The 56,858-nt window shown below is 47.4% G+C and carries 52 protein-coding genes and 1 tRNA gene; 16 read left to right on the top strand and 37 right to left on the bottom strand.

The window, feature by feature from the left end:
• Together J0L70_RS27780 and J0L70_RS27775 are read left to right on the top strand one after the other, a co-directional pair.
• The coding region (locus J0L70_RS27780) for an IS1 family transposase (RefSeq protein ID WP_287456668.1) at positions 1-142 on the top strand (142 nt) is incomplete at its 5' end.
• 155 nt (positions 143-297) lie between these two features.
• On the top strand, positions 298-1,359 hold the full coding sequence (locus tag J0L70_RS27775) for a RuBisCO accumulation factor 1 (protein WP_287456665.1): 1,062 nt from the start codon (positions 298-300) through the stop codon (positions 1,357-1,359).
• Positions 1,360-1,456: 97 nt separating this feature from the next.
• On the opposite strand, the gene J0L70_RS27770 is transcribed toward J0L70_RS27775, so the two are convergent.
• The 10 genes from J0L70_RS27770 to fraC all read right to left on the bottom strand — a co-directional run bounded on the left by J0L70_RS27770 (position 1,457) and on the right by fraC (position 9,939).
• A complete protein-coding gene (locus J0L70_RS27770) occupies positions 1,457-2,137 on the bottom strand; it encodes a potassium channel family protein (RefSeq protein WP_017291074.1) in 681 nt (226 codons plus the stop codon).
• A 58-nt stretch (positions 2,138-2,195) separates the two neighbouring features.
• A complete protein-coding gene (locus tag J0L70_RS27765; protein ID WP_268179655.1) occupies positions 2,196-2,402 on the bottom strand; it encodes a glycogen debranching protein in 207 nt (68 codons plus the stop codon).
• A 49-nt stretch (positions 2,403-2,451) separates the two neighbouring features.
• Positions 2,452-2,928 carry a GNAT family N-acetyltransferase gene (locus tag J0L70_RS27760; protein WP_268179658.1) on the bottom strand — a complete coding sequence of 159 codons (477 nt, stop codon included), beginning with the start codon at positions 2,926-2,928 and terminating at the stop codon, positions 2,452-2,454.
• 46 nt (positions 2,929-2,974) lie between these two features.
• The gene (gene glmM / locus J0L70_RS27755) at positions 2,975-4,411 is read right to left on the bottom strand and encodes a phosphoglucosamine mutase (RefSeq protein ID WP_017291071.1); all 1,437 of its coding nucleotides are present in this window, start codon (positions 4,409-4,411) and stop codon (positions 2,975-2,977) included.
• A gap of 93 nt (positions 4,412-4,504) precedes the next feature.
• A complete protein-coding gene (locus tag J0L70_RS27750; RefSeq protein WP_017291070.1) occupies positions 4,505-4,804 on the bottom strand; it encodes a DUF7734 family protein in 300 nt (99 codons plus the stop codon).
• A gap of 31 nt (positions 4,805-4,835) precedes the next feature.
• On the bottom strand, positions 4,836-5,441 hold the full coding sequence (locus J0L70_RS27745; protein WP_287456662.1) for a DUF3177 family protein: 606 nt from the start codon (positions 5,439-5,441) through the stop codon (positions 4,836-4,838).
• A gap of 59 nt (positions 5,442-5,500) precedes the next feature.
• Positions 5,501-7,318, bottom strand: coding sequence for an ATP-binding protein (locus J0L70_RS27740; protein WP_287456661.1), 1,818 nt, complete (start codon positions 7,316-7,318; stop codon positions 5,501-5,503).
• A 178-nt stretch (positions 7,319-7,496) separates the two neighbouring features.
• Entirely contained in the window at positions 7,497-8,297 is an 801-nt protein-coding gene (locus J0L70_RS27735) for an ABC transporter permease (RefSeq protein ID WP_287456660.1), read from the bottom strand.
• A 52-nt stretch (positions 8,298-8,349) separates the two neighbouring features.
• Positions 8,350-9,393: a DUF5357 family protein gene (locus J0L70_RS27730; protein ID WP_017291066.1), complete on the bottom strand. Its 1,044-nt coding sequence runs from the start codon at positions 9,391-9,393 to the stop codon at positions 8,350-8,352.
• 12 nt (positions 9,394-9,405) lie between these two features.
• Positions 9,406-9,939 carry a filament integrity protein FraC gene (gene fraC, locus J0L70_RS27725; protein WP_287456659.1) on the bottom strand — a complete coding sequence of 178 codons (534 nt, stop codon included), beginning with the start codon at positions 9,937-9,939 and terminating at the stop codon, positions 9,406-9,408.
• A gap of 156 nt (positions 9,940-10,095) precedes the next feature.
• Here fraC and J0L70_RS27720 point away from each other — a divergent pair, with 156 nt between their 5' ends.
• Positions 10,096-10,977 (top strand): S-methyl-5'-thioadenosine phosphorylase, encoded by an 882-nt coding sequence (locus J0L70_RS27720; protein WP_287456658.1) that lies wholly within the window; start codon positions 10,096-10,098, stop codon positions 10,975-10,977.
• On the opposite strand, the gene J0L70_RS27715 is transcribed toward J0L70_RS27720, so the two are convergent.
• The 12 genes from J0L70_RS27715 to J0L70_RS27660 form a co-directional block, all read right to left on the bottom strand.
• The gene (locus J0L70_RS27715; RefSeq protein ID WP_287456657.1) at positions 10,964-12,385 is read right to left on the bottom strand and encodes an O-antigen ligase domain-containing protein; all 1,422 of its coding nucleotides are present in this window, start codon (positions 12,383-12,385) and stop codon (positions 10,964-10,966) included. The two genes, J0L70_RS27720 and J0L70_RS27715, sit on opposite strands and share 14 nt — an antisense overlap.
• Positions 12,386-12,388: 3 nt before the next feature.
• A complete protein-coding gene (locus J0L70_RS27710; protein WP_287456656.1) occupies positions 12,389-13,528 on the bottom strand; it encodes a glycosyltransferase family 4 protein in 1,140 nt (379 codons plus the stop codon).
• 12 nt (positions 13,529-13,540) lie between these two features.
• A complete protein-coding gene (locus J0L70_RS27705) occupies positions 13,541-14,704 on the bottom strand; it encodes a glycosyltransferase family 4 protein (protein WP_287456655.1) in 1,164 nt (387 codons plus the stop codon).
• Between the two features lie 36 nt (positions 14,705-14,740).
• Complete coding sequence (gene hepA / locus J0L70_RS27700) at positions 14,741-16,606, bottom strand: heterocyst formation ABC transporter subunit HepA (RefSeq protein WP_287456653.1); 1,866 nt, start codon at positions 16,604-16,606, stop codon at positions 14,741-14,743.
• Between the two features lie 65 nt (positions 16,607-16,671).
• Positions 16,672-17,634 (bottom strand): heterocyst development glycosyltransferase HepC, encoded by a 963-nt coding sequence (hepC, locus tag J0L70_RS27695; RefSeq protein ID WP_287456651.1) that lies wholly within the window; start codon positions 17,632-17,634, stop codon positions 16,672-16,674.
• Positions 17,635-18,161: 527 nt separating this feature from the next.
• On the bottom strand, positions 18,162-20,378 hold the full coding sequence (locus J0L70_RS27690) for a GumC family protein (RefSeq protein WP_017291058.1): 2,217 nt from the start codon (positions 20,376-20,378) through the stop codon (positions 18,162-18,164).
• Positions 20,379-20,448: 70 nt separating this feature from the next.
• Positions 20,449-21,537 carry a glycosyltransferase gene (locus J0L70_RS27685; RefSeq protein ID WP_026149000.1) on the bottom strand — a complete coding sequence of 363 codons (1,089 nt, stop codon included), beginning with the start codon at positions 21,535-21,537 and terminating at the stop codon, positions 20,449-20,451.
• A 258-nt stretch (positions 21,538-21,795) separates the two neighbouring features.
• The gene (locus tag J0L70_RS27680; protein WP_017291056.1) at positions 21,796-21,996 is read right to left on the bottom strand and encodes a hypothetical protein; all 201 of its coding nucleotides are present in this window, start codon (positions 21,994-21,996) and stop codon (positions 21,796-21,798) included.
• Between the two features lie 75 nt (positions 21,997-22,071).
• Positions 22,072-22,833 (bottom strand): M48 family metallopeptidase, encoded by a 762-nt coding sequence (locus J0L70_RS27675; RefSeq protein ID WP_017291055.1) that lies wholly within the window; start codon positions 22,831-22,833, stop codon positions 22,072-22,074.
• An 80-nt stretch (positions 22,834-22,913) separates the two neighbouring features.
• Positions 22,914-25,592: a replicative DNA helicase gene (gene dnaB, locus J0L70_RS27670; protein WP_353736668.1), complete on the bottom strand. Its 2,679-nt coding sequence runs from the start codon at positions 25,590-25,592 to the stop codon at positions 22,914-22,916.
• A gap of 71 nt (positions 25,593-25,663) precedes the next feature.
• The gene (rplI, locus tag J0L70_RS27665) at positions 25,664-26,122 is read right to left on the bottom strand and encodes a 50S ribosomal protein L9 (protein ID WP_017291053.1); all 459 of its coding nucleotides are present in this window, start codon (positions 26,120-26,122) and stop codon (positions 25,664-25,666) included.
• 71 nt (positions 26,123-26,193) lie between these two features.
• Entirely contained in the window at positions 26,194-30,120 is a 3,927-nt protein-coding gene (locus tag J0L70_RS27660; protein WP_287456650.1) for a non-ribosomal peptide synthetase, read from the bottom strand.
• A gap of 615 nt (positions 30,121-30,735) precedes the next feature.
• Here J0L70_RS27660 and J0L70_RS27655 point away from each other — a divergent pair.
• Positions 30,736-30,806 (top strand) — tRNA-Gly (locus J0L70_RS27655).
• A 145-nt stretch (positions 30,807-30,951) separates the two neighbouring features.
• On the opposite strand, the gene J0L70_RS27650 is transcribed toward J0L70_RS27655, so the two are convergent.
• Positions 30,952-31,467 carry a DUF3531 family protein gene (locus tag J0L70_RS27650; RefSeq protein WP_353736667.1) on the bottom strand — a complete coding sequence of 172 codons (516 nt, stop codon included), beginning with the start codon at positions 31,465-31,467 and terminating at the stop codon, positions 30,952-30,954.
• A gap of 1 nt (position 31,468) precedes the next feature.
• The gene (locus J0L70_RS27645; protein WP_287456648.1) at positions 31,469-32,386 is read right to left on the bottom strand and encodes a Sll0314/Alr1548 family TPR repeat-containing protein; all 918 of its coding nucleotides are present in this window, start codon (positions 32,384-32,386) and stop codon (positions 31,469-31,471) included.
• 196 nt (positions 32,387-32,582) lie between these two features.
• Between J0L70_RS27645 and J0L70_RS27640 the strand changes: the two genes are divergently transcribed.
• Positions 32,583-33,254, top strand: a complete 672-nt coding sequence (locus J0L70_RS27640) for an ABC transporter ATP-binding protein (protein WP_017291048.1) — start codon at positions 32,583-32,585, stop codon at positions 33,252-33,254.
• Complete coding sequence (rsmG, locus tag J0L70_RS27635) at positions 33,248-33,973, top strand: 16S rRNA (guanine(527)-N(7))-methyltransferase RsmG (protein ID WP_287456647.1); 726 nt, start codon at positions 33,248-33,250, stop codon at positions 33,971-33,973. The genes J0L70_RS27640 and rsmG overlap by 7 nt, the downstream gene beginning before the upstream one ends.
• Here the strand turns inward: rsmG and J0L70_RS27630 are convergent.
• The 3 genes from J0L70_RS27630 to J0L70_RS27620 are packed head-to-tail and all read right to left on the bottom strand — an operon-like array spanning position 33,970 to position 36,325.
• Positions 33,970-35,319, bottom strand: a complete 1,350-nt coding sequence (locus J0L70_RS27630) for an AAA family ATPase (protein ID WP_287456646.1) — start codon at positions 35,317-35,319, stop codon at positions 33,970-33,972. The two genes, rsmG and J0L70_RS27630, sit on opposite strands and share 4 nt — an antisense overlap.
• A 40-nt stretch (positions 35,320-35,359) precedes the next feature.
• Positions 35,360-35,773, bottom strand: a complete 414-nt coding sequence (locus J0L70_RS27625) for a VOC family protein (RefSeq protein WP_268179691.1) — start codon at positions 35,771-35,773, stop codon at positions 35,360-35,362.
• A 42-nt stretch (positions 35,774-35,815) separates the two neighbouring features.
• Positions 35,816-36,325: a TIGR02652 family protein gene (locus J0L70_RS27620; protein ID WP_017291044.1), complete on the bottom strand. Its 510-nt coding sequence runs from the start codon at positions 36,323-36,325 to the stop codon at positions 35,816-35,818.
• 122 nt (positions 36,326-36,447) lie between these two features.
• Between J0L70_RS27620 and J0L70_RS27615 the strand changes: the two genes are divergently transcribed.
• The 4 genes from J0L70_RS27615 to J0L70_RS27600 all read left to right on the top strand — a co-directional run bounded on the left by J0L70_RS27615 (position 36,448) and on the right by J0L70_RS27600 (position 38,705).
• Positions 36,448-36,987: a gamma carbonic anhydrase family protein gene (locus J0L70_RS27615; RefSeq protein WP_017291043.1), complete on the top strand. Its 540-nt coding sequence runs from the start codon at positions 36,448-36,450 to the stop codon at positions 36,985-36,987.
• A 94-nt stretch (positions 36,988-37,081) separates the two neighbouring features.
• Complete coding sequence (locus J0L70_RS27610) at positions 37,082-37,195, top strand: photosystem II protein Y (RefSeq protein WP_017291042.1); 114 nt, start codon at positions 37,082-37,084, stop codon at positions 37,193-37,195.
• Between the two features lie 109 nt (positions 37,196-37,304).
• Positions 37,305-37,784, top strand: coding sequence for a flavin reductase family protein (locus tag J0L70_RS27605; protein ID WP_287456644.1), 480 nt, complete (start codon positions 37,305-37,307; stop codon positions 37,782-37,784).
• A gap of 147 nt (positions 37,785-37,931) precedes the next feature.
• Positions 37,932-38,705 carry a TerC family protein gene (locus J0L70_RS27600; protein ID WP_017291040.1) on the top strand — a complete coding sequence of 258 codons (774 nt, stop codon included), beginning with the start codon at positions 37,932-37,934 and terminating at the stop codon, positions 38,703-38,705.
• Between the two features lie 232 nt (positions 38,706-38,937).
• Here the strand turns inward: J0L70_RS27600 and J0L70_RS27595 are convergent, their stop codons facing one another.
• A complete protein-coding gene (locus tag J0L70_RS27595; RefSeq protein ID WP_287456642.1) occupies positions 38,938-39,576 on the bottom strand; it encodes a C40 family peptidase in 639 nt (212 codons plus the stop codon).
• A 21-nt stretch (positions 39,577-39,597) separates the two neighbouring features.
• Here J0L70_RS27595 and J0L70_RS27590 point away from each other — a divergent pair, with 21 nt between their 5' ends.
• A complete protein-coding gene (locus tag J0L70_RS27590) occupies positions 39,598-40,533 on the top strand; it encodes a serine hydrolase (RefSeq protein ID WP_017291038.1) in 936 nt (311 codons plus the stop codon).
• Here J0L70_RS27590 and J0L70_RS27585 read toward each other — a convergent pair.
• From J0L70_RS27585 to cax, 5 genes are all read right to left on the bottom strand, one after another.
• Positions 40,530-40,709, bottom strand: a complete 180-nt coding sequence (locus tag J0L70_RS27585; RefSeq protein ID WP_190649595.1) for a hypothetical protein — start codon at positions 40,707-40,709, stop codon at positions 40,530-40,532. The genes J0L70_RS27590 and J0L70_RS27585 overlap by 4 nt on opposite strands.
• A gap of 73 nt (positions 40,710-40,782) precedes the next feature.
• Complete coding sequence (locus J0L70_RS27580; protein ID WP_287456641.1) at positions 40,783-42,243, bottom strand: GTP-binding protein; 1,461 nt, start codon at positions 42,241-42,243, stop codon at positions 40,783-40,785.
• A 108-nt stretch (positions 42,244-42,351) separates the two neighbouring features.
• Entirely contained in the window at positions 42,352-42,531 is a 180-nt protein-coding gene (gene rpsU, locus J0L70_RS27575; RefSeq protein ID WP_017291035.1) for a 30S ribosomal protein S21, read from the bottom strand.
• 147 nt (positions 42,532-42,678) lie between these two features.
• On the bottom strand, positions 42,679-43,941 hold the full coding sequence (locus J0L70_RS27570) for a Sll1247 family protein (protein ID WP_287456640.1): 1,263 nt from the start codon (positions 43,939-43,941) through the stop codon (positions 42,679-42,681).
• Between the two features lie 370 nt (positions 43,942-44,311).
• The gene (gene cax / locus J0L70_RS27565) at positions 44,312-45,415 is read right to left on the bottom strand and encodes a calcium/proton exchanger (protein WP_287456639.1); all 1,104 of its coding nucleotides are present in this window, start codon (positions 45,413-45,415) and stop codon (positions 44,312-44,314) included.
• Positions 45,416-45,921: 506 nt separating this feature from the next.
• On the opposite strand from cax, the gene J0L70_RS27560 reads away from it, so the two are divergent.
• The 3 genes from J0L70_RS27560 to J0L70_RS27550 all read left to right on the top strand — a co-directional run bounded on the left by J0L70_RS27560 (position 45,922) and on the right by J0L70_RS27550 (position 49,915).
• Entirely contained in the window at positions 45,922-48,402 is a 2,481-nt protein-coding gene (locus J0L70_RS27560) for a DUF3536 domain-containing protein (RefSeq protein WP_287456638.1), read from the top strand.
• Positions 48,403-48,665: 263 nt separating this feature from the next.
• Positions 48,666-49,085, top strand: coding sequence for a BlaI/MecI/CopY family transcriptional regulator (locus J0L70_RS27555; RefSeq protein WP_026148998.1), 420 nt, complete (start codon positions 48,666-48,668; stop codon positions 49,083-49,085).
• Positions 49,085-49,915 carry a M56 family metallopeptidase gene (locus J0L70_RS27550; RefSeq protein ID WP_017291030.1) on the top strand — a complete coding sequence of 277 codons (831 nt, stop codon included), beginning with the start codon at positions 49,085-49,087 and terminating at the stop codon, positions 49,913-49,915. Before J0L70_RS27555 ends, J0L70_RS27550 begins: the two co-directional genes overlap by 1 nt.
• Before the next feature lie 259 nt (positions 49,916-50,174).
• Here J0L70_RS27550 and aroB read toward each other — a convergent pair whose 3' ends face one another.
• The 3 genes from aroB to J0L70_RS27535 form a co-directional block, all read right to left on the bottom strand.
• A complete protein-coding gene (gene aroB / locus J0L70_RS27545; protein ID WP_287456637.1) occupies positions 50,175-51,281 on the bottom strand; it encodes a 3-dehydroquinate synthase in 1,107 nt (368 codons plus the stop codon).
• A gap of 201 nt (positions 51,282-51,482) precedes the next feature.
• Entirely contained in the window at positions 51,483-52,628 is a 1,146-nt protein-coding gene (locus J0L70_RS27540) for an alpha/beta hydrolase (protein WP_287456635.1), read from the bottom strand.
• 9 nt (positions 52,629-52,637) lie between these two features.
• Positions 52,638-54,164 (bottom strand): aldehyde dehydrogenase family protein, encoded by a 1,527-nt coding sequence (locus J0L70_RS27535; protein ID WP_287456634.1) that lies wholly within the window; start codon positions 54,162-54,164, stop codon positions 52,638-52,640.
• A 93-nt stretch (positions 54,165-54,257) separates the two neighbouring features.
• Between J0L70_RS27535 and J0L70_RS27530 the strand changes: the two genes are divergently transcribed.
• Positions 54,258-54,857: a peroxiredoxin gene (locus J0L70_RS27530; RefSeq protein WP_017291026.1), complete on the top strand. Its 600-nt coding sequence runs from the start codon at positions 54,258-54,260 to the stop codon at positions 54,855-54,857.
• A gap of 79 nt (positions 54,858-54,936) precedes the next feature.
• Complete coding sequence (locus tag J0L70_RS27525; protein ID WP_287456633.1) at positions 54,937-55,482, top strand: peroxiredoxin family protein; 546 nt, start codon at positions 54,937-54,939, stop codon at positions 55,480-55,482.
• A 73-nt stretch (positions 55,483-55,555) separates the two neighbouring features.
• Here J0L70_RS27525 and J0L70_RS27520 read toward each other — a convergent pair whose 3' ends face one another.
• A complete protein-coding gene (locus J0L70_RS27520; protein ID WP_017291024.1) occupies positions 55,556-56,554 on the bottom strand; it encodes a DnaJ C-terminal domain-containing protein in 999 nt (332 codons plus the stop codon).
• Positions 56,555-56,858 lie beyond the last annotated feature (304 nt).

The following is a 56,858-nucleotide window of genomic DNA, read 5'->3' as shown; positions in this document are numbered from 1 at the left end:
CTTCAACAACACTTTAAGACAACGAGTGTCTCGGTTAGTGCGGAAAACTTTATCGTTCTCGAAGGATGTCAACAATCATATTGCTGCCATCTGGAACTTCATCCACTACTACAATGAGCAATGCCGACACATGTTTGCATGAAATCAGCCTATTTTCTACAGCATTTCCTAAAAGGCACTACCTGCGTACCCTTGAGCAAATTTATCGGTGAAAGGGCTGCTTCTAATGGTAGGTCGCGTTTCAGAATCAACTATCATCTAGAATTAGTCCAATCCAGATCCGACAAAGAACCTGCTATGACCGAGACACCTCAAGACCTCCCAAATGCTGACGAACTCCTGCTCTCACTCCGCCGCAAACAGGGATCTTGGGTCGAGTGGGGACATACTTGTCAAACCTTGCAGAAAGCAGGATATACGCCACAAGCAATCTTTGAAGCTTCTGGGTTCGAGCCGATTCAGCAAAACCAGATTATTGTTGCTGCACAAGTCTATGAAACCATGCTGAAAGTCGGGGTTTCGGATGCGGTCAAAAATCATTTTGGACAAAGAGCCAGCGATATTCTGTACGAATTGCGAGTACTCAAACAAGAAGAACGCGCTGCTGCTGCCGAATTGGTCTTCGAGAAGAACTTAGACACTGACGAAGTGCATGAAGTTGTACGATCGCTCAAAGAATTTTCTCGTCTTAGCAAAATCCCAGAAAACTTTACGGCTCATCCAGGCGATGTTGTTGCGTTCTATGCTTGGAAGACAGCGAAAGAAAAATCCGATTTCCAAGAGCGATCTCGCTACATTGCCAGAGGTCTAAAATTCGCGCACACCGAAACAGCTCGAAAAACGATCGAAGCACTCTTAACTGATTTCACTGTTACCCCCAAGCGTCCTGCCCCTCGCCTTCCGCTCTATCGCGTTGACAGTGATGAGCAACTGCCGCGCATTTTACCCGTTGCAGGCAAACTGCCGCTCAAAGTTGCTGATCTTCATGCTGTCCCGATGTTAGAAGAAACGGGAATTTTTGCGATCGTGCAATTTTCCGGCATCGGCGCAGTGATGACGGTTCCGGGTTGGCAAGTGATCCGCAGTGCAGAAGATCCAGTCGCGATTTTAGGACAAAGCGATCGCTTACCTGTTCCATTAGAAGGTGATGCGGAAGAAGTGATCATTGTCATCGATCGAGCGCAACGAGACTGGGACGCAGACAGTTACTTTGCGATCGCCGAAGGAGAACAATTAGAACTGCAATGGTTTGAAGAAGCGCCGACGATCAACTTATTAGGGCGAGTCATTCTCGTCATGCGCCCCAAGAAAGTCCTAGACGAAGCTTATACAACCGAGCTTTGGCAGTTAGATGAGTAGAACTGCCTTTTGCAGGTTTGAACCGTGAAAAAAAATCCCCTTACCTTGTTCGATCGGGGAAGGGGGAAATGCACTAAACTCTACCTTCTCAAAACTTCTACTCAGCGCACTTTTGCATGAAATCAATGACCTCGTGCATAAATCCGGGTTTAGTAACCATTAAAACGGTCGAACCCGGCTCCAAAATCGTGCTGCCATTCGGAATCGCCAGATCCATATGTGCATGAGGCTGATAGCCAATGATCAATGATCCCTTTGGAAATCGAGAATCTTGTGCAACTTCAGCCACACTGCGTCCGACTACATTGCAATTTGCAGGAATTGCCAGCTTAAAGACTTCAATCTGACCTTGCTCGAAGTGCATCATCGATTCTACTTCGGGGTATTCGATGACATTCACCATCGTCGAAACCGCAAGCTCGATCGCATTGACCACATGCGTTGCTCCGGCAAGGCGATAAGGCTCAGCAAAATCCTTGTGCCGCATTCTCACCAAAATATTTGGCACACCATAATGCTTTGCCAAAGTCGCCATTGCCAGATTTAAAGCATCACTTCGCAGAACTGCTGCGATCGCATCTGCCTTGCGAATGCCCGCTTCGAGCAAAACTTCTGTGCTCACCGCACTGCCTTCAAAAGCAATCACTCCCAACTGCTCACGAGCATATCGACAAGCCGCAGGATTCACATCAATCACTGCAACCGTGTGCCCTAGATCGATCAGACGTTGAGCCAAACTCACCCCAATCAGACCCGCGCCCCCGATTAACACATACATAGACTTTCTCTCCTGCAAGCTCCGCTTATAGCTTAGAGCAAGGTGAAAGAATTGGCAGCTAATCGAGCTTCAACGAATTGACAGGAACTTCGTCCCAAGAATTGACTTCTCGCATCCGAGCAATCCAACCGTCTGCTTTTTGATCTGCGGTGAGGTTCTCTTCAAAGGATTGATGGCATTCATTTGCTTGCGTTTCATCGCAGCAGGCAATGCAGGCATACATCAGTCCAGATGGATCAACTTGTTCATTTACCCAAATTGTCATGGTCGTATCCTCTAGAATCCTACAGAAAATTTTGACATATTTATTTCGGTTAGAAAGCTGACATTTGTAACAAAGCCTCGCCTGTAACGCGACAAATTCGCCAGTCTGGAAGCACTGTTGCACCCATCCGTTCATAGAACCCGATCGCACTCTCATTCCAGTCCAGAACGCTCCATTCTAAGCGCCCACAGTCTTGCTCTAAGGCGATTTGAGCCAATTGAGTCAGGAGTGCTTTTCCAATCCCTTGACCCCGATATTCTGGTAAAACAAACAGGTCTTCCAGGTAGATTCCTGGCTTTGTAAGGAAAGTTGAATAGTTATAAAAATATAATGCAAACCCGATCGCTTGTTCATGGACGGTTGCCACGATCGCTTCAACTACAGGCTTTTCGCCGAAGAGATGTGTGTGAAGCTGCTCGATCGAGCCTGTAACCTGATGCGAGAGTTTTTCGTACTCTGCTAATGCCTGAATCAGCGAGAAAATTGCTGGAACATCAGCCGGGAGTGCAGCACGAATTTGAAACATAAGTACAGTCAGGGTGAGAAACAACAGCACTCACCCTACCGCATCTTTAGGTCAGATGTTGCTGAACAGTCGCAACTAAGCGCTCTGTCCAATGTTCTACCAGATCAGAACTTTCCGCCTCAACCATGACTCGGATTACTGGCTCTGTTCCGGATGCACGGACTAAGATGCGTCCACGATCGCCCATTGCCGCTTCAGCTTCAGAAATTGCGTCTTGAACGGCTGCGTTGTGATGCCAGTTCAAGCGCTGAGTCCGATCTTCGACCCGCACATTGCGAAGCAGTTGAGGATAGGTCTTGAAACTGCGATCGACTAATTCTGCCAAGTTTCCACCCGATCGCTGAATCAAGCTTGCTAAGTGCAACGCCGTTAACAATCCGTCTCCACTGACGCTGTGTTGTGGACACAAAATATGTCCAGACTGTTCACCGCCCAAAGCAGCCCCATGCTTGATCATGTCGGCATGAACATACTGATCGCCAACCGAAGCTCGGATTAACTGACCGCCTAACTTTTCCCAAGCCCGCTCAAAGCCAAGATTCGACATCACCGTTGCAACGATTGTTGCACCTGGAAGCTGTCCTGCTGCTAAAAGGTGCTTGCCCCAAAGGTAGAGAATGTAGTCTCCATCGACTGTCCGACCTTGGCTATCGACCGCTAAGACGCGATCTGCATCTCCATCAAACGCAAATCCAACATCGGCTCCCTGCTCTTTCACCGCAGCTTTCAGCAAATTCAAATGCGTCGAACCACAATTGACATTAATGCGATCGCCATCGGGCTGACCATGCAACACAGTTACATCTGCACCCAAAGACCGGAAAACATCTGCGGCAGAGCGAGTCGCTGCACCCCAAGCCAAATCTAAAACGACTTTCAATCCAGCAAAGGGTTCAGCCGATTCAGCCATCAACGGTTGCTGAATTGCTTGAATATATTGCTCAATCAATTCCGAGCGATGGAAATGCTGTCCCCATTGCGAGGAAATGGACGCAATTTTTCTTTCTCCTCGCAGACAAGCTTCAATTTGCTTTTGAAGTTCTGACGCGAGTTTCGAGCCATCTGAATTAAAAAACTTGATGCCATTATCTTCAGGCGGGTTGTGACTGGCAGAAATCATCACGCCGCCGATCGCCTCACTGTAGTGCGTTAAATGCGCTACTACTGGAGTCGGACACAATCCTAAATCCCACACTTCTAAGCCTGCTGCGGTCAATCCTGCAGAAAGTGCCATTGCCAGCATATTGCTTGAATTGCGCGAATCTTGACCAATGACGATCGGGGCGCGATTTCCGGAGCCTAAAACCTGTCCAGCCCAATATCCGATCTGCATCGCCAAGGGAGCCGTCAGCAAGTCTCCAGCCTTCCCTCGAATCCCATCCGTTCCAAACAAAGCAGACTCTGGCAAAGGTAACGCTTCCCAGTGTTGGGAACGGGAAGAAAAGCGGCTGAGCGATTCAGCCTTTGATGGCAATGACACCATAGATAACTCACATCCTCACACAAAATAACTGTGGTTAAACCGTTGCACCCTTGCAGTCTATCTCACACTAAGGTGTATCTCTAGGTATTTAGACTACACCCCAGCCGCATCTAACAGCCGTTGGAACTCCAGCCAACTCAATCCCTGCTCGACAAATCGTGGATGATTGGGATTATAAGGACTCTCCAAGCGATCGACAGATTGCACGATCGCATCATCCGGCAGCACAGGCATATCCGGATCGAATGAGGTTGGATTCATCAGCGAACTGGAGAATCCCTTAAAAATCGCAATTTGATCAGGCTGTCCTTCTGCCTCGATCGACACCAATAAGACTTCATTGGGGCACTTAATGGTGTACTGCTCTAAACGCTGTCCAATTGAATGACTCATGGGAAAACTGATGAATAGATAAACACAAGGACTAATTTTCCATCGCAGAGCGTTTCCGCTTCCCGAGACGGAAAAAGACGAAGTAGCCTAAATAGAGAACGTAGATGACCAGTCCGACAATGCCAAAAAATCCCAGAACAAAGGGTCTGACTCCAGAGTGAAGATATTCTCTGAACAAGAACGGTGGATCTAGCCAAACTCGGCAAGCTGCATCTCCTAAAATCTGCTGACTCGCCAAGGTTGCACAGCGTAAGACTGGGATTTGTCCAATCACCCCGATCGCACAATAGACTGAAACTGCCCAGCGCCAAGACACCAGCGCCAATTTCAGCGAACTCGACGGCGAATCGCGAATTTCTTCATTCAAATCTGCCCAATACCAAAGCCCGATCGGAATCAGAATTCTCGCAAGCCAACCAGAGAAAAACCCGATCGGCAATACACCAATCAGTAAATAGAGGGTAATCGCCAACAAGCTAGAAACGCGCCAATAAATCAAGAGCAATCTTTGCAGGGCTTCAACCTGTTGTACGGTCGCCCAAATCAGGAGAGCGAGTGGCAAGATGACAGTGAACAAGACTGCCAAACGGTAATCTGTCCAAACGATTGAAGATAACCAGGCGGGAACGTCTTGCATAACTCAAAAATATAAACGGGTAGCTCAGCCTAACCAGTATATAAAGGAAACCTAGAATTTCAGCGTTTTTGGCTGTACCTTGCAACAGTTTGCGCTAAAGCATTGAGATCAATCGGCTTTGAGACGTAATCAACAGCTCCGGCTTCGAGACATTTTTCACGATCGCCTTTCATTGCCATTGCGGTTTGGACGATCACCGGAATGGAGCGATAGCGTTTTCTCGATCGTAACTGCTGGGTCAGCGTTAAACCATTCACTTCAGGTAGATGAATGTCCATCAAAATCACGGCAGGAATCGATTGCTTGAGAGATTGCCACATTTCTTTACTATCTTTTGACCAGGTGACTTCATAGCCGAGTTTGCATAGATAAGTGATGATCAAGCGGGCGTTGTGGGCGTTGTCTTCGACGAGGAGGATGTGGTTGGAGCGGGTGGGGTTAAGGGGAGTGGGGGAGTGAGGGAGTGGGGGAGTGGGGAGATGGGGAGTGGGGGAGAGGCAGAGTTGGTTGGGGGGGGAGGTGGGATCGGTATTGATGGGCATGGTGAGTGGGAGCGCGATCGTGAAGCGAGAACCAACACCGAGTTCTGAGTCGAGGCGTACCCATCCACCGTGTAGTTCGGCAAGTTTTTGGGTGAGTGTTAGACCTAAACCTGTGCCTTCACCGGGGGTCGCGTTTTTCAGTTGGGTGTAGGGGCGAAAGAGGAGTTGCTGTTGTTCGGGCGAGATGCCTGTGCCTGTATCCCAGACGATGAAGTGCATGAAATCATCGATCGCGTTAACTTCTAAGCCGACCGACCCACGCTCGGTAAATTTCAGGGCATTGGAGAGCAAGTTGAATAGCATTTGCTTCAGCCGGAGTGGATCGGCTGCAATGGTCGTGATTTCGGGTGCGACGACGAGTTTGAGGGGTAGCCCTTTATCGTTTGCTTTTTCCTGGACGAGTTTGAGTGCAAGTTTGCAGACTTCGATGACATCGATCGTTTCTTGCTGGAGAGTAAGCTGATTGGCTTCGATTTTGGACAGATCGAGAATGTCATTAATCAGAGCGAGAAGATGCTGACCACTGCTGAGAATGATTTTTAGGTATTCTTGGTGGCGTAAGTTCGAGGGATTGTAGCCTTGCTCTCTGAGCAGGTGAGTGAAACCGAGAATTGAACTGAGCGGAGTACGGATCTCGTGGCTGGTGTTGGCGAGAAATTCGCTTTTGAGTTTGCTAATTTGGCTGAGTTCTTGGTTTTGTGCTTTCAGGGCTTGGCATTGCTCGATTAATGCTTCGGTCTTTTTGCCGTGGCGAATCACTTGCACCGTTTGGGAAATCGCGCGACTGACGCATTGATCGCGCAGTTGAATCAATATCGGATCGATCGCTGTTGAAGAAATCGGAGAAGAAACGGTTACGAGCCAGCCGTAAGTCGTTTTGCGATCGCACAATTCCCAAGCGTTTTGCCATTCTAATTGCCGGAGGTTCTGTAGAGCAGCGAGTTCAAAGGTGCGACCGAGTTCGAGTTCGATCGCATGACGGGCGATGCAAATCGAAGGGCTAAGTTGCACCATTGATCCGGCTAAATGCTGAATCTCAAATTGGTCAGCTTGATCAGCTTGGTCAGCTTCCATCGGCAGGGCAATTGCTACGATTTCACCCGATAAGGCGTGACCGAGTTCGTCCGCGAGCATTTGCCAGAGTTTCGCTTCCGTCGGCTCCGAATTTAAACTGTCTTGGAGACGAGCATTTAAATGATTTAAGAAGCGCTCAATCCAAAGTTCGGCTGCAAGTTGATTGGTCGCGCAGGAATCAGATTGCGTGAAAACTTGGCGCAGTGAGGCGCTGATCGCATTGCCTCGAATCGTTTGATGTAGATGCAGTTGCGTAGTCATGCCGCAGTCTCAATCATTGAACGGGTGAAGGTCTGAAACGGCAATCTGATAACTCTGGGGGTGAGATGAGATTGTGAATTAGGTTCACCAACTATCGTACCGAGATCTACGGATGACTTAGAACGGGCAGGGTGGGCACTTAACTAAAGCCTTAAGATTGGGTACGGAAGTATGAAGCTTAGAATTCCCGCCGTGAAAAAATTAGCGACGCGATCGTCAGAACAAACGCAATATAAAGAAATGCATAGAGTGCGTTGCCTAATAAAATCTGTGGAGCCGGAATCAGGTTATAGACCGCTTGATTCTTCAAATCCAACCGTGTCAGGTCAGGCAAGACTAAGTACAGTCCTTGAGTAACGGTTTCGATCACAGGATTTTTAGTCAGTTTGCCAAACTTCACAATGTCTGGGCTGAGTTGTCCCATCAGGTATATCCCGAAGCTCAACATCATCGCCAGCAGTGAACTTGTAAAAACACCGAAGAGAATGGCGATCGCACTAATCAACGACAATTGCAGCAGCAGAAACCCCGATGAGATCAGCAAATTGGGCAGAGAAAACGGAATTTTTTCCACCAATAAAATGCCGACTGCAATCAGACTCATAGCTGCAATCAAAACAGCCAAGACTGCAGACAGCCCCAAATGTTTACCAATGATGAACTCGGCGCGGCTCACAGGTTTCGCAATCAGCACGAAGACGGTGCGTTTCTCAATTTCTTTATTCACTAAGCCTGTGCCGATGAAAATTGCCACGATCAGTCCAATCACTGGCATCGTGGCAAGGGCGAGATCGAGCAGAATTTTTTTCTCAGTCGTAGCCGCGATTTCGGGCAGGAGATAATTGGCGAGGATGAGTGCGCCTGCATAAAACATGACGAGATAAAGAATGCGATCGCGCATCACTTCTCGAAACACATTCGATGCGATCGCACCGATCCGATTGAAGGTGCCACCAATCGTCAAGACTGCCTCACTCATTGCTTTCTCCTTGCTCCATGGGAAAATCAGATTCCTCATTTTGCCCGAAGAATCACAGTTTGGCTTGTTCGATTTGTTTCGGTTGGGTGATGGCTCCACACTGAACCGTCCCAACCAGTTTTGGCGTCGTCGGAGCAGTTGCAGGCGGAGAAGCATTATCGAAATTGAACTGGGTCGCGGGTCCTTGTCTTCGAGCTTGGGCAATGCGGCAGATTCGGCTCAACTCATATCCGCCGCGACGAGAGGTCGGTCCTGTCCAAGTCGCTCTGAGTTGCAAATCATACGCATCTGAAATCACATTGGCATTGAGATTCCATAACTCTGCTTCGGCGACTTTGGGCAGTTGCGATTTCACCTGCTGCTGCAATTCTGGAACTTGTCGATCGAGTTGTTCTAGCCAGCGTTCTACTTCTGACCAAGGTTTTCCTTCAAGGTCGGAACGAACTCTTTGAGCGGCAAGGTTCAAGATATCTGCACCTCTCGATAACGCTGCCGCCTTGTCAAATTCCTGGGGTCGCCAGACAAAAGCGCTCCGGCTGAGGTTATCGGCTCGGAGTGAAGGATATTGCGTCATCCAAGTATTGATTTGGAAGTAAAACTGAAACCAACAGCTGAGGACTAAATTCGAGAGCATCAGCAGAATGATGTCTTGGCGGTGTCCTTTGTTGGGATTCGTGTAGATGGGGCTTTTGGTTTTGGGATCGGATTTGACAAATTTTGGGGCTGCCCAAACAATCGACGAAATCGGAGGCCAACTGATGAATGCGGCTTGAGTCGGAATCGTTCTGCCTTCGATCGTGCCGAAAAACCAAATACAAATCAGCGCGCCGACAATCCAAGGTCCGAGAAATAAGTTAAAAAACGTGAGTTTCTTTTTGACATTCGGTTCGTAGACAAACCACCAAACGCCTAAAACCAGGAACAGCCAGCCAAAGGATGAAATGATCCGTTGGGCAATTTGTGGCGCTGGGGACGTGGTGAGCGCAGCCACGACTGCGCTAAAGATACTCAAAAATATTAGCGTTTGCCAGGATGCCCACTGAGGGGGCTGCAAGAGTTTACGAATTTCTTTAACAATATCGGTGATGAATGCCATACGTGGATGCGATTAAAAATTACTAGGCGGTTCAGAAAATGTCCGAATCGCGATGATCAAGGTGATGGCGCTAAAACTGGCGGCATTTGCCCAAAGCACCGCTAGGGCACGATTTGGGATTTCTGAGAATGCCTGACGCTGAGCTTTTCTGCCTTGAAATTTGGTACGATCGCGGACTTCGATTTCGACTGGCTTTTTATTTTCCAAGATTAAGTCGAGCCAATCGAGGCTTTGGAGTTTTACAACAAATGTGCCTAAAAAGGTCAAGAACGCTAAGCCAATCAGCACAGGCGGAGTGCTGGTCAGATCAAAGAAAATATAGTTAATTAATTGCTGTCGCCAAGTGGGAGGAAGCCAAGGCTCAACGACGAAAAACAGAAACCAGCCCGCGACTGTCGAAAGCAAGTTTGCAGTTGCGGCATACTGAATGCTGGACTTTTTCCCAATTCCAAGATATTTCTGCAGCACGAGGGCTTCGACTGCGATCGCTAAGACGATAAAGAGCAGTTGATATAAGATCGCGCGCAGGGGCAACACATCCCACATAATCTGTTTTGCACAAATTTACAAGAAGATTGTAAGTGCAGTTGTTTGGGTTTGCATTAAAAAAATCAGGAAAATTAGGGGGTTCGCCACTATTTTGCGTTATTTCTGCGGGTTGAGCGATCGCATAGTCTGAGTAAAAATTTCGGCACAAGTTATATGTCTCAAGTCAAAATCGGCATTCTCGGCGGCAGTGGTCTTTACAAAATGGAGGCACTCAAAGATATCGAAGAAATCCAGATCGAAACGCCGTTCGGCTCTCCGTCGGATGCGCTCATTGTGGGAACTTTAGAAGGAACCCGCGTGGCTTTTCTGGCTCGGCATGGACGCAATCATCATTTATTGCCATCTGAATTGCCGTTTCGCGCCAATATTTATGCGATGAAGAGTCTGGGCGTTGAGTATCTGATTTCAGCTTCAGCAGTTGGGTCGTTGCAAGCAGAAATGAAGCCGTTGGATATGGTCATTCCGGATCAGTTTATCGATCGTACCTTTGGGCGAATGGGGACATTCTTTGGAGACGGCATTGTCGCTCACGTTGCTTTTGGCGATCCAGTCTGTCTTCAGTTGGCAAAAGTATTAGGCGATGCAGTTGAGAGTTTGCAGCTTGAAGGCGTAACGCTGCATCGAGGGGGAACTTATGTGTGCATGGAAGGACCAGCTTTTTCGACAAAAGCAGAATCGAATTTACATCGGAGTTGGGGTGCTTCGGTGATTGGCATGACGAATTTACCAGAAGCGAAATTAGCACGCGAAGCGGAGATTGCTTATGCGACGCTGGCTTTAGTCACCGATTACGATTGTTGGCATCCCGAGCATGATAGTGTCACCGTCGAAATGGTGATTGGGAATTTGCAACGCAATGCAGTGAATGCTCAAAAAGTGATTTTAGAAACGGTGCGGCGATTGAGCAAAAATCCGCCTGTGTCTGACGCACATTCGGCATTGAAGTATGCAATTTTAACGCCAAAAGATCAGGTTTCAGCAGAGGCAAAAGCACGCTTGGAATTCCTGTTACAGAAGTACTTTACTGAGGAATAGACGGCTCAGGATCAGTTGCAGGAAAGGGTTGTAGATAGTAGAGCCGAGCTGCTGCTGCTAAGCCAATAAAGCCCCAAAGCACTAATCCGAATGGAGCAAGCATGACGGTATTCAAGCTAATTTGCGAAGCGGTCGCGAGTACGATCGCTCGGCAAGCTCCCACAAACGGATCGATTGCGGCTTCCCGTCCTTGCATCATGCTAAAAATCAGTAATACTAATCCAGCAACATAAGGAATCGTGCCAAACCAACCGAGATTCAAAAGCAAGGTGAGAATTCCACTGTCATTCCCCCCAATATTTGCGTCTCGAATCACATAGCCAATACCGCGCCCTTCTACTTCAACCAGCGCATCATTGAGCAAATTCGTATAGCCAATACTACGATCGACAAAGCTGCCGTCTTGCTGTCCTTGAAACAAGGTTTGTACCCGTGAACTGATCACAGTGGAGAAAGGCTCGATCGCCGTTAAGGGCAGAATGACCAGCGACATCACCATTAAGGTGACGATCAATCGCATCTGCAATCGCGGTTTCAAGGATGGAATAAACACAACTAAGCCGATAAACCAACTTAACCAAGCTGTTCTTGCCAAGGTTAAAAGTAAGGTCAGATAGCCTACAGCGGATGCCGCAATTTTGAGCGGATTTTTGATTGCAAACAGTAACAGCACGCAGGCAACGAGTATACAGGCAAAGGGTTGGGGCGAATGCATTGTGCTCCAAACTCGAATGCGTAACGGATCGGGAGTTCCAAACGAGTAGATCTTCATGATTGCAATCAGATTTTGCAGCCAAAACTGATCCCACAGAGGCGCAAACAAAAACTGAATAATTCCATAGCTCCCCATCACGATCGTTCCCCAGAGAAAGGTACGCTCAGTCACTCGCTTGAGTTCTGGAAATTGTCGCCACTTTGAAAAGAGGTGGTATCCAAAAACAATTGGGGTGAGCCAATTTAACAGCGCGATAATCACCGTTTGCGGTTGAAAACTGAGCAAGCCGATAAACGCTCCGTACAGAACTGCGATCGCCGAAAGTACAAACGGTAATCCATTCCCACGAATTGCTTTTGGCAATTGAATGAGCAAGGTCAAACTCGCGAGAAATGACACGAGAAAGGGTGCCAGTAACACTGGATTGGGGTCAAGCCAGCCCGCTTGCCAATCGATCATCCGCCGCACCAAGGGTGTGAGGAACCACAACCACCAGGTAAACCCAACATAAAAGAGCGGGTATCGAAAGAACAGTAATGCTCCGACAACTAAGCTGCCAGTAGGAAAAATAAAACGAAGGACTGAACCAACATTGGCAGCGAGACATAGTACAGTCAAGGCAACAAGGGCACCAATCATCAGCCAAGGCTCTGAGACTTGCGGAGTTTTAGGTTGGGGTTGAGCGGTGTACATTAGCTAAGCCCTCATGCGTTGCGCCATTTCATAGAAGTTTAGATTATCCTGAGCAATGTTTTGCCAACTGTATCGCTGTGCCGATCGATAAGCGTTGCGTCGTAAGCGATCGAGGAAAGCCCGATCGAGAATTAAGGTTTCAATCGCTTGCTCAAAAGCTTCACGATCGCGACAGGGTACAATCATTCCGGTTTCTCTATCGCGCACGATTTCTAATGGACCTGGAGCCGTGGTTGTGACGGGTGCGAGTCCACATGCCATCGCTTCGACAAGCGCAACACCAAAGCCTTCGGAAATCGTTGGGAGAACTTTAATGTGATGTCCTTTGAGCAGTTCTGGCAGTTTGTGATTTTCGTAGTAGGGAATGACCGTGACGCGATCGCGCACCTTTGGATCAAAGTCGGCATAAACTTGATCGGCTGAGCATTCTGTTCCAAATAAGCTAACTTCTATTTTGGGATAGCGCTTGAGAATTGCATTCAGTGCAGGGGTTCCGTATTGAATGCCCTTTCGCACAATGTAGCTACTGACTTGGGCAATTCGGATCGGTTCAGGCTCGGCTGGAGTCGGTTCAAACGGTAGATTGAGCATCGTTTCGGGAATACCATTGGCGACGATATGCGCTCGATCGGGATGAACACCTAACTGTTCGACGACGAAATCGCGATCGCGTTGATTGAGCAATAAAACGAGGTCAGACTGTCGCATCGAAGTCGCGACTTCCCAAAGGCGAATACTGCCTCGATATAAAGGATATTTCCACTCAAGTTTGAGATGTCCTCGCTGCGATTCTTCGAGATATTCTAAGTGTTCTATGTGTTCTAACCCGTGGCAGCGTGCCACTAAAAGGGGGCGCTGTTTTTGCAGTTTTTGTAAACCGAGTCCCCAGATCCAAGCATCTGCTGTGGACGCATCAATCACATCGATCGCAGCATGGCGATGAGAGTGGAGAATTTTTGCAGCAGTGAATTCTGGAAATAAAATAAATCGCGCTAAAGGTGGTAATTTTTTGGGTAAATCGTCGAGCGAGTAAAACTCGACTTCATGCCCTAATTTTTCATATTCTCGCCCCAATCGCCAAGTAACTCCTGGGCCTCCCGCGTTTGGATCAGCGGGATAGTGAAATGTGAATAATGTTCTCATGGGTTTGTTAGATCAGCTTGTTAGATCGAATAGGCTTTTTTCGATACCGTTCACCATGTTTTCATGCGTAAAATACTGTGAGATATGTTGCCGACATCTACTTCCTAAAGACGGATCTTCGGTTCGCCAATCTAAAATGCGATCGAGCTTTTCTGCTAAATCTTGCTCGTTCCCTGGTTCAAACAGTAAGTCTGCAAATTCGTGGGTGAGAATTTCTGGATTTCCGCCAATTCGACTGGCAACTTTTGGAACACCACAGGCTAAGGATTCAAACAATCCTAAGCTACAGGGTTCGTTCCAAATGCTCGGTAAAACATTCACATCGCTGGCTTGATAAAGCGATACAGGATCGGTGAGATGTCCCAGAAATTTCACGCGATCGCGGATTCCGAACGTTTCGGCTAACTCGATCAGGGATCTGAGGTAATTCATCCCTTCATCCTCACACTCGCGCCCTTTGGAAAAACTGTAGTGGGTTACAGGTTTTCCTGCAATCAATGTCTGAATTCTTTTTCCTTTCTTGATTAAAGCTGCTGTTGCTTTGATCAGAGTTTCTAGCCCTTTTTCACGGTCAATTCTACCGATATAAGAGATGATTTTAGTGTTGTCGGTGATACCTAGTTTTTGTTGGATAGAAATATAATTTTCAGCAGGTTGAAATCGATTCAGATCGACACCATTGTAGACCACATGAATTAGATCGCTTTTGATGCCAAACTTGACCCAATCTTGCTTGGTTTGTTCTGAAACTGCAATAAAACGATCGACGCCTCGCAATCCAAATTTTCGCTGATGATTGAGATTAAGCGGCGGTAGTTGTAAATAGCACACATAAGGAATGTGCCGAAAAGAAGAAAGAGCATAAGCAAATAACGAAAAATGATAGTCATTGCAAAAAATCAATGAATTTTTAGCCTTCGGAATTTGCCAAAGTTGGATCAGGCTAGGAAGAAATTTCAGAATACTCTTCAAGCTTCGCCAATCGAAACCATAAGCAGAGATGGGAATGGTGCGATCGCAAAATGAAGCATATTGCGGAAGTAGATCACCCGGTTTGAGATAAAGCAAAGTAATCCGATGCCCGCGTTGGAATAGCCCTCGACAGATTTCGAGTAGATTTAATTCCTGCCCGCCGCGTTGAGTCGTTGTGTGATTTTCAAGAACAATCAAATGCATCCGTTTTGCAACCTAATGATGTTTTCTCTCCACTCCCTACGCCTTTTCACTCGATCGCATTTCATGCTGAATTTGGTGATAGTGCCAAAGCCGCCCTTGTCGCTCTAGCAACTCCTGATATCGACCTTGCTCGACTAACCGCCCCTGCTCCATCACCACTACTTGATCCGCGCGCATAATCGTCGATAACCGATGCGCGATCGTAATTACGGTTCTGCCTTTCGACAATTGCTCTAGAGACTGTTGAATCAATTGCTCTGATTCAGAATCTAATGCACTGGTTGCTTCATCTAAGATCAAAATTTCTGGATCACGGAGCAATGCCCGCGCGATCGCTAATCTTTGCCGCTGTCCTCCAGATAATCGCACGCCGCGATCGCCCAAAATCGTCTCAAATTTCTCCGGCATTTCTAAGATAAATGCCAGTGCATTCGCCTGCACCGCAGCCTGCCAAATCTGTTCGTCAGTCATGTTGGTTAACCCATAAGCAATGTTCTCCCGAACGGTCGTATTGAAAATAAAGGTATCTTGACTGACGATCGCAATCTTCTGCCGCAACGATTTCACAGTAAACGATCGCGCATCTTTGCCATCAAACAAGACATAGCCAGCACTCGGATCGTAAAACCTGGGAATCAAATCGACGAGCGTTGTTTTTCCGGCGCCTGATCCACCTACGATCGCCGTCACTTTTCCCTTCGGAATCGAGAGGGAGACATCTCGAAGGACGATATGATTTGCGTCATATCCGAAATCAACCGTGAAGAACTCGATCGACTGATGCAACCCTGTAAAAATGCGATCGCCCTCTTGCAAATACGGTTTATCTTCTCGCGCTAACAGTTCCCGCACATTCCGAATCGCGCCCGTCGCTGACAATAGTTGCACTCGGCTCGTATTCATCTCATATATGGCTGGAACGAGCCGAAACAAGATAAACAAAAAAGTCAGTAAAGAGGCAGTTTGTAAACTCCCCTGCTTCACAAAAATCGTGATTGCTAAAACAATCATGCTGATCAAAACGGTCGTTGCTAATCCTTCAGCGAGGGGACGCACGATCGCAAATTGGCGAATCGCTTTCATGCCCGCTTTAACAATGTTGGAGCTAGCTTCATAGAAGCGATCGCGCTCATACTCTTGGGTCGCAAACGCTTGTACGGTGCGAATACCTGTGATAAATTCCAGTGCCGTTGCAGTAAATTGGGCATTCGCGCGCGAAACATCAACACTACTGTTGCGGACACGCTCATTCACATTCGACAAACAGACGGCAACGAGTGTAAATAAGACGAGTGATGTCAGCGTCAACTGCCATGAGATCGTAAAAAGCAACACGGCGTAGACGGTTAAAGTTAATCCTTTTGTGATAATAAAAGCGATGAGCGTAAATGCAAAATTGAGTCTGCCAATCTCATTCGTTAATGTATTGACCAAATCACCGGACGAAACACGATTGAAATAGCTCAGACTCAACGACTGCAGCTGCTCGAAAATTTGCGTGCGTAAGCGATCGACTAAAGTTTGCTGCGTTAGCTCTGTGTAAATCTGAGTCAGATAATTAAATCCAGCCCGAATCCAAGCGGAACATAAAATCAGACCTGAAACCCGCAGCAACCGTTCGGTCGCATCGCGATCGATGCCCAAAATCCAAACATCGAACCAATGCATCCCGGTTTGAAACGGTTCGAGCGTTGGACTAACTAGGCTTTGCAAAAATGCGAGGAGAAACCCAAATCCAAATCCCTCAAACGCGGCTGAACCAAGTGCAAACAAAATAGCAGCGATCGCGATGTTGGGAAAGTGACGAAATTCTCGGATAAAAAACTCATTTTCTTGCCAAAACCGAGTCGCCCCAAACCATTGTCTTGCGCCTCGTCTGAGATAATGCGGAACCCAAGGCATTCAGGATAAGCCTCATAAAAGATCTAACATGGGTCAGAAAACTTGCGATACAGTGCCAACAGCCTCTAAAAAGCTCCGAATCCAGACAATACCTTCGGAAGTGTCCGCAATAAGATTTGAACATCACCGCGAAATGACCAATTGTGCAGATAGTCTAAGTCCTGTTGGCTCACGGTTTCTAGATCTAATTGAGTCGATCGCCCACTCACTTGCCAAGCTCCAGTCATTCCAGGGAGAGCATTCAAACGCAATTGCATATCAGCACTGAGCCGCACTGCATCATAAAGCGCCCAAGGTCTTGGTCCAACTAAACTCATCTCACCCCGGAGTACATTGATCAACTGAGGTAACTCATCAAGGCTATAGCGTCTCAGCCATTTCCCGATCGCGGTAATTCTCGGATCGTCTTCTCGCTTGTGCAGACAGTGAATCGATTGATCCGCCATGACTCGATGGTGCTGCTGATCTGCATTTATCGTCATGGTGCGAAATTTCAGCACTCGAAATAACTTGCCTCGCTTTCCGACTCGCCACTGGCTAAAGAAAATCGAGCCGGGAGAGGTTAGCGCGATCAAGAGTGCAATGACAAGCAAGATCGGACTGAGCACTATCAGACCCACTCCTGCTAATATCCAATCTGCAACGCGCTTACAACCCCAACGCCAGCCTCTGTGTTTGTGGGGAAGATACGCAGCACTCGGAAGTCGCAAATACAGGGCTTTGCCAGAAGATTCACAGGCTTCTGCCCAAGATTTAAGAGCAGGCTCTCCCAGGTCGAGATCAGCTCGCACAAGTTGTACGGTCGATCGCTTGAGGCATTCTGAAAGCCAGTTTGGATCACGAAGTGGGCGAATTGAGGAAGCGCGCTGAGTGCGATCGCTGCTCTGTCCAGCTTTTGATACAGGAGGCTGCAAGACTAAAAGTTGCTGTTGCCGCCAGTACAGAGAACACCGCAGGGTTTCTAGCTCTGACTTTTCCCAAGTCGAGCTTTGCGTTTCTTGCAAAAATAGCGGATCAAAAGTTGTCATGAGCCATCCGGTAAACTCGCGATATGCAGATCAAATCTTTGAAAGCCAATCTAGTATCAATTCGATTAATCTCTCAGAAACGTTCAGAATTTCTCTGCCATTTCCTCTACTACTCAGATAATTAATCACATTATATCTTAGTAGGTTTTGGGAGAGTTTTATCTACTTTAGGGATGATTCATTATGTTTTCTGATTCCTAAAAATTACCAGTCTAAATTCATCTTATTTATGCAGATTTCTCTCAGCAACTTTTGAATTTGCTCTATCAGCTTATTAGTGATTTTCTATACCTGAATTGACTAAAATGCTTTTTCCGATTGGCTTCTCAGAGATGAATTGATGCATTAATTACATTTTTATCTCTGTATTTATTGATTGCTCTGAATGCCATTTATTCAGAACAAATTAGATGATTTCGGGCTATGACCAAAGGCATATTCCAATTGGACTGTCACAAAATCAAGATTAAAAAAAGAACATTGAGCACTTCAAAAAATACTCAATGTTCTTAGTTTTTTACGTCTCATTAGACTGAAGCTGTGCTCGATCGATAATAGTAACTATTGCCACTTTCTGCACAATTTGCGACGACTCCCACAAGATTGAGACGATTTAACATTCCGACAGCTTGTGCAATTTCAGATTTCTGAACATGCCCCATGCGCCCGACCAGCAGTACTCCGTCACTACAAGAAGAGGCAAGGAGTGCATCGACAATGCCGAGAACAGGCGGCGCATCTAAGATCACTAAATCGTAATGTTGCTCAAACAGAGTCATTAAGTCACGCATCCGCTTAGAACTCAGTAACTTGACGGAATCTGAAGGCGATGATCCCGCCGTGAGCACTGAAATCGGCAAATCACTATAAGTACTTGCAGGCTGAATCGCACCTTGAGTGATTGCGCGATCGCTTGTCAATAAAGTGGATAATCCATGATCGTTCGGCAACTGCAACTGTTTATGCAATCCGGGGCGACGCAAATCTGCATCGATCAGCAATACTCGCTGATGCAGACGTGCTGCACTAATCGCTAAACCCAATGCCACCGTTGACTTTCCTTCACCCGCTAACGCTGAAGTGACCACCAAAGACTTGAGCGGATCGCCATCAGTCATCAATTGCAGATTCTTGTAAATTAAATCTAATGATTCTCGAAACGGTGCCCAATGCAGAACTTGCAGCATTGAAGAATTCTCTTCAAACGCATTGCGACTAAAGGCAAAATTGGGGGTCGTCGGCATCAGTTCAGACATAGGTAGCTCTGGAACCATGCCAATTAATGGAATCGAAGCTTCTTTGGTGAGATCCTCAGAAGTCCGAATCGACTTATCAGCTGACTCGCGTAAGAAGGCTGCGACACAGCCGAGCATCAAGCCCCCCGCCGCGCCAATCAATAGATTTCTCATCCAGCTTGGACCGACTTGCCTGCCCAACTTCGGCTGTTCAACCATTTGCCAATCAAAACCACCTCGCGCGATCTCCAAGCTCAAGTCCTGGCGCGCTTTTTGTAATTCATCCAAGGTGTCGCGATTCAAGGTCACAAGCGGCTGCAAGCGATTGTATTCAGCAAGCAAGGATGGGAATCGCTGAAGCTGTCCTCGAAGCTGCTGCTCGGTTCGCGCCAGTTCTTGATCGCGCGCTCGGGCGCCAAAGAATTCAACCTGGGCATCGGTTAAGTCACTGGCAAACTTCAAATCGTTCTCGCCTAACTGCCCGGTTGCAAACAGGCTTTCACTCGATGCTGCACCTGCTTCTGAACCTAAAATTCGTTGGGCTTCTTGTTGCAGCAAAGACACTTGTCGCTGTCGCTGTTCGGCAAGTTGCTGTACTTGTGGAGTATTGCTAGTAAACTTGGTTTGCATCTGAGCTAATTCCACTTCAGTCTTCTGAATCTCAGCCAGAAGTGCTTGATACTGCTTCGATTGACTCAGTCGGGCAGCAACGGTTGCTTGTCCGGGCGATCGCTGTAACTGCTGCTGTAATGCAATAAATTTCGCCCGTGAACTCGCAAGCAGACCTCGATTTTCTTGCTGATTTTGCTGGAGTTCTTTCAACGAATCAACGAGCGACTTTGCTTGCACTTCGGGATCAACTAAATTCGAGGTGCTGCGGAATCGTTCGAGATTTGACTCTGCTTGGTTGACTTTGGCTTGAACCTCTGGAATCTGGCGATCGATGAAAGACAACCCCTTGGTCAATCGATTGCGCTGCTGTTCAAGGTTGTAGTCTTGATAAACCTTCTCTAAAGCTTTGAGAACTTCGCGCGTCTTAATGCGATCGTGGTCGATGTAAGTGACTTCGACCAAATTTGTCGTCACACGCTCATTTCCGCGTAGTTCCTGAACTTGGGCAATGTTGAGACGTTTTCGTAACCGATCGACATCAATATCGCTGTACCGAGGTTTCAACTGATCGACTGCGCGCTGTAAAAGTTGACCGCTCCGCATCAAGTTCACTTGAGTTGCGGCATCGGTTTCTACATTGGGATCTGCAAAAGAAGGACGAGTATCATTAGGCGATCGCCGCTCGCGATAGTTCGACTCCACCATCAATTGCATCGTGCTGCGGTACGTCGGCGGTAAGACGGCAGTCACGCCTGCTGCCAATGCTAAAGTTCCAGCTAATGCACCGAGAAACCAAAGTTTTCGCCGGAGCAGTACGCCAAACAGCTGTCCATACCCCGGATCAGGTTCTTGAGCGTGCGGAGAAGCATTGAAGAGGGTGATATTGCTTTGCGCCACGATTACGGTACTCCATTAAATTCAAAAACTCAGGAAACTCCAAACTCTAGAAAAACCGCTCAGATCCGACTTACCCAGTGCCACAGACGTCTAAGATGAGTTGATCGACCGATTGAAAGAAAACATCTTCTGAGAACCGACTCACAGCATGGTCTCGAATCGTTTGATAGTTCCATTCCATCGATCGAGCTTGCAAAAGCGCTCGATGCAACGCGTGAGGAGTCTGTGAATTGAAAAAGACTCCGGTGATCCCAGGGATTTGGGTATCGAGCACACCGCCTTCCCCGTAAGCAATGACGGGAGTTCCACTCGCATTGGCTTCGACGGGAACGAGTCCGTAGTCTTCCAATGCCATGACAATCACCGATCGAGATTTAGATAAAAGCCGCCTGCGTTCTGCATCACTGACATGCCCCAAAAATTGAACATTCTGCATTGCACGTGCTTCTAGCGTATCGCGTTCAGGTCCATCTCCCGTAATCAATAAATTCCACCCCAACCAGTTAAAAGCTTCAACGACAACATCTAGGCGTTTGTAGCTGACTAATCGTGCCGAAGCGAGGTAAAAGTCTTCTTTCTGACTAGAAAACGCAAACTTTTGTGTATCGATCGGGCAATTGATCACTTGCGCTGGCTTCTGATAGATTTGCTCGATGCGCTGTGCCACAGTTCGAGAGTTGGCAATGTAAACATCCGGCTCTTGTGCATAGGTCAAGTCGGTCTTGCGCATTGCCCGAAAGATTTGTTCAATGACGGGCATAAAGCGGCGATAAGCGGTGTATTCGCGCAGATAGGTCTTCGTGTCCCAGAGAAATCGCGTGATGTTATGACAAAAACAAATGTGCTTTGCATCGGGGCGCTTTCTGACACCTTTTGCAAAGCTGGTTGTGCTGCTGATAATTAAGTCATATTCGCGCAGATCGAGTGCTCGAAATGCAGAGTAATAAAGGGGGGCAAGCAGTTTGAAGTAGCGAGAGGCTTGGGGGATTTTTTGCAAATAGGTGGTGAAAACTTCGCGATCGCCAAAGTCGATCGACGCTTCCGGCTCATATAGCGATGTAAAGATATCTGCATCCGGATAGCGCTTGCACAGCATCTCAAAGACCCGCTCTGCACCACCTTTTTGCGTTAGATAGTCATGAACTAGGGCTACTTTCATTACACGCCAGATAAGACAACAAGCAATCTGAGGAGCCAGCGCATTCAGAAGTTCAAAGTGTTGATCGTGGAACAATATTGCCAAGCGGAGACGAGCGAACATCTCTACTTAGCATGAATGCGCAATCGTCACGAAAATGAACTAGCACGGCAAAGTTACGGGCTGAAGCCAACTGTAAATTTATCATGAAGCTTGATTCATCCTTCCTGTGATAGAGATCACTTTTCGTCAAAACCTAGGTCTAAAGTCATGGTTGCGTTAATCTTCTTCCAGCAAATCATCTCTAAGATCGCCGGGTTCATTCAACATTTCCGGCGTGACAGCGGGGTTTTCAACGAGTTCTCTGGGATCGGCATCTGTGCCACCTCGGTAAACGAGATCATCGGGATTGACAATCTTCTGTTTCTTTGGAGGGGTGTCGTTCGTTGGACTGGGCAGACGTTCAGTGGGTTCGGTCATGTTCGATGACGGGGATGAAGAACCTCCGCATCGTATAAAGTTCGAGTCGGTTTCATCCCCTATCAAAAGAGCGACTTATTCCTTGATTCCACTCGGTTCTAACCATCCGGGGACATAGTGACTCGAGCGTCGGAGTTCTTGGTCGATCGCTTTATAGGTGGGATCTTTTTCCTGTACAAGTGCCCAGAATCGCGGCGAGTGATTGAGATGGATGGTGTGACATAGCTCATGCACAAAGACATATCGCACAAGTGCCGGGGGCAAAAATAATAGTTTGTAGTTCAAGCTGATGTTGTATTGTTGCGAGCAGCTTGCCCAAAGAGTTTTTTGTCCGCGAATCGAGGCTTTGTGAAACGGAAGTTCTAGCTCTTGGCTGACTGACCAGAGCCAGGGCACGAGCCTCTGATACGCTTTATGGGCGAGCCACTGTTGGAGTAGTGCTTTGCAGAGGTCTTCGTTGTGAGTACTGCCGCGCAAGATCAGGCGGGATTTGCCCTTTTCAGTCAGAGTGACCCGCGAGAAGCCAGTTGGCTGATAGTCAATCTCCCAAGTTTGGTCGATCGCTCTGAGGATCATTTGCTCTGGCAAAGGCGGGCAGGGGTCGATCGACAATTGCTGCCGTTGGGCTTCGAGCCGCCCAATCGTGCGCTCGATCCAACTTTGTTTGGTATGCAAAATTTCCGGGATACGGCTTTGGTCAAATCCGCGAGGAATGATGACTTCTAAGCCGCCCTGCACCGTCATTTTTAGGCTGACGTGTTTTGCTTTAATGCTTTCTCGAACTCGATACTTGGGGAGTTCCACAAGCTGACCAGTAATCAGTCTTGACTCAACCATTGGTAGGCGTGATAGCGATTCCGAATCTGTCACTTATCTTACTGGATTCTCACGGATTTGAATCAGTAAGTTGGCGGGTTTTATTCGTAGGTCGATCGATTCGAGACCGCAAGATTCAAGAACTTAGTAAATTGTGGCTCAAAGAGCAACTTGATCGTTCCAGTGGGTCCGTTGCGATGTTTAGTAATCAGCACTTCTGCAATGCCGCGATCGGGAGTGTCTGGGTTGTAATATTCGTCGCGATAGAGCATCATCACAAGGTCGGCATCTTGCTCGATCGAACCACTTTCGCGTAGATCTGACATCATTGGGCGTTTATCAGCGCGCGCTTCTACACTTCTACTTAATTGCGAGAGCGCAATGACGGGCACGTTCAACTCACGAGCAAGACCTTTTAAGGCGCGCGTAATTCGAGACAGTTCTTGAACGCGATTTTCACTGCCATTCCCTTCCATCAGTTGCAGGTAGTCAATGAGAATCATTCCGAGTGCGCCGCCTTGCTCAGCTTGCAGTTTACGAGCGCGCGATCGCATTTCGACAACGCTGATATTGGGGGTATCGTCAATGAAAATTCTTAAATTGGAAAGTTGCCCGATCGCATTGCTCAAAGGCTCCCAATCGTGTTGAGCAATTCTTCCCGATCTCAATCTTCCACTCTCAATTCTTGCCTCACTTGCGAGTAAGCGCTGCACGATCTGCTCTTTCGACATTTCTAAGCTAAAGACAGCGACAGGAAGCTTGTATTGAGCCGCAATATTCCGCCCTAAACCGAGACAAAAGGCAGTGTTATGCACACAGATGTCATTTGCGACAAAGTTATGGGTTGTTGGAATCGTCAAATCGTAGACTTGCTTTTCGCCAACTGATTCAATTGAGACAATCTCATCCCAATAAACATCACTGTCGGCAAGTTCTTGAAGTTGAGGATGCTGAAGCGCAGTCGCTAAAGTCATGAGGCGATCGCGCGTCGGGGCGCGTTTTCCAACATGAATATTGGAAGATCCTGCAATTCCTGCCCGTTGTGCAAGCTGGCTCCAAGGTTCGCCCTGCCGCGCGACTTCAAGCTGTTGCCAAACTTCGATCGGAATTAAGTCACGATTTGTTTGGTATTTCCGAACCGCGATCGCAGCTTCAACCTGAAGTAATGCCGCTTCTTTGCCAAAAATGCCGATCTCTGTGATGAATGTTTGAATCGATCGAGCATCGGTAATATCAAGTTGCCAAGCTAACCGCCGCTCGCCCTGATATTTCACCCTTCTCAATTTCAGTCTTGCAATAATGCCAAATCGCAGCAGTAAGTGTTGAATCTGGCGAGCTAATTTCTCGCTAACTGTTGCGTAGCCGAGTTGAGACTGTCCACTTGCCAAAACACTTGCCCAACCGTCTGTTGCAAAAAGCCGATTCAGGAAAAGTGCAATGTGCGACCGCGTTAATTGGAAAATTGGCTCTGGGATCGTTTTTTCGTGCGCGGATTTGCCGTAAAGATTCAGTGTTCTCAGCCAGCTCGTGAGTGCGTTACTTCCATGACCGCCACCCGATGCTGAAGCAATTCGGAAAGACGGGGTTCGTGTGCCATTAGAATCGGTTTTCTGAACGCGTAAATCACCAAATTCAGATACCGCTTCAACGAAATCAGCTTGAATCAATGGATTGATGTTGGTAAACTCTGGCGAACCTTTCGTCAGACACCCATCTCCAATTAAGTAGCCCAACAGCTTAATTTCACAAGCTCGAAGGGTTTGTGTCCCAAAAACGTCAAGGATGCGTGGAACTGCTATACGATCGCCCACTTTCACATGAGCTAAAGGCAACCATCCATCTAAAGTCAAATAGGGGTGACTTAGCGTTGTTTCGACGGTTCTACCTAAGCGAGTTGTGACTCGGAAAACAGGCTTAATTCCGTCATCGACAAAGGCAGAAGGTTCAGTGATCGAAAACTTCCAATTGTCATTGAGGGTGAGTAATTGGGCTTGGCAATTTTGATAGATTTCTGCGATCGTTGAGATAGAGCCATCTGCTAACACTAATTCTGCGTCGTGAGCAAGGCATTTTCCCATTGACGGGCGACCTGCAACGATGATCAAATCCGATCGCTGAAAGCCTTGAGTTTTGCCATCAAGATCATAGAAACCAGAAGCGAGTCCTGGTAACGCCATGCCTGCCGATCGTTCTTCAATTTCTGAGAATGTCTTTGTCAAAATATCCGAAGTCGGAACTAACCCTTGATTCGGTCTGACTTGGGTAATGCTAAACACCTTTTGTTCAGCTTCATCGAGAATTTTTTCTAACTCTTTCGAGGTTTCATGCCCTAAATGTGAAATCTGATGTCCAGCACTGATCAGTCTCCGCCGCAAATATTTATCAATCACTAACTGTGCATATTGATCGATATTGACGGCACTCACGGTGCGATCGACGAGTTGCACCAGTTTTGACTGCCCGCCCACTTTGTCTAAAAATTCTCGATCGATTAACCAAGTCGTCACACTCATCAAATCGGTCGGCGATCCCTGCTGATGCAGTGCGACACATGCTCGATAAATCTCCTGATGCGCACTACTGTAAAACATCTCGGTTTTCAGAATATCCAGCACGCGCGTAATCGCTTCAGGATCAAGCAAAATTCCGCCTAAAATTGACTCTTCAGCTTCTAAATTTTGGGGCGGAATCCGATCGTTTGCAGGTTGAAAACTAAACTCTTGAACCATGATGCGGGGGCGGGTAGAAGGAGCGCGAATGTATTGAGGGGTTGAATCCAATCAAAAACTGCGGATTCAACCCCCCAATATACAGGCATTTCTAATCTTAGCAAGTTTTTAGTATTTAAGTACTAGCTTGCAACAACTCGAATCACGACTGCAGAAGTCACGTCGGGGTGCAATTTCACGTGAGCGGTGTATTCTCCAATCTTGTGAATTTCCGGCAGTGTAATCGTGCGGCGATCGACCTCTTGATTGGTCTTTGCTTGGATTGCATCTGCGACATCTTGGTTCGTTACGGTTCCGAAGATCGCATCGTTTTCACCGACTTGTTTCGCAATATCAAATCCGCCAGCAGCTTCGATCGCTGCCGAGATTTTGAGCGCTTGCTGTTTCAATTCAGCCAAACGTTGTTCTTCCAACTCACGACGACGTGCGACCTGCTTGAGAATTCCAGGGTTGACGTTCGTTGCTTTTCCTTGGGGTACGAGATAGTTTCTTGCATATCCCGGCGCGACTTCGACTAAGTCTCCCATCCGTCCTAATTTGCTTACGTCCTGCGTCAGGACGAGCTGAATCCGCTTCGCCATAATAATTTGTTCTCAGTTTTCAACTGTTTCCGCACAAATATTCCATTGTACCGGAGAGCAGGCAAATTGGATCATACAGCTTTTGGGGGCGGCAGCAGATGAGCAATTTTTTTGACGAGTTGCGCGATCGCAGATCTGTCGATACAGGTGACATGATCTCCCGGCAAAATATGTACCGTTAATTTGTCTTCTGCCAGCATTCGCCAACTGACCCAGCGATCGGGCGGATCAAGCTCATCTTCCGACAGAAATAATTGCACGGGAAATGCACTGGGGCGGGGACGGTAGCGCTGAGCGATGCGATCGTACTGGGGATAGCGCGGGTCAATGCTTTGTGTCACCGTTTCCAGTATCCCAAACAGCATTCTTCTCAAGACTAATTTGATGCTCCAACTCGCTTTTTTGAAGAAAAGCCAAGCTCGATCGACAAAATTTAGCGATCGTATCTCTATCCCATAAGCATTCCAGCGTGTCAGGAGTTCAAGCAGCAACTGCAATTGGGGAAAGTTGTGGAGCACAGACAACCACTTGGGCAGCGTCACTAAATTTCCAGGTCCAATCAAGCCAAGTAGGGCAACCGATTGTCCTTGAGCATGAAGCTGTTGAGCAATTTCATAGGCGACGATCGCGCCCATCGAGTAGCCCAAAAGGTAATAGGGACCTTCGGGTTGTAATGTCTGCATTTCTCGAATCGCATGGCTTGCCATCTGTTCGAGTGTTGTTTTTCGAGTCATGGCTATTTCTTGAATGCCATAAATGGGCACGCGCGGATCGAGATGTGCCCGTAAGCCCTCACATACTCGAAAGGTTCCCAGTGCTCCTGGAATACAAAATAACGGCGATCGCTCGGGTTCTCCTGCCTGAAATCGAATCAAATCGGTTGACAAATCAGGAGGTTCACCTGCGATCGCGGTTGCTAATTGTCGAATCGTCGGTGTTTGATAGAGCAGTGACATTGATACGGATTTGCCTACAACCTGCTCGATTTTTGCTGCCAACCGCAGCATCAAGAGCGAATGTCCGCCTAGATCAAAGAAGTCATCATCTAATCCAATCGGTTCAACCTGCAACGCCTCTTGCCAAATTTGAGCCAGTTGACGCTCTAGTTGCGTTTCTGGTAGAGCAATCTCTCTGGTCGGCACTGACGGTGCAATTTTTAGCAGTGCTTTGCGATCGACTTTCCCGTTTGGGGTCATTGGAAAAGTTTCTAATTCCACAAACGCACTCGGAATCATGTAGCTCGGAAGTCTTTGCTTTAAGAACTGCTGCAATTGCGTAGGTTCAACACAGGCTTGAGGAATCACATAAGCGATGAGTTGCTGATTTTGGGCAAGCACGATCGCAGTGGTGATTGCAGGATGTTGCATGAGTTGAAATTCGACTTCTCCTAGCTCAATCCGAAATCCTCGAATCTTGATCTGATCATCATTTCTGCCTAAATATTCAAGCTTGCCGTCTTCGCGGTATCGAACTAAGTCGCCTGTTCGATACAGTCGAGTTTTCGGCAGTCCGGGAAACTGATGTTCGATGAATCTTTCTCTGGTCTGTTCAGGACGACGCAGATAGCCACGCCCAACGCCTACTCCTCCAATCCACAGTTCTCCAGTGACTCCGATGGGAACGGGCTGCATCTGCGCATCTAAAACATAAGTCTGAGTATTGGCGATCGCACTGCCGATCGAAAGTTCCGCTTGATCAAATCCTGAACGGAGCGGATCATAAAGTGTGGCAATCACCGTTGCTTCCGTTGGTCCATAGGTATTGATCCAGCGTGGATGCTGCCCAACTTTTTCTAACCAGGTCATATACGTCGATCGCGAGGCTTTCTCTCCACCGACCACGACTAATCGAACGGTAGGCGTTAAGTGCAACCTCAGTTCTGCCAGCGCATAGACAATTTGATGCCAAAGTGCGGTCGGTAGATTGAGGACTGTAATTTGATAACTTTTAATAAATTGCAAAAACTGCTGCGTAGAAAGCAGACAATCAGGAGATCTTAGAACTAACCTTGCACCGCACATTAAGGTGGGAAAGATTTCCTCGATCGCAATATCAAAACTCAACGCAGAAGCTTGTAAAACGCGATCGCTAGCTTGCAACTCATATTCCTGGATCACCGCAAAATGATGATTCACCATACTCTGATGCTCAATCATGACGCCTTTCGGTCTTCCGGTTGAGCCTGAGGTGTAAATGACATAAGCTAAATCGCTAGGCTTGACAGTGCTATGAATGGCTGCTGAACTGAACGATCGAATTTCTTCTTGTGTACTCTCGACATCAATGACAGGCGAATCAATTTCAGTCATTGAATTTTGCTGCGTTAAGAGCAGTGTCACTTGAGCATCTGAAATCAGTAATGCTAAACGCTCTTTCGGATAGGTTGGATCAAGGGGAACAAACGCCCCGCCTGCTTTGAGAATGGCGAGAATCCCCACAATAAAGTCAATCGATCGCGGCATACAAATGCCAACTAAACTTTCAGACCGAACGCCTTTTGCTTGTAAGTAACGGGCAAGCTGATTCGATCGCTGTTCGAGTTCCTGATAAGTAAGCTGTTCTTGAGCAAATTCGACGGCGATCGCATTCGGTGTCTTTGCAGCCTGAACTGAGATGAATTCATGCACACAACCTGATGGAAAAGACTGTGCGGTTGCATTCCACTCTACAAGCAGCCGATGCTGTTCCTGAACGGGCAAGATTGCCAGGTGAGAAATCCGCTCTTGGGGATTGTGAATGATGCTTTCGAGCAATGTCTCAAACTGCTGCGCCATGCGCGCGATCGTGCTGTCCTCAAACCGATTGGCATTGTATTGCCAAACAACATTCAAGCGATCTCCTGCCTCGACCACTTGCAAATCGAGATCAAAGGTTGCTCCACCTTGATGCTCTAGTAAATACGGTTCGAGGTGCAGCCCCTCACCGAGTTGATTCAACCAACGATGCTTCTGCCAAGTAAACGTCACCGAGAACAACTCTCCCCGCTGCTGTTTGACTAGCTCTTGAAACGGCATATCCTGATGAGCTTGTACCTCAGTGACACGTTGATGTACCTGCTGCAAAAGCCTGTCAAATGATAGTTCTCCTTGTATGGGCACTCTCAAAGGAAGCATATTTGAGAAGTACCCGATCATCTCTCGAAATTGCTCCTCGCCCCAACGTCCTGCCATCGCAGTCCCGATCGTTAAATCAGTTAGCTCTGTATAGCGATAAAGCAGCACTAGAAAAGCAGTCAATACAACTCGATACAGGCTATACCCTTGAGCCTGAGCCAGAGATTTTAGGGCTTGAACGAGTTGCTGAGGCATCGGAGACGACTGAATGCCGCTTTGCTCAGTCTGTAGAATACGAGGCTTACTCGGCAGATCGAGTTGAGGTCGATCGCCTGCAAGTTGATGTTGCCAGAAGTTAAGTAAGTCTTTTGCACGATCGCTTCTCAGCAGTTCCGTCTGCCACTGAACATAGTCAGGATAAGAAACCTGCTGCTTCTGCAAGGGTTTTGCGTGATAGAGCTGCTGCCATTCCTGAATCAACAGATCAAATGTCCACATGTCTCCTGCAATGTGGTGCATCGTGATCACTTGAATCTGTTCTTGCGGGCTGCATTCAAACAGGCTAACTCGAATCGCAGGTTCTGTTTCGAGTCGAAAGGGTTTTGCAGTTTCAGCTAAAATCTGGCACTTTAAGGTGGACGCTCTCCAGTCAGAAGTCTGGATGTACCGTAGAGGAATTCTGCCTGGAGCAATGATGCGTCGGGGTTGCCCTTTAAGGTCAAGGTAGCGCGATCGCAAAATTTGATGCGCCTCAAAAAGCTGCTGCCAAGCCTGTTGCAAAGCATTGAAATCAAACTCGCCTCGAATGCGAACGGTTTGATAAATGTTGTAAGCGCTGCTTTCAGGAGCAAGTTGGTACAGAAACCAGAGTCCTTGTTGCTGCTGGGAGAGCGGATACCCGGATGAAACTTGGGTCGATGAATCGGCTACAGTCAAACTTTGCATATCTTACGTGGGCAGGTCAATTCAAGGATGGTTTCCAGGCTACACATCACACTGAGCGCTCTCACAAATCTGTACGATACACACACAAGACTGCTCCTCATCTAAAACGGTAGGAGTCTTCTCTGCGAACGTGAATTGATTAAAACCTTGCGTATGCCCTAGGTGTGAATGCTTGCCCCTGGTAGAGTGGCATACCCTGATAATGTGAAACCCCAATCTGTTGACAGCGAAGCACAATGAAGTGAGGAATCTAACTACTTGGGATCATAACAAGATTGTAATTTCCTCGTCTATAGTATTAGCAAAGTGTCTGTTTCTACTGAATTGAGTCTTCGTGCAGCTGAGCTTTTGGCTCAGTGAAACGATCAAAGCAGGTCGCTCACAGCCTAGACGAATCCCTCAATCCCTTTGGATAAAAGGAGGATAGCCAACGCCATCTTGAACAATTCAAATTTCTTATACTATTGAAAGCCTAGACTCAATGCATTGCAATATACTGTCGAGTAAGAGGTACACTTCCTTGAGCAACAAAAGTCTGAAATCTGAAAAGAAATTTGAAAGATTGTTGTTGAAATCGCTAAGAAGAGATGCTATTGTAATTAAGCGCTGAAACGCGCGGGCATAGTTTAGTGGTAAAACACCTGCCTTCCAAGCAGGATATCCGGGTTCGATTCCCGGTGCCCGCTTTCTTAATCAGAATATTTCAACTGCCTAGACTATTGGTATTGGCTCTGGCTAAGTTCGCAAGAATCCGAGAACTGAGCAGAGCCGAAACTCGCTGACAGAGGATTCTGTTGCTTTGTATCTTCATCGCTCTAACTCAGCAAGGCATTAGTTCCGCTGATTGTCTTCCATGACAAATCCGGCTCCACTGCCCGGAACGCGCCAGTCTTCATTTTCTCCACCGACAATCACCCGATCGAGAGTGACGAAATCCTTACTCAGTTGGCGGAGGGAATTAATCAAGACATCGATTGCGATCGCATCACTGGTTCCGAGATCAAACCAGCAGCGTCCCCAATTGCCCTCATACTCAAAATCGCTCATATTGTGCATGACTGCCATCATGCTGTTATCTGCAGTACTTTCGTCGTAGGGCATATAGCTGACTTCTAGCCCGACATCTTGGACTTGCAGATTTTCCGCATTAAAACCGCCCAGTTTTCCGAGGAAAAACCAGGAACTAAACGTCTCTTCTACATACTGCTTCTCCATTTCAGAAGGCACAGTATTAAACTCAATCCAGATCCAGACGTTAAACGGATCAAATTCTCGAAACTCAACACGCATAAAAGATTCAGAATTCAGGCAGGGTAAAAGTTGAACTGCCTGAATGCCAAAATTCATTCTAGCGTCCGCTCAGGCGTTGTTGAACTCGGTTGAATTCTCGCTGAATCTGGTTTGCCGTGGCTGGCGGAAGCTGAGCCTTTTTATTCAAGGCTTTCTGGAATAAAGGCACGCTTTCATTTAAGCGCTCCTGCCGCACAAAAATTTGCGCTTTCAGATAGCTCAATTCAGGATTATCCGGAGCCGCTGCGATCGCACGATCGATCGCCTGCATTGCCTTATCAAACTGCTTGAGATCTCGATATCCCACTGCTAAACCGCGATCGGCAACATAGCGCGGTTGGGCAGTTTGTTCGAGTCGCGCGATCGCATCTTTTGGACTGGATAACGGCAAACTCAAATTCGTTGCTAGTGCCAAATCGATCATGCCTTTGACCAGATTTAACTCAGGATCTTTGGCATCAATGCGTTCTGCTGCGTCTAAATACCCAAATGCCTGCTGAAGACTACCCAGAATTCTCGGAACACCGTTGACTGTGCCTTCTGTTGCAGCAATATAACCGCCATCTAGAATTGTGCCTGCTGCCATGTAGAGATTGCCTCGCAGCGGGTCAGATTTCAGTAATGCCTGTGCAACGGTGCGAGTTTGATCTGCATTTGCCTGAAATTCACTGAGCAAAGCTTGTTTACGTCCCGCATTCGATTCGCCTTGAAAATTCATGTACGCAATCATCGCTTTCATTGCGAAAGCAAGCGGCTCATTTGCATCTGCCTGACTGAGAATTTTCTGTGCTTCGGTGTAATTGCCTTTCTCAAACATTGCCCGAAACGCCGATTCTGTTTGCGTGCTAATGGCGCGGGGATTGGTTGTTCTAAACGGATCTTTCGCGAGCGACGGACTCGCTAACATTCCCATCATTAATGCTGCTGCACTTAGACTTTGAGCCAGCCGACTCGATACCCACTTCACCATAACCATATGTTTGATTTCTCGATGCAATCAGAGCTTTAACTGACGATCTTATGCGATCGCAAGTTCCACAGGTAGCATTCCACAACTGCGTAGTTTAGGCGCTTGTCCTTTCACTGATTTGCCACAATAGAGACAGCCATCCGGAAAACCCTGAACTTGGGTAAACTATGCGGAGAGCCTTGCCCCTTAACTGTCTGAATTCATGCTTTATCTGCGCGACTTGTCTTATCATCCGACGGCTACTCCCGAACCGATTTTGAAATCGATCAATCTAGAAGTTGCGCCTCAGCAATGCAGTTTGATTGTTGGTCCAAGCGGTTCTGGAAAAAGTACGCTGCTAGAGATTTTGGCAGGATTGGCAGAGCATACGAGCGGAGAAATTGTCTGGCGAGAACAAGAATTAAATTTTTTGAATATGCAACAACTCTGTGGACTGGTGTTTCAGTTTCCAGAGCGCCATTTTTGCGGCGGCACGATTTTAGAAGAATTGCGGTTGGGACATCCGGAATTGAGTTCCGATCGCATTCACGAAGCTCTGCAAGAAGTCAGTTTAGATCATCTTCCCCTTTCGACGGCTCCTCATGCGTTGAGCGGTGGACAACAGCGCAGGCTTGCCTTGGCGGTACAACTGATTCGTCAGCCGAGTATTTTGTTACTCGACGAACCGACTGCGGGACTCGATTGGTCGATTCGGCGACAGTTGGTGCGATTATTAGCAAAGCTCAAAACGCATTGGAGTTTGCTTGTGGTTTCGCATGATGCTGGCGATATGTTAGAAATTGCCGATCGCTGTTGGACGTTGAAGCACGGGGAACTGAAAGAAGTTTCGCCGCAGGATCTCGTTGATCAGAAATTGGAGCGGGTGGGATGTTAGTTGCAACGCTGCCCGAGTTTGATGAACTGTGGCAATCGACTCTGAATTGGTGTCCGAGTGAGCAGGAGCGATCGCAGTTCCAAGCCTTTTATGAATTAATTCTTCAGGGCAATCAACAACAGAACCTGACTCGAATCACAGAGCCGTCTGACTTTTGGGAAAAGCATCTTTGGGATTCGCTAAGAGGTGTTTTTCCGAAAGTGACTCAATCGCGGTTAAGCGCGATCGATATTGGTACAGGAGCCGGATTTCCAGGCATTCCGATGGCGATCGCTCGTCCGAGTTGGAATGTTACCTTGCTCGATTCCACCCGCAAAAAGATCAATTTTCTCCAGGATGCGAGTCGCTCCTTAGGATTAACCAATGTGCGATTGCTCAGCGATCGCGTTGAACAAATTGGACAATCTGCTGGACATCGGGAAGCTTACCAACTCGCAACGATTCGCGCAGTGGCAGCCGCTCCTGTCTGTGCAGAATATGCGTTGCCTCTGTTGAAAGTCGGTGGCTTGGCAGTGCTTTATCGAGGTCAATGGACAGAAGAAGAAGCGATCGCGCTCGATCAGGCGGTGCAGCAATTGGGTGGAGCAGTGGAAGAGTGTGATCGCTTTGAAACACCTTTGACTCAAGGCGTTCGACATTGTTTATATATTCGCAAAACCGAGCCAACTCCGAGAGAATTTCCAAGAGCGATCGGGATTCCGACTCAAACACCGCTCTAACGCAAGACCTGAAGAATATGATCAAGCGTTATCTCCGAAGCCTCCTGTGATAACGCTTGAATTGCAGCAGCTTTGGCGATGGCTTGAATCTCTCCGCCCGTCAAACGATGCTGCTTTGCTAAAGTTTGCCAATCGAATTCTGACAGCGGCGTTTCTGCCGGAAATGCCTGTTTCCACAATTGCACACGAGCCATCGCATCAGGTTTCGGCAATTCGATCGTGAATTGAAAGCGCGATCGCAATGCAATTGGCATTGCAATTCGATGCCTGACACTAAAGCAGGTAAAAGTTCGACGAGAATTGATTAATTCAATTACTTTCTCGATTGGAGCAGATCGCTTCAGCCAACGCTCAGCCGATTTAATTAATAACACCATCGGTGGTTCAGCGATTAAATCCTCAATCAGCGCAGCAGGGTGATCCACGATCGCTAAATCAATTTCAGTGAGTGGCATTTCTAATTGCTGAGCGATCCACTGTACCGAGAGCGTTTTACCCGTTCCAGGTGCACCAATGAATAAAGCATTGACACCCGGCAATTGTCGAAATCCCCAAGCCTTTAACTGCGGCGTGAACTGAATTTGATTACAGATTTGCTGCAACTGTTCTAAAACTGGATCGGGAAGCACTAAATCGATCGGCGTGCGAGGCACGGATCGCGCAAAGACATCAGAGACTTGAGGCTCTAATAACTCTTCTAATTCCATAAAATCTGCTGCGTCTGACAGCAAGTAATTGACGCACGCTTCTGAGAGCTTCAGAGATCGCATTAAAAAAAGTTGATCGGGTTCTTCGACCGTCATCAATCCTGATTGGATCAGCCGACTGGAACTGAGAAAGCTCGATCGCGCAATTCGCCACTCGGCATCCGTTCGACAAAGCAGGCGCAACACTAAATCGATCGTTGGTCGTTCGGGAGTCTCTTCTCCCGTTTGCAAATACCCATACATTTGCGCATATCGACGATGCACTTCTGGGGCAAGTGCAATCAAAATCGCATTCTTTTCAAACGGATTGAGTTCTAAGCGATCGCACAATATCGGTAAAGCTAACCCGATCCCTTTTTGCCAACTCGCTTGAATTCTTGCGTCTAATTGTTGTTGATAGCTTGCAGTGGGTGCAGATTTGCGTCGGTCGGCTGGAGAGTCAGAAGCGATGACTTCCTCAAAATTCACAACCCCTTTCCACCAGTGGCTCGTAACGCGATCTGCTTTTGTCTGCGAGATGCGCTCAATCGTTTTTGTGTCTTTGCGTTGTCGTGCGACTGCGGTTAAAAGCAATCGTTCTAGCCAATTTAATTCAACTTTGAGATACGCCCAATTATCAAGAAAAGGTTCAGCACGCATGAAACATCACAGCCATCGAGTGCCGTGATCGTACTCTACTTCACTTGAGGCGATGCAAAAATTCGATCGCGAGTCCATCCGCATCAGAAATAAATGCCACTTCGTAAACGCGATCACCAATCATTTGCTGAGTCGGCTCCAAGAGCACATTCAATGCTTGATCTTGCGCGGCTAATTTTTCTGTTAACGCCTCAATCCACTGCGGCAGATCATCTGCCAGTTCAGTCACTTCAAATGACAGATGATAATATCCCGTGTAATGCTCGTCATGAAACGCATCAGGCGCAGGTTTCGGCTCTGGAATTTGCAGTAGCTCAATCCGTCCACCCAAACCTTCCATCCAACACGCCAACGTGAAGCCGGTCTGGAACCGTTCAGCAACAGTGAACCCAAGCTGCTCATAAAACGCGATCGCGCGAAAAATGTCAGCCGTTCTAATCGAAACGTGATGCATGAGACAAAGTGTTACTCATGATGTTACTCATGAGACAAAGTGTTATTCAAACAGGCGGAAATAAGGATACCGGACAGGTGCGCCAGGTTCTTTTTCCAAATCAAAGTTAATCACGTCCCAACAGGGATCATCTTTTGGATCAGGACTAAATTCGACTGGAAGCCCATAGAGTCGAGGTTTTGGCGAATCAGCTTGTCCCCGCCAAGGTGTACTGCGTTCTAGATAGGTGCTAATCAATTCTTTGTATCGCTGAGCAATAATCACGCGAGTCGCGCGATAGCCCTGCGTATAGAGTCGATCGAGCGCTTCGTGAATCTCAAACCGGATGCCATCGGGATGCGTATGCTGGCGATACCATTCTTCGTTCCAAAGTCGCCAATGCCGCCCGGACTGCAAATGGATTAACTCACCCGTCTTCGGATTTGCTTCAAATGCGCCATGTCGCGGACACAGGTAGGTATCAGTCAGTGTCAGAGCCGGAATCGTTTGGCGGCAGTGGGGACACTGAATTTCAGGGCCGAAAATTGGATATTGAAAACTGGGATTAATCATGAAGTACGGGCACTCAAATCATTTCGTATTTGCGAGGCGCGATCGTGAAATTATTATAACTGGCGTTGATTGCACGTTGTTTGCACGTTTATAGAATCATTATCACCGTGAATTCGCTGGAAATGTCATTTCTTTTTACCCCAAATTTCTGGAATCCCCCTGATCTGTCGCTTGCTGCGTTTGTGGCTCCCAATGCGACAGTCTTGGGCAATGTCGAAATCGCTACAGGCGTAAGCATTTGGTATAACGCAGTTGTGCGTGCGGATATCGAGCGGATCAGCTTGGGCGCGAGTACAAATATTCAAGATGGCGCGATTTTGCATGGTGATCCCGGTCAGATCACCCTTTTAGAAGAGTTTGTCACTGTTGGACATCGGGCAGTAATTCACAGTGCCCACATTGAGCGAGGCTGTTTGATCGGCATTGGCGCGATCGTACTGGATGGAGTCCGAGTCGGAGCAGGAAGTATCATCGGCGCGGGATCAGTTGTGACAAAGGATATCCCTCCACGATCGCTTGTAGTAGGCGTGCCCGGAAAACCGATTCGCGAGCTGAGCGATCAAGAAGTCGAACACCTAATCGAACATGCTCAGAAGTACGAAAAACTCGCCTATGTTCACGCAAATCGAGGCACAGATCTCGGTTTTTATGAACAAATGTAAATTACCTGAGAGAACTGCTTTGAAAGCTGGACTAAATGCGCTAAAAATTTACATATAACAATATTGAAACATTTGATTACGCGAGAGCAATACTATGGACCTTCGCATCCTGATCGTGTTATTTCCGATTATCTTGGCTGGCGGTTGGGCAGTAACGCGGATTCTTCCGTATGCTTTACAACAAGTGAAAGGTTTCTTGGCTAAGTAGACTGAATTTTTGCCCACAGTTTGCAGCCGACCCTTCTTTTACTAGGAGGGTCGGTTTTGTTATGCGTTCCTTGCTAAGCTTATCGATCGATGAAATCAACGGTGATTGAATGCTCGACGAACAAGCGAAAAAAGCAATGCTCCTGAAAATTCCACATGGACTCTATGTCTGTGGCGTGAAAGATGGAGACGAAGTGAATGGGTTTACCGCAAGTTGGGTGATGCAAGGTTCGTTTAAGCCCCCTTTAGTGGTGAATTGCGTCAAAAGTGATTCTGGCTCGAACCAGATGATCCGCAAGAGTGGTGTGTTTGCGTTGAGCTTCCTAGAAGCCGGGCAGAAAGAACTCGCGCAGAAGTTTTTCAAGCCACAGCGCCGAGTGGGCAACAAATTTGAAGATGTGGAATTTTATCTCGGCGAAACTGGGTGTCCGATTATTTCTGACTCTCTCGGCTATGTGGAATGCCGGGTTGTCGGAACCGTTGATCATGGAGATCACACCGTTTTTGTGGGCGAAGTGATCGCAGCCGGGGTGCATCGAGAGGGAGCGGCTTTGAATTTGGCGGATACGGGTTGGCAATATGGCGGTTGATTGAGGTGAGGAGTGGGGAGTAGGGAGTAAAGAGAGTTGTATTGCTTTTTTGGGCACTTGCAGAAGAACTTCCCCACTCTCCACCTAGATCGGACTTCCGTACCTCTCAGAATCGTCGCAAACTGAAACACTTAAGTAGATAATGAAGTGTCTACTTTGCCAATTTGGCACGAAATTCTCGACATGATAGACCTGAACTTTCCGGATCAACTTAGCCCGCAAACATTTCTGGTGCTGCTCGTTTTAGTAGCTTTGGAATGTGTGCTTTCGGCTGATAATGCGATCGCACTTGCAGCCTTGACTCAGGGATTGCAAAATCTCAAGTTGGAGCGTCAAGCTTTAAACATTGGCTTGGTCTTTGCCTATGTTTTGCGGATGTCGCTGATTTTGGCTGCATCTTGGGTGATTGGCTACTGGCAGTTTGAGTTGGCGGGAGCGCTCTATCTGTTGTGGTTGGTATTTCAGTATTTCACGTCTCAAGAAGATGAGGAACACGCGCATCATGGGCCGCGGTTTACTTCACTTTGGCAGGCGATTCCGTTGATTGCGTTGACGGATTTAGCCTTTTCGCTTGACAGTGTGACTACTGCGATCGCGGTTTCTCAAGAGACTTGGCTGATTCTGCTCGGTGGCACGATCGGGATTGTGGCACTGCGATTTATGGCAGGCTTGTTTATTGGTTGGCTGGAAGAATTCACGCATTTGGAAGATGCAGGCTATATCACAGTTTCGTTTGTGGGCATTCGCTTGCTTCTGCGGGTGGTGAACGATCAGCTTGTCCCACCGGAATGGTTGATGATTACACTCGTCGCGCTCGTCTTTGCTTGGGGATTTTCCAAACGGAATCCGGATGTTGTTGAATCGCTACCTGAACCTGAAAAAGTAGAAGCGAAAGTAGAAGCCATTTCGGAAACTGAATAGTCTGCACGAGTCCGCACGAGTTGAAACCCCGTGATCGTCGGACAAAGTCTCTGAAGAGACTGTCTTTCTGAGCCATTGGCTAGGTTCGGGAGTCCCTTGAGGGAGTTCGCACAGTTAGTACCGGGTTTTGAATCCGGTGCGGGACAGAAACGCAGTCAAGATGATATTCAAGCGTTTTGTCTGTTAACCAGATCTCACAACTCCGGGCTTGGCCAAGCCCGGAGTTTTTGATTTAGGGAATGTAGCTTTGAATCACTCTGGCTGCACCTCGATACTGAGCGAAGTAAGTCTGGCTCACTCGATCGCCCTCTGCCGAAAGCACATCAATTCCAATTCCATTACGCCCCTGATCTTTACCAGAACTGTGAATATAGCGCTGCTCACCCAAGTAAAGCCCAACATGCGTCGCTTTCTCAGGCGTTCCAAAGAAGACTAAATCTCCTGGAATCAAATCTTCAACAGGTTGCAGAAACGCCTCTTGTTGATAAGCATCTCTGGGTAAGCGAATGCCAACCGAAGCAAAAGCAGCTTGCATTAGTCCTGAACAATCGTAATTTGGAGCAACAGTTCCACCCCAAAGATACTCATTGGGTACAGCCATTGCTGCTTGAGTAAAGGCAATCACTTCAGGAATACAATCTCGGATTTCCTCTTCTGTCCAAACGGGAGCTTGATAGGGCGTTTCAACGGCTTCTAAAAATTGTAAATCATTCGGATCGAGCCACCCTGGATACTCATCCTCACAGGTTATGACTTTGAGCGGTGATTCCGACAAAATTTGCAGGTAACGACCTTGAGCCGATTGAGTTGCCAGACGCGTTAAATCTGGTGAATCGTAGAGATTGAGATTCGCGATCGTGCGATATTGCATAAGACGAAAATTTCACTGACTATGACTTTCTTCCACAAAGACGAACGGTTAGAAACATTGGGCGATCGCGTATTGCAAGCGACTTGGGCAGCATTTCCGACGCTTGCTCCCAACCAGATCGCAATCACCTGGATTGTGTATGACTCGCCTGTGTTCGTCAATACTGGCGGTGCAATTCGTCCTGAAGAATTTTGGCAGCGCTCTCCTAGAGGATTTGCCTATCGGGGCGTTGAGAATATTTATCCGGCAAGCGTCGTCAAATTATTCTACTTAGTCGCAGCCCATGAATGGTTAGAACGAGGCATGATCCCATCGTCTGCGGAACTCGATCGAGCCATGCGCGATATGATCGTCGATTCCAGCAATGATGCGACCGGATTAGTCGTCGATGTGCTGAGTGGAACGACAGGCGGTCCTGAATTGCCTGCTGCACCCTTTGAAACCTGGAAATATCAGCGCAATATTGTCAATCGCTATTTGCAATCGCTGAATTGGTCGGAGTTCACGACGATTAATGTGAATCAGAAGACGTGGTGTGATGGTCCTTATGGACGAGAAAGAGCCTTTTACGGCGAGAATTTTGAGAATCGGAATATGTTAACGACGATCGCGTCTGCACGGTTGTTGCATAGTATTGTGGGCGGTGTTGCTGTCACAGCAGAACGATCGCAGCAGATGATGGATCTGCTGAAGCGATCGCTCAATCCTGCTGATCTCGAAGCTGATCCGGAAAATCAAGTCGTTGGATTTATTGGTGGCGGTGTGCCTCAAAATGCTGGAGTGTGGTCAAAAGCAGGCTTGATGAGCCGAGTGCGTCATGATGCTGCTTATGTAGAAGTTCCAAGCTTGCAGCCTTATTTATTGGTCGTCTTTACCGAAGGCACAGCCCATAGCAATAATGAAGAGATTGTGCCGTTTGTGGCTCGCCAAGTGACAGAAGCCATGCAAGAGATTTAGAGACAGTCTTGCCCGTAAAAGGTCGCTTTACCGTCGTCGGTCGATCGTTCGCAAGATACGCCTTGATTGCGCCAGAGTTGGAACTGATGCCACAGTTGAGGCGTAGTTTGCATCCCGAAAATCAGACAGCCAACGGCGACGGAAACACCCATCATCATTTGATTGAGTCGAATCATGCGCAGGATTAAGAAAACACTCAGAACATCGTAACTGAGCGATCGAGCATCCTGACATCGTTAATTTCACGTGTTACTTAGTAGGCTGTCGGGCAGACAGGTCTAATTTGGCTCGGAGTTCATCTTTAATTCGATTCAGAATCGAATCTTCGTCTAATGAGGAGAGGATTTTCGTCACGACCGCTTTCGGACTTTCTGCCCCCCATGAGGCATCATTCGCGAGGTAAACCTTGGCAATTTGACCGATCGCATACGTCGAAACGCCTGCAACTGCTCCTTGCGTCACTGCAACCGAGAGATAAGGCGCGAGAGATAATCCGCCTGTTGCGGGAGCCGATAAGCCTAGTAGACTTTTCAGCGAACTGAGTCCTAGATTGGCTAAAAGCTCGCTTGCTGTAATGCCACCCATCGCGATCGCAATTCGTTGCAGCAGTTTAATCGCGCCTTGCTGCGTCATGCTAATCCCATAGAGTTTTGACAAACTCATAATCATCGCCACATCGATCGCGGCACTGCTAATTAAATCGAGAACCATGACTGGATTAACTGCCGTGGCGATCGCTTTCGTCATGACGCCATTCCAGATCGTGCGATTTGCCGTCTGCTCACGAATGTCGAGTTTTCGTCGGAGTAAGCGATCGTTGATCTGATCGGCAAATAACATCGAATTTAAGGCAACCAGAGATTTCCCCTCTCGATGCAAGACTTCTAGAATTTTGAGTTTGAGATCTTGAACCTGCGGATCAAGTCGGATCATCTGTGCCGACATCCGACCATCAGGACGTTTCACCGCACGAGCGACCATGGGAGAAGCCGCAGCCATGACAATCTCATCCGGTGAAAGCAATTCTTTGACGCGCTCATCTCGGATTTTTTGATAAATACTCATACGATCAGCATCGGGATACTGATCGATCTTGTTAAACACCAAAATCATGGGCTTCCCGAAATTTCGTAGTTCAGAAAGCGCCTGAAATTCAACCTTCGTAATATCGCCTGACACAATAAACAGCAAAAGATCGGCTTGCTGAGCCGCCTGACGCGCTAGCGCCTCTCTCGCTTCACCCTGCACTTCATCGATGCCGGGTGTGTCAATCAGTTCGATCTGAGAGCGATTTACGCTTGGAAGCGTCACGCGCAGAATCTCTTGATCACTGCCCGCGATCGCTTCACTTTCAATACTCCAATTCGCGGACTGCTGCGATCGAGTCACACCATGAATCGCGCCCGTTTCAAAAATCTGTTGCCCCAGTAGAGCATTCAGGAGCGAGGACTTGCCACGCCCGACCATACCAAAAGCTGCGATTTGAACGACGAGTCGATCAAGCTTTTCGAGCATCGTCTCTAGTCCGTGAATTTCTGACTCCAAACCCGATCGCTCTTGGGCGGTTAAATCTAGATTCTCAACTAACTCGCGTAGCGTTGCTTGAGCCTGTCGATAATTTAACTCGGTCTGGATCTGATCAAAGCCTGAAATCGCTTCGTCTAGTTCCTGATCCAAAGATTTGCCCGTATCGGAAATGGAGTCAGTCATAAATTCACAGAGAAGTATCCTCACTTCTCTCCATCCTAGCAACGCCGTTTAGAAACGAACTTTGCCCATTAAAAATCGATTCTCAAAAGCAAGAATCGACCCCGGTCTTTAGCGGTAACGGCGATTACGGCGAGCCACGATCGCTTTGCGCTTGCGCTTTTCGAGCGGAGTTTCAAAATGACGGTGAGATCTGAGATCTGCTAAGATCCCTGCCTTTGAGACTTGGCGCTTAAAGCGGCGCAACGCTGAATCAATGCCTTCGTTTTCTCCTAAAACCACTTGGGTCATGCTGTTCCTCCAGTAGAATAATTCTTGAAAGTGATGGTTCTTTTTTGAACGGACTCAGACGAAAAATGACTGTCCACACCAGAGTATGCACAGCATCCGACAGAATGAGTTACCTACCATTGAGCAGGTTAACACAAATTCTCGTCTTCAGCGCACGAGTTGATGAACAAGACATAAATTTAAATCGCTGAAGTTCGTACTCAGTGCCAATTGTAAGTTTTCCATTGCCGCGACCAGCCATTGAACGCGATCGCGGCTGTAGCCTTCATAGTGATGGAATAACACTGAAAATCGCTTTTCTAGATAAGGTTTGACGCGCTGACAGAGTAAAACAATTTGCAGCAGCAGACGAGTTGTTGCAGTTGCGCCCAGATTGGAGAGCAGATCGATGAAGACAAAATGCTGCGGTTGCTGCAGACTGTCAATGACGAGGAAATTCAGCAATTGGCTACAAGTCCGCGTCATCAGAAAATCGCTCAGCGGCTGGTTTTCACTTTCTGAATAGGTCTGTTTGAGAAACTGCCCAAGTTGTTGATTGAAGTGACGATTTCCATAAGCTGGATTGACTGCATCAGTCAGATAGTGGTACAGGTCAGCTTTGAAATGCTTGTAGGATTTGGCTTGCTGACAGTGCACGGAAAACCGCTTCGCAACGTCTTTACAGGTATAGTTTCCGTCAATTTTCCCCGTGAATTGATGTAACGCTGAACTGAGCGATCGATCATCTAACAACGTTGGATTTTCGACGGGATGAATCACGCGGTTGCTCGATGCTCGACGCACTTGGTACGTGACATATTTGGATAAATCTAGTTCAAACTGCTTCTGGCGTTCGGCTTGAAGCTGGCGAATCGAGGCTTTTTGGACGTTTGGGGTTCCTTCAGTGACAAGACAATGCTCGTAGAGATATGGGTAACGGCGAATTAGGGTTCCGAAAGGTTGCGATTCAGCAGGAGTCAGTTCGGGGAGAAGAACGCTCGATAGCCGTTTCAGGGTCAGGTATTGCTCGGTATGCTGGAAAGCCTGAGTGATTTGTCGTTGTCGATTGATTAAGCGCGATCGCGAAAAATCTCCTGCAATCGGGCGGCTCGGTTTAGACTCGAACAAGCTGATCAGTTCCGCCACTTTTTCGTACTGATGCGGGCGAGATTGCCACCGATTGATCAAAATGTGACAGCAGCGATTGAGAACGAAGCGGAAATTTTGCGCTGCGCTTGGAGATTGGATTAAGAGATCGACGGTTTTTTGAAGTTCTGGATCAGGATATCCGGTGCCTTCGATAAATAAGAGCCGAAATCTTTCAATCAGGCGATGCGGCGACTCAGTTTGAACAAGGTGTAAAAGATGATGATAAAGTCGTTCTTCTTCTTGCGAAATGCTGCGACCGTGATAGATTGACCCAGTATTCATAACTTCCGTAGCCCTCAACCCCAGTTTTCAGGAACAAAATGCGTCATGTGATTTTTCAGTAAACTCGACCGGGGCAAGGTCAACGTATGGTTTATAGTAACGAAATCCGTGAAAGCTCAGTGTAATTTGAGTCACTTCACACGGATTTCATACAGAAATACGGTGTGTGCTTCACATATTTTTTACTACCAGACTTATTGGTTTCTTTCCGGGTTTCTAGATTGTGATCCGGATCAACCTGGTTAATTTATACAGGCTTAAAAAAGAGTGGATGAGATTGTTCAAGAGATGAATTTGTTCTGTGACAGATTTTGTTCTGCTACAACGCATTCAATCGATCCGCCCAATCGAATGCGTTGTGCCATCACACCTAAACTATGACCGGATGGAAGTAGAATGCTAATCCCAGCACTAAATACGCTGCCAGTAATAACGTGCCTTCGAGCCAATTTGATCGTCCATCCGAACTAATCGAGTTCGTAATTAGAACCGCAACGGCAACGGCAACTAATTCAAAAGGATTAAAGTCCAAATCCATCGGCTGACCCATAAACCAGCCTGCAATCACTAGCACTGGAGCCACAAATAGCGCAATCTGCAAACTTGAACCCACGGCAACTGAAACCGACAGATCCATTTTGTCTTTCATTGCGACTGTAACTGCTGTGGCATGTTCTGCGGCATTTCCCACGATCGGGAGCAAGATGACCCCAGTAAAGAGCGCGGTTAATCCCAATTTTGCGGTGGCTTCTTCCAAACTATCGACAAGCAGTTCAGACTCGATCGCGACTAGGACGGTACAGACTAAAAGCACGATCGACCACAACACAAGATTGGGCTTTTCGTGCTGTTCTTTGTGGGGCGACTCTGCCTCAGCAGAGCCTTCGTTCTCAGCAACGCCGACATCATAGAGATAAGTATGAGTCTTCATGGAAAAGAGCAAGGTCAGAGCATAGACCGTGATCAGTACGATCGCGACTGCGATCGACAGTTTTTGTAAAACATCTCCTGAAATCCCGGCAGACGTAATATTCATCGCAGTAGGAAGCAGCATCGCGATCACAGCCAAATTCATCGAAGACGCATTCACGCGAGCGACGATCGGTTGAAACTCTTGCTCTTTGTAACGGAGTCCGCCGAGCAACATCGACAATCCCATGACCAGCAGCAGATTCCCAATAATTGAGCCTGTGAGGCTGGCTTTGACCACATCGATCAGCCCTGCATTCAGGGCAACGAGCGCAATAATCAATTCGGTAGCATTGCCAAATGTGGCATTCATCAAGCCACCTAACGTGGGACCGACCACAACAGCGATTTCTTCTGTTGCTGTCCCCATCCAGGCTGCGAGTGGCAAAATTGCAGCAGCAGCAGTGGCGAAAACGATCAGCGATCCCCATTCGAGGTAGTGGGCTGCGATCGAAACCGGGATCATCACCAGTAGCACTGTAAAAATGATGTTTTTGACTGACATTCGGGTTCCAGAATGAGAAATTTCTCTCAATAGGATACTCACGATTCTTCTTCTTTGATCGAGGAATTGAGGGTGGGGAGTGGGGAGATGGGGAGTAGGGAGATGGGGAGAGGTAACGAAGCGTTGAGATTCGTCGCGAAGATGTTAACTCCCGTGCGGGGATCTTAAAAAATTGTGAAATGGAGTGCAAAATGCGGTTGAATCGATACAGATGATTGCAGAATGATGGGTCGCAGCCATTCGATTTGTCGTTCCGCTGTCACATCAGCGTTATCACAATCTAGCTCTGAGCACCCATTTTGGTCAGAATAGACGTTGGTGATGAGTTAGATTGTGTTTTTTTTAGGCTTGTTATTGTTGAAGCAGGGAAATTTGCGATCGAGCGCATTCCTGAATCTCTATGCAAGGCTGCCTCCACCTCACTAAGTTTTCTAAGTTTGACCCGTTCTGTTTACGCCCTTGTTCGGATGCAGCGTAAACGCACTTTTAATGTGGAAATTGATTCAATGACTTCATTTGATGTTTCAACTCGTTTGTCTGATGGATCGACGGATCCCCTAGAAACTGCAATTGGGGTTTACGTCACGGTTCACGGTCACTTTTATCAGCCCCCCCGCGAGAATCCTTATCTTGATGCGATCGAGCGGCAACCCAGTGCTGCACCGTTTCACGATTGGAATGAGCGGATTCACTACGAATGCTATCGCCCCAATGCATTTGCCAGAGTGCTAAACGAGTCTAGTGAGTTACTGGGGATCGTCAATAATTTTGAGTATTTAAGCTTTAACATTGGCGCGACGCTGATGAGTTGGATTGAGCGGCATGACGTTGAGGTGTATCAACGGATTGTCGAAGCCGATCGCAAAAGCTGTGAGCGATTGAACGGGCATGGAAATGCGATCGCTCAAGTCTATAACCACATTATTTTGCCCTTGGCAAATGAGCGCGATAAGCGAACTCAGATTCGCTGGGGGAAAGCAGATTTTCGATCGCACTTTGGACGCGATCCCGAAGGCATGTGGTTGGCAGAAACCGCGATCGATTACCCCACTGTCAAAGCCTTAATTGAAGAGGGAATTAAGTTTACGATTCTCGCTCCCTCTCAGGCAGAACGATGTCGAGCGTTCTCCGATGCAGATTGGCAAGAAGTTGGGGGTGGACAGATTGATCCGACCCGTCCTTATCGCTGTTTTCTCAATCCTGGGGATCACAGTTCTCCTTATTTAGATATCTTCTTTTATGACGGTCCCATTTCTCGCGATATGGGATTTGATACCGCGCTGAGTAGTTCGCATCATCTTGCAGGACGCTTAGGACAGGCTGTGCGTGGGGATCATCGTCCGACTCAGTTGATCTCAGTGGCGACCGATGGCGAAACATTCGGGCATCACAAGGGCGGAACTGAGAAATGTTTAGCGTATGCGTTTATCGAGGAATTTCCGCGTCGAGATTGGACAGTGACGAATTTCGCACATTATCTCAGTCTTAATCCACCGACTTGGGAAGTGGAATTGAAGCCTGTGACCGCTTGGAGCTGCGCGCATGGCGTCGATCGTTGGCAAGAGAATTGTGGCTGTGGTGGGGGTGGGGAATGGCATCAACACTGGAGACGACCGCTACGAGATTCACTCGATTGGTTGCGGGATCAGTTGATTCGAGTTTACGAAGAAGAAGGCAAAAAGCTGTTTAATGATCCTTGGGCAGCGCGGGATGAATATATTCAAGTGATCCGCGATCGCGGCAACTTATCGAAGTTTCTTGCCAAGCATCAGGTTCAGAAATTGGGCAATGGTGAGCGATTAGATGCTGTCCGCTTACTCGAAATGCAGCGACATGCGTTGTTGATGTATACCAGTTGTGGTTGGTTTTTTGAGGAGCTTTCTCGACCCGAAGGCACGCAGATTTTACGTTATGCGGCGCGCGCGTTAGAACTTGCTGGAGATGTGTCTGGAATTCAGCTTGAGAAAGGATTTACCAAACGGTTGACATCGGCTCCGAGTAATGTTGATTGTTTCAAAAATGGAGCGGAAGTTTATCGGCAGTTAGTGATTCCAGCCCAGATTTCGTTTGAACAAGTGGCGGCACACTATGCGATCAGTTCACTGTTTACGTCTTATGCACGTGAGGAGCGGGTTTACTGCTATACGGCGAATCAGTTAGATTATCAGGCTCAACGGATGGGAGCTGTGACTTTAGCGATCGGGCAGTTGCAATTAACTTCAGAAATTACTCGCGAAAGTCGGCATTTCATTTTTGCGGTGCTGCATCTTTGCGGATGGGATTTTTATTGCTGTATTCAGCCGTTTACTGGACGACGAAGCTATACGCAGGTGAAAGAGCAGGTATTTGAAACGCTGGCTCAAGGCAGTGCGGCTCAGACGATTCTGAAGATGAATCAGACGTTTGGAGAAGCTGCCTACAGTCTGCAAGATCTTTTTGCAGAGGAGCGGCATCGGATGATGCAGTTGCTCAGCCAGGAGACTCTGACGCGGTTGGATCAGCTTTACACGCAGGTGTATCGCGATAACTATGGTGTGCTCATGGCGTTTCATCGGGATGAATTGCCTGTGCCACGAGAGTTGCAGGTCGCAGCAGAAATTGCGATTGGGCATCGCTTGTTGCTAACCCTGCGATCGCTCGAACAAGATATGGATGAGTGGAATGCCAGTCTGATGCATTTGGGGCAGTTGGAAGCGATCGCAACTGAGGCGGCGCATTTACGGTGTCAGATGCAGCAACCGGAAGCCCGCGAGATTTTGCAGCGCTTGATTGAGCGATCATTGTGGATGGTGCTGAATGAGGCTGATCTGAAAACGGTAGAGCCTCAGATTCGGCGGTTAGAACGGTTGGTAGTGCTGAATGGGCAACTCGGCTTAGGGGTGTCGATCGCGAAGAGCCAAGAAGCGTTTTACCAGTGGTTAAATCACAAGCCTGTACTAAGTTCGGCAATGCGGGAATTAGCAGCAAAGTTTGCGATCGTGGTTTAAGTCTCGCCTACTCGTTCACCACAATGAATCTGATAGGAAGATAGGGAGAAATCTAAGTTTGGGTTCTTCCTACTCCCTACTCCCCACTCTTGGTTAAGCAAACCTTACAATTTGCCGATGCGATATCGTTTGAAAAAAGCCCCGCACATCAGTCAGGGACTCGTTTAGCAGAAAGTCGAAGCCAGTTTCTTACAGCAGACAGAGCTTTCTCGATCTCGTGATCTCAAGGTATGATCCTTTTTGAACTTCTCGAATTGTCACAGATGGCTTCGCTTCCAGACTATCGCCCGAAACAACTCTCGCTCGGCCCTTTAGAAGCTGAAATTCTTCGCATCGTTTGGGAACTTGAAACGGTGACTGTGAAGGATGTTCACGATCGCATTTTGACCGATCCTGATCGCGAACTTGCCTACACTTCAGTGACAACCGTTCTCAATCGATTAGTGAAGAAAGGCTGGCTTGCCTGCAATAAACAGAATCGCTCGTTCACTTGGACGGCGATCGTGTCTCAATCTGAGGCAAAAGCGCTGCAAGCGATGGAACAATTAAATCAGTTTCTAGCCGTAACGAATCCAGATATTGTGGCAGCGTTTGCGGATAGTTTGGATCAAGCGAGTTGTGATCAGCTAGACGCGATCGCACAACGGCTGAAAGCGGCTCGTCAAAAACGGGAGGAACGATAATGCATTTGATGTTGCTACTCGTTGCGCTCAGTTTGGCGATCGCGGTTCGATGGGCTTGGCGCGCTCGAACGGAAAGTTGGAATACCCGCTGGCAGACGACACTAGGTGCATTTCTGTTTCCGCCTTTGTTGTTGATTACAAGTGCGATCGCGATTCTGTGTATGGGACCGCGCGGTCAGATGATGCGCTGGCACGAAGGATGGGGAAGTTATGGAATTGCGATCGGGTTTCTCATGGTAGCCGTTTTTCTCTTTGCTCAGTTAGCTTGGCAAGCTCGGAAATCGTTTCAGCAAGTGAAGCAAATGCCAGAAGAAACGGTTTTAGAAATACCCGTTCGATTACTAGAGCATTCGACACCGTACATTGCTCAGATCGGATTCTGGAATCCTGAGTTAGTTGTGAGTGATAGCTTATTAGAAACGCTAGACGAATCGCATTTGCAAGTCACGCTGACTCATGAACAGGCGCATCGACATTATCGGGATACATTTTGGTTCTTTTGGTTGGGTGGATTGCGTCGGTTAACCGCATGGCTCCCGAATACGGAAGCGCTGTGGCAAGAATTGATTTTGCTGCGAGAGCTACGGGCAGATCGTTGGGCAGCTCGGCAGACGGATGGTTTGTTACTCGCTGAAGCATTGTTCTCTATCGTTTCTGCTTCTCAAATGCAGACTGAACCTTGGATTGCAGCGTTGAGCGGAACACGTCTGGATGAGCGAATCGATGCTTTGCTAGATGAGGCAGAGAGTGAGGAACCGCAGAGCTATTTTGTGTGGATGGGATTATCGATCGTGCTTCTGCCGTTGTTTATGATTCCATTCCATTTCTAAGTCATCCTGTTTATTGAGACGTTCAGGCCTTTCTGTAACACCTCGTTGTAGGGGAACAAAATGTCTTGAATGGTTTGGTTTTACGTGGAAGCTGTTACCTTTTTTTGCACAGCAATCCAGTCATCATATCGCTGGGTTGCTGTGGGCGAAGAACCAATCGCATAGTCTGAATATTGAGGCAGGGTTGGTTAACCTGCGCCGCGAGAGCCGCCCTACCTCAACACAAACTCGAAGAGCATCGAAGTGCTCATTTTTAATTTCACGGATCACGCAAAAGGTCTATTGAATTCAGTACTTTTTCGATCGTATCGGGTGCAACTTGATCTGTGACAATAACCGTCCCGATTTGGCGCGGCAAGACGAATCGAACTTTTCCGTCTTTTACTTTCTTATCTGCCTGTAAAGTCGGCACAATTTCTGAACGATCGAATCCTCCTGGAATCTGAGTGGGCAATCCTGCTTTTTCGATTAAAGCTTTCTGACGATCGCATTCTGCTCGATCCCACAATCCCATTTCTACCGCAATCAATCCGGCTGCCATCATTCCGATTGCAACTCCTTCACCGTGATTGATCACTTTGTAATTCGTCAGACTTTCGATCGCATGTCCAATCGTATGCCCATAGTTAAGAATTTCTCGTAATCCTGATTCTTTCTCATCTTTGCTAACGACATGTGCTTTTGCTTTCGCCGATCGCACTAACATTTCTTGAACCAGTTCATCTCCAACGGCACGGATTTGATCTAATCGTTTTGCCTGTTCCAGCATTTCAAACAATTCTGCATCCCAGATGATGCCGTATTTGATGACTTCCGCGATCGCCGCTCGAAATTCCCGGGCAGGCAGTGTTTTCAGCACTTCTGGATCGATTAACACCAATCTTGGCTGATGAAATGCGCCAATTAGATTCTTCCCTCTAGGATGATTCACACCCGTTTTGCCACCAATTGCCGCATCTACCATTGCGAGTAACGATGTCGGCACTTGTACGACATTAATTCCTCTTAGCCAAGTCGCTGCTGCAAATCCAGTCATATCTCCGATCACGCCACCGCCGAGGGCAATCATCACCGACGATCGCTCTAATCGATTTTCCAGAGCTGCGTCATAAATCTTTTGCAAGGTGGCGGGTGTTTTATACCGTTCTCCTGCGGGCAATAAGCAAGAACTGACGGTAAAACCTGCTTGTGTCAGGGAATCTGTCACCGTTTGCCCGTACTGCTTAAAAATTGCTGCATTCGAGACAATCAGCGCTTTTTTACCCAGTTTGGAAAGCGGCTGGATACGATCTCCGAGTTCAGCAATCGATGCGATCGCGATGTCATAAGAATTTTGCGGCAGCGAGACAGGAATCACAGAAGACATAAAACCCTTCTTAAAAAATGGCAGTTTGCTGATCTTACCAAGCGATCGAGGTCTGTAGATTAAGATCAACAGAAGCGATCTTCTTTTGCCCTACTGACCGATTGATTGGGTGTCAAAATACAAATCTCAGTCGCCAATTTCCATAGAGTTCAGCATATTGTTAGAAGGCGATCGCGTCTCACCAAAGTTGATCTTGAATTTCTACTTCAGCCAAGACGCTAGGAAGCGTTCAGTGTGATACAGCGCTAATTGATTGCTAATACCATTGAAAACTGCATCAAAAGCATGTTCTGCCCAGGGTATTTCAATGAATACGGCAATGTTGCCATTTTGGTTTAACTTTTCATACATTGCACGTCCGAATTTTGATTGCACGATGTGATCGCGTCCACCGTAAATGAGTAAAGTCGGGGGGAGATGCGATCGCACAGTTTGATAAGGCGATGCCTGACGATAGAGATCCGAGAATTCTTGGGGTGTACCGCCGAGAAAATTTCGTAAAACAGTTCGGCTGTCAATCGGATCAGGAAATGGAGGATTGTTGTAGCCATCGGTCAGATCGACGGGACTATAGTAATTGACAACGGCGCGGAACGGAAAAGCATCGATCGCATAAGCCGTTAACATCGCTAAATGTCCGCCTGCAGAACGTCCCATGATTGCCATACGATCGAGATTCACTTCGTATTCGTCGGCATGTTGTTGAATGAATTCTAATGCAGTTTTAATATCTTCAATTTGAGTGGGAAATTTATATTCTGGAGCATGACGATAATCGATTGCTAAAACTGTATATCCTTGTGCTGCAATATATTGACTGAACTGCTCATTAGAATTTGGACTTCCTGATCGCCAGGCTCCTCCGTAAATCACGACGATCGCCGGATTCTCTCCGGTTCTATTCGGACGATAAACATTCATCGTCAGTTGCACATTGTCGGGATTCGCAACTGGAATATCGAGTGTGCGACGGACTTGAGATCGGGGAATTCCTTGAAATGCATCTAAAGCATTGAACGGTGACGATCGAAAATTGGGTGAAGATGGAATGTCGCTGAGCTTTGATTGCATTGCAATTTCGGCGCGTTCTGCTGTGGTGGGAAATTGCAATGCAGGCAGTAAGCTTAAGCTCAAAGCAAACAACATTGCGATAAAAATGGGCAGAGATTTGAGGCGGACAAATGCCAGGAAAGCTGCGATCGCATTCGTCACAATTAACCAGTGACTAATCTCTGGTGCGCCAACACTTAATGGTAATAGCGAAAAAATTGGAGCAGGAATGACAACCCAAATCGAAATAAAAAAACTAAGAAAACTAAACAGAATAATCAATACTTGGGCAATCATTATCGATAACTATCCTCGTAACGCTTCAAATATCACTTGAGCAAATTTACTCCAGGTCGGCGTGATTTGGAGTTCTGCGGCTCGTTTGGCAAAATTTGCTAGATTGCGATGATCGGCAAACCAAAATGGAGTCGGAAAAATTCGGAACGGTGCATATAAGACAGATTTTTGAGGCTGCTCAAGAAAATAACCATTATGAACAAAGCCTTGACCCGATTGAATATCATCTGAAGTATTGCCGGGATACGCACCCCAAGCAAAATCAGGCAAGGCATAGACCACACCTGTCCAAACATTGACTCCGATCGCGCCATAGTTCAACTCTGCGATCGCTGAATCGACGTTCGTTTTCGTCAAAATCACACAAGACAAATTGCCCCAGACTTGTTCATTCACAAATGGAACGGCTCGATCGAGAAATTCGGTTGCAGTTGCCGCGTCCAAACTCACTTCTGCTAGCACTCCACAAAAAGCTTCTATCCTCAGAGCATAGTCATCTTCGACGTTTGGAATCAATGTCCAAGGGACAATTTCCTCGGTTCGAGTTCCGAAAATTTCAGCTTGAGGATAGCGATCGAGAAAGGCTTGATATCGTTGCTGTGCGCCTGGATAGTAAGCTTTCCGGCTCGGAATTTTTGCGAATTCTTGGCGGAGCAGCGTGAGAAAGCGATCGCGCAATTTCCATCCCTTCGCGGTTACTAACAATTTCGCAGCGACACAATTGAAGCTGGCATTATGAGACACCATGCTCGCAACATGATGCGCTTGAAATTTCAGATCTGATTCAGACCACTCTCCTGGAACAATCAGCACGGGCGTGACACAGCCTAGCTCAGATGTGATCGGTTTCGGTTGAGGGAGAGATTGCACGATCGCGTAATACGTATGATGCGAGCCAGTGATATGAATAGAATCCATTTTGGGATGCTGACAGAGATAACTTCCCACATCGGAACCGCCATAGACAATTTGCAGAAACCCGTCTGAAATTAATGGCTCAAACGCTTGCTCTAAAAATTTCCCGACATACTCATTGACAGGATTCATTTTGAGCAGAACGACTTGATTCTCTGCAAATAGCTTATAGAGTAAATCCATTGGAGGAGTCGAGCCAACATTTCCGGCTCCTAAGACCAGAGAAATGCCTGGTTCAAAGTTCCTCACTTGCGGGGAATTTAGAGAACTGCTTTCCGTCCAAACTTCTCCCCGAAATCCTAGCCAAAGTAATCGATCGAGCAAATTATCCGGAAAGACTTTGGCAATTCCCTGCTCAATCTTCGCCTTTCGTCCTTCCAACGTTCTGATCAACGCCCGCAACGTCATTAACGTTGTCACCGATCCCGTCAGCCATTCTTCTCCGACTGAATCTGTCCCCTTCGCCTCGCAAGCCGCGAGCGCCCAATCCTCTGCGACTGCCATCACGCCTGTCATACAGCGCCTCAGATAATCGATTCGGGCTTGAGTTCCGACGTTTCGCCAAGCGGATTTCTGGGATTCGAGTCTCGCAATTGCAGCGTCAATTTCAGAGGAAAACATATCGCAGGTCAAAATCGTAATGACTATGATATAGTTGTAACTGTTTCGTAATCTTTACTACGAATTGCTACTCTTGCAAGGAGAAAAAATCCCATGACCCAAGAAGGATGCTTGCGCGTTGGTCAAACGGCTCCTGATTTTGCAGCGACTGCTGTGATCGACCAGGAATTCAAAGACATCAAATTGTCCGACTATCGCGGCAAATATGTGGTGCTGTTTTTCTACCCGCTCGATTTTACCTTTGTTTGCCCGACTGAAATTACCGCATTCAGCGATCGCTACGAAGAATTCAAATCGATCAACACTGAAATCCTTGGCGTATCGGTCGATAGCCCCTTCTCACACTTGGCTTGGATTCAAACCGATCGTAAATCAGGCGGAGTTGGCGATTTGACCTATCCGTTGGTTTCGGACATCAAGAAAGAAATCAGCACTGCTTACAACGTGCTCGATCCGAATGAAGGAATTGCACTGCGCGGCTTGTTCATCATCGACAAAGATGGTGTAATCCAGCACTCCACGATTAACAACCTTTCGTTCGGTCGCAGCGTTGATGAAACTCTCCGGACTCTGCAAGCGATTCAATACGTTCAATCGCATCCGGATGAAGTGTGCCCCGCAGGTTGGAAGCCTGGTGATCAAACCATGAATCCTGATCCTGTGAAGTCGAAAGAGTACTTCGCAGCAATCTAAGGATTGATTAATCCGTTCATAATAGAGGGTGAATTTCACCCTCTTTTTTACTGCACTTTTTACGGCACAATCCTGAACAATGTTGACATCTACTGATTTCAGTGGTCTAATCAATCCGCGATTTTTCCAGAATTTCATGCCCGTTCCGGCAACGAATTCGCTCGCTTTGGGACAAGCAACTCCAGAGTTTGATCTCCCAGATATCAAAAATGATCGTCGCGTGAAATTGTCGGATTATCGCAACGATCGACCTGTGCTTTTAGCGTTTACAAGGATTTTTACAGAGAAGCAATATTGTCCGTTTTGCTTTCCGCATATTAAGGCGCTGAACGAGCAGTATCAGGAGTTTAGCGATCGACAAGTCGAAATTCTCATGATCACCAGTACCGACGAGCAGCAAAGTAAAAAAGTCGTTGAAGACTTGGGATTACAGTTTCCTTTGCTTAGCGATTCCAGTTGTAAAACGTTTCGTCGATACCAGACTGGACAAGCCTTGGGTGCGCCGTTACCTGCTCAATTTTTAGTTGATCGTCAAGGCATTCTCAGATACAAACATCTCTTTTCGTTTCTCGATCACAATGCCAGCGTTGAGACGTTGTTAAGCGCGATCGATCAATTGAGCTGAGTTCATCGTTGAGAATTGGGTTTCGACTGCACTCAGAATTCGGAATCTCTGTAGGCAGTCGAAACCGCCACTCTTAAAGCTTCACGGCTTTGATGGCGCTACGGGGATCATAGCTGCGATTATCCCGAATCTTTTCGTATGCCTCACGCTCGATCGCGCTTAATTCTTTCGGAGGTGCGATCGTAATTTTCACCATTTGATCGCCACGATCGCCTTTTTGATTCTTCCAGCCTTTGCCGCGTAAGCGTAAGGATTGCCCCGATCGCACGCCTGCTGGAACGTTCACCACAACATTTCCATCCGGAGTCGGGACATCGATTTGTGCGCCCAACACTGCTTCGTCAGGCGAGATCGGCACTTCGCAAACAAGATTGCCATCAGCATCGAATTGGAAAAACGAATGCGGCAACATTTCCACTGTGAGATAGAGATCTCCGCGCTGACTTGTGTAGAATCGGCTGAAACGTCCTTTACCCCGGACTCTTACTTTACTGCCCGCTTTTGCACCCGCTGGAATCCGGACGTTAATCTCCTCATTGTTCACGCTGAGCCGCTTTTCAGTTCCGTTAAACGCTTCTGCAAAGGTCAGCTTAATCGAAGCTTCGATATCCAGATTTTCGCCAGTTGAGGCGCGTTCGTCGGTACTAAAACCGCCTGGAGCACGATATCCTGCATTGCGGAAAGGATCACCCGTTCGTCCGTAGGGCGATTTTCCTAGCAAATCGTTGATAAATTCCTCGAAATTGTCATATCGTCCGAATTCGACATCATCGAACCCGCCTGTATTGAACGGCGATCGCGAGGTGGAAGTCGATCGAGATGCACCCGCTTGATCCGCTTGCCGCCAGTATTGTCCAAACTGGTCGTATTTTTTGCGCTTATCGGGATCAGAGAGAACTTCGTTCGCTTCGTTGACTTCTTTAAATTTTGCCTCGGCTGCTTTATCGCCGGGGTTTACGTCAGGGTGATATTGGCGCGCGAGTTTACGAAACGCTTTCTTAATGTCATCAGCGCTTGCGGATTTGCTCACCCCTAAAATTTGGTAATAATCTTTGAAGTTTGTTGCAGCCACTCGCTCATCCCCTCGTAAAAAATAGCGTCGATATTCTATTTGGCATCTTAAGAATGCCCGATTTCCTGTATCTATAGGCTAACAAACTTGCTCCTCTCACTCAGAAAAATTTGATGCGAATTTCCGAACGAATTGAGTAGGGGTGTTTCGCTATCGTCTTTTCCAGAGTTAGGGAGACTCAGATCTTGCATCATTCTCGATAAGATCGAGTTGGCAATGCTTTCAGTATGATCTCAAATCCGTACTGTGCAGCAAGATTTGCGGAGTTTTGCAGTTGACGAAGCAATTGAAACCACAAGACGGA

Source organism: Leptolyngbya sp. UWPOB_LEPTO1 (genome assembly GCF_017302695.1).
Taxonomy (GTDB): domain Bacteria; phylum Cyanobacteriota; class Cyanobacteriia; order Leptolyngbyales; family Leptolyngbyaceae; genus Leptolyngbya; species Leptolyngbya boryana.
Note: the sequence above shows the minus strand (reverse complement) of the source record. Positions and strands in the feature narration are given on the sequence as shown.

Excerpts from the sequence above, each read along its gene's own strand:
- J0L70_RS27775 (WP_287456665.1), top strand. The coding sequence starts at position 298 with ATGACCGAGACACCTCAAGACCTCCCAAATGCTGACGAACTCCTGCTC.
- J0L70_RS27770 (WP_017291074.1), bottom strand. The coding sequence starts at position 2,137 with ATGTATGTGTTAATCGGGGGCGCGGGTCTGATTGGGGTGAGTTTGGCT.
- J0L70_RS27765 (WP_268179655.1), bottom strand. The coding sequence starts at position 2,402 with ATGACAATTTGGGTAAATGAACAAGTTGATCCATCTGGACTGATGTAT.
- J0L70_RS27760 (WP_268179658.1), bottom strand. The coding sequence starts at position 2,928 with ATGTTTCAAATTCGTGCTGCACTCCCGGCTGATGTTCCAGCAATTTTC.
- glmM (WP_017291071.1), bottom strand. The coding sequence starts at position 4,411 with ATGGTGTCATTGCCATCAAAGGCTGAATCGCTCAGCCGCTTTTCTTCC.
- J0L70_RS27750 (WP_017291070.1), bottom strand. The coding sequence starts at position 4,804 with ATGAGTCATTCAATTGGACAGCGTTTAGAGCAGTACACCATTAAGTGC.
- J0L70_RS27745 (WP_287456662.1), bottom strand. The coding sequence starts at position 5,441 with ATGCAAGACGTTCCCGCCTGGTTATCTTCAATCGTTTGGACAGATTAC.
- J0L70_RS27740 (WP_287456661.1), bottom strand. The coding sequence starts at position 7,318 with ATGACTACGCAACTGCATCTACATCAAACGATTCGAGGCAATGCGATC.
- J0L70_RS27735 (WP_287456660.1), bottom strand. The coding sequence starts at position 8,297 with ATGAGTGAGGCAGTCTTGACGATTGGTGGCACCTTCAATCGGATCGGT.
- J0L70_RS27730 (WP_017291066.1), bottom strand. The coding sequence starts at position 9,393 with ATGGCATTCATCACCGATATTGTTAAAGAAATTCGTAAACTCTTGCAG.
- fraC (WP_287456659.1), bottom strand. The coding sequence starts at position 9,939 with ATGTGGGATGTGTTGCCCCTGCGCGCGATCTTATATCAACTGCTCTTT.
- J0L70_RS27720 (WP_287456658.1), top strand. The coding sequence starts at position 10,096 with ATGTCTCAAGTCAAAATCGGCATTCTCGGCGGCAGTGGTCTTTACAAA.
- J0L70_RS27715 (WP_287456657.1), bottom strand. The coding sequence starts at position 12,385 with ATGTACACCGCTCAACCCCAACCTAAAACTCCGCAAGTCTCAGAGCCT.
- J0L70_RS27710 (WP_287456656.1), bottom strand. The coding sequence starts at position 13,528 with ATGAGAACATTATTCACATTTCACTATCCCGCTGATCCAAACGCGGGA.
- J0L70_RS27705 (WP_287456655.1), bottom strand. The coding sequence starts at position 14,704 with ATGCATTTGATTGTTCTTGAAAATCACACAACGACTCAACGCGGCGGG.
- hepA (WP_287456653.1), bottom strand. The coding sequence starts at position 16,606 with ATGCCTTGGGTTCCGCATTATCTCAGACGAGGCGCAAGACAATGGTTT.
- hepC (WP_287456651.1), bottom strand. The coding sequence starts at position 17,634 with ATGACAACTTTTGATCCGCTATTTTTGCAAGAAACGCAAAGCTCGACT.
- J0L70_RS27685 (WP_026149000.1), bottom strand. The coding sequence starts at position 21,537 with ATGAAAGTAGCCCTAGTTCATGACTATCTAACGCAAAAAGGTGGTGCA.
- J0L70_RS27680 (WP_017291056.1), bottom strand. The coding sequence starts at position 21,996 with ATGACCGAACCCACTGAACGTCTGCCCAGTCCAACGAACGACACCCCT.
- J0L70_RS27675 (WP_017291055.1), bottom strand. The coding sequence starts at position 22,833 with ATGGTTGAGTCAAGACTGATTACTGGTCAGCTTGTGGAACTCCCCAAG.
- rplI (WP_017291053.1), bottom strand. The coding sequence starts at position 26,122 with ATGGCGAAGCGGATTCAGCTCGTCCTGACGCAGGACGTAAGCAAATTA.
- J0L70_RS27660 (WP_287456650.1), bottom strand. The coding sequence starts at position 30,120 with ATGCAAAGTTTGACTGTAGCCGATTCATCGACCCAAGTTTCATCCGGG.
- J0L70_RS27650 (WP_353736667.1), bottom strand. The coding sequence starts at position 31,467 with ATGAATTTTGGCATTCAGGCAGTTCAACTTTTACCCTGCCTGAATTCT.
- J0L70_RS27645 (WP_287456648.1), bottom strand. The coding sequence starts at position 32,386 with ATGGTTATGGTGAAGTGGGTATCGAGTCGGCTGGCTCAAAGTCTAAGT.
- J0L70_RS27640 (WP_017291048.1), top strand. The coding sequence starts at position 32,583 with ATGCTTTATCTGCGCGACTTGTCTTATCATCCGACGGCTACTCCCGAA.
- rsmG (WP_287456647.1), top strand. The coding sequence starts at position 33,248 with ATGTTAGTTGCAACGCTGCCCGAGTTTGATGAACTGTGGCAATCGACT.
- J0L70_RS27630 (WP_287456646.1), bottom strand. The coding sequence starts at position 35,319 with ATGCGTGCTGAACCTTTTCTTGATAATTGGGCGTATCTCAAAGTTGAA.
- J0L70_RS27625 (WP_268179691.1), bottom strand. The coding sequence starts at position 35,773 with ATGCATCACGTTTCGATTAGAACGGCTGACATTTTTCGCGCGATCGCG.
- J0L70_RS27620 (WP_017291044.1), bottom strand. The coding sequence starts at position 36,325 with ATGATTAATCCCAGTTTTCAATATCCAATTTTCGGCCCTGAAATTCAG.
- J0L70_RS27615 (WP_017291043.1), top strand. The coding sequence starts at position 36,448 with ATGTCATTTCTTTTTACCCCAAATTTCTGGAATCCCCCTGATCTGTCG.
- J0L70_RS27610 (WP_017291042.1), top strand. The coding sequence starts at position 37,082 with ATGGACCTTCGCATCCTGATCGTGTTATTTCCGATTATCTTGGCTGGC.
- J0L70_RS27605 (WP_287456644.1), top strand. The coding sequence starts at position 37,305 with ATGCTCGACGAACAAGCGAAAAAAGCAATGCTCCTGAAAATTCCACAT.
- J0L70_RS27595 (WP_287456642.1), bottom strand. The coding sequence starts at position 39,576 with ATGCAATATCGCACGATCGCGAATCTCAATCTCTACGATTCACCAGAT.
- J0L70_RS27590 (WP_017291038.1), top strand. The coding sequence starts at position 39,598 with ATGACTTTCTTCCACAAAGACGAACGGTTAGAAACATTGGGCGATCGC.
- J0L70_RS27585 (WP_190649595.1), bottom strand. The coding sequence starts at position 40,709 with ATGATTCGACTCAATCAAATGATGATGGGTGTTTCCGTCGCCGTTGGC.
- J0L70_RS27580 (WP_287456641.1), bottom strand. The coding sequence starts at position 42,243 with ATGACTGACTCCATTTCCGATACGGGCAAATCTTTGGATCAGGAACTA.
- rpsU (WP_017291035.1), bottom strand. The coding sequence starts at position 42,531 with ATGACCCAAGTGGTTTTAGGAGAAAACGAAGGCATTGATTCAGCGTTG.
- J0L70_RS27570 (WP_287456640.1), bottom strand. The coding sequence starts at position 43,941 with ATGAATACTGGGTCAATCTATCACGGTCGCAGCATTTCGCAAGAAGAA.
- cax (WP_287456639.1), bottom strand. The coding sequence starts at position 45,415 with ATGTCAGTCAAAAACATCATTTTTACAGTGCTACTGGTGATGATCCCG.
- J0L70_RS27560 (WP_287456638.1), top strand. The coding sequence starts at position 45,922 with ATGACTTCATTTGATGTTTCAACTCGTTTGTCTGATGGATCGACGGAT.
- J0L70_RS27555 (WP_026148998.1), top strand. The coding sequence starts at position 48,666 with ATGGCTTCGCTTCCAGACTATCGCCCGAAACAACTCTCGCTCGGCCCT.
- J0L70_RS27550 (WP_017291030.1), top strand. The coding sequence starts at position 49,085 with ATGCATTTGATGTTGCTACTCGTTGCGCTCAGTTTGGCGATCGCGGTT.
- aroB (WP_287456637.1), bottom strand. The coding sequence starts at position 51,281 with ATGTCTTCTGTGATTCCTGTCTCGCTGCCGCAAAATTCTTATGACATC.
- J0L70_RS27540 (WP_287456635.1), bottom strand. The coding sequence starts at position 52,628 with ATGATTGCCCAAGTATTGATTATTCTGTTTAGTTTTCTTAGTTTTTTT.
- J0L70_RS27535 (WP_287456634.1), bottom strand. The coding sequence starts at position 54,164 with ATGTTTTCCTCTGAAATTGACGCTGCAATTGCGAGACTCGAATCCCAG.
- J0L70_RS27530 (WP_017291026.1), top strand. The coding sequence starts at position 54,258 with ATGACCCAAGAAGGATGCTTGCGCGTTGGTCAAACGGCTCCTGATTTT.
- J0L70_RS27525 (WP_287456633.1), top strand. The coding sequence starts at position 54,937 with ATGTTGACATCTACTGATTTCAGTGGTCTAATCAATCCGCGATTTTTC.